Here is a 54,586-nt window from a genome sequence, read left to right on the forward strand (position 1 = left end):
AGCGCCGAGCGGCTGCCCGCGACGTCGATGTCCGGTCCGCGCCGCGCAGTGCTGTGGAAGGAAGCGAGTACGCGGGCCAGCTTCTCCACGTCGGCACGCACATCCGCTCCGCTCGATATCAAGGCCGAGAGGCGGCGCGACGCGGGCATCCGGCGCATCACCACCACCCAGTCACAGGTCTTGCCGTGCCCGTCGAGGACCTGGGCGAGGTCGAGGTAGACGTCGGGCGCAAGTCGCCGGTTGAGCTCGACTTCGCGGCGGCACGCGCGCTCACGGGCTGCCACAGTGCTGAAGTCGAGAAAGCCGAGATCGACCGGTTTCTTGACCTTGTAGGCCCGATCGCCGATGAAGACCACCACCGCGCAATGGCTCTGGACGATTCCGACACCGTCCGACGCGACGAAGCGCGCCGGTGACGCTCCAGTTCTGGACCTCATCTCGTATCCCCCGAAGTCGATCGCGGAGCTGATCGGAAACTGCGAGTTCGGGTGATGGGTACCGAGCACCGTGCCACGCGCCGCAAGATACGTCTGTCGAGCGCAGCACTCTGGTGCCGCAGCGGCTGACCGGTGTGCCGATCGGCATCACCCGCAGCGCCGTTCGCGGTCGTCGCCGGGACGGCTCCGTCTGCGTCTCCGGGCAGGCCTGTTCAGGGCTTCCCCTTCGCACCTCGACCGTACGGCTGCGCCGAGGTCGCACAACTCGGGATTCGCCAGTTCCCGTTCGAAGCCCCACGGCTCCCAAGGCGGGAACGGGCCGGTCGGCCCTACCCCCCGCTGCCTGCCGGACGGACGCTGAGTTCACCCACCCTTCACCTCGGGAGGACATCATGACCAGTTTGCAGCCCCGGCCTGGCCTGGGCCTGCCGGACATCTTCCAGATGTTCGAAACCGAGTGGCCCTTCGGTGAACGCCACGCGATGCGGGTGGAGGCCTACGCCGAGAAGGATGAATTCGTGGTTCGGTGCGAACTTCCCGGTGTGGACCCCGACAAGGACATCCACATCAACGTCGAAGGCAACCAGCTCAAGATCGACGCCGAACGCAAGCACGAAGAACGCTCAGCACGCCACAGCGAATTCCACTACGGCGCGTTCAGCCGCACCCTGCTGCTACCGGCCAGCTGCAACACCGACGACGTCAAGGCCGAATACGAGGCCGGCATCCTCACCATCCGCATGCCGCGTCGAGAAGCCGAGACGCACAAGGAGATCCCGGTGGCCCGCAGGGGGCAGTGAGCCGGACTGGCGCTTCTGGGCACCCGCCAGGTCACCGTGGTCGCACCACGACCGCTCGTCCAACAACCGGCTGAAAGGGAGGAAACCGTGCGAGTCGATGAAGTCTTTCGCCCCGGGACGTTGACCTGCGGGGCATCCGATCCGCTCGCCGAAGTGGCTCGGAAGATGGCGGCTGATCACGTCGGGGCCCTCGCCGTGCTGGACAACGACCGGATCATCGGCATCATCTCCGAGCGCGACCTGGTCCGAGCGATCGCGGAACGAGCTGATCCGCAGGAGTCGACTGCCATTTCGTTCGCCACCCAGCAGCTCGAAACAGCGACCGTCAGCGACGACACCAAGGATGTCGCACGCCGGATGCTCGACGCCGGCGTCCGCCACCTACCGGTGAAGCAAGGGCACATGGTCATCGGCGTCATCTCCATGCGCGACCTCCTCGCGATCGAAACGTGGCTCTGACGAGGGCCTCCACCGCTCCTGCCCGAGCTAGCGCGGCTGGAGCGCGTACCAGCGCTGCACACCGTAGCTCTGGGAACCCTGAAGGCCGGTTGCGTACTCGCGCGGGCCCAGCGCCACCGACTTGGCCGATGCCCACTCGCACCATTCGGAGCATCGACCTGCTTCCGCTGCCGACGGCCGCATCCCGCAGTCATTCACCGAGGTCCGGGCGAGGCGCAATGACAGGCGGGGAATGCGGCTGCGCGGCCTGCTCGAGCAGGTCCACGACCGCCACGTCAGAGATCTGGCTGAAGTCCGCGTACCACTCGCCGATCGTCCGGAGATGCTCCGGGCATTCCAAGCACACGAGCTCATCCACGGACTCCTGCAACCTTTCCAGCGCACCACGCGGCGCCACCGGCACCGCCAACACGACCCGCGTCGCACCTTGCACACGAGCAACACGGCAAGCCACCGCCGCCGTCGAGCCGGTGGCGATCCCGTCATCGACAATGACCGCCGTTCGCCCCGAAAGCTCCACCCGCGCGCGACGGCGGCGGAACAGCTGAGCCAAGCGGTCCAGCTCAATGCGCTCCCGTTGCTCCACCTCGGCCAGTTCGTCGGGGCGCACATCGGTTCGCCACATCACCTCGTCGTTGATGATGCGCACATCGCCCTCCCCGATCGCGCCCATGCCCAATTCCGGGTGGGAGGGGACGCCGAGCTTGCGGACGACGATCACGTCGAGCGGAGCGCCCAGCGCTCGAGCCACCTCGAAGGCGACCGGAACGCCACCCCGACGCAGACCCAGCACGATGGGGCTCTCATCGCGCAAGTGCAGCAGCTGCTCGCCCAGCCGCGACCCCGCGTCCCTGCGATCACCGAAAGGCATGCCGTCACCTCCTGATGCGCCTCCACGTCCAGTGTCGGCCGCGGCTATCACTCGCGCAGTAACCAACGTCCCCCTCCGCACCGGTCTCCGGGCATTCGCTCGGATGACGACGGCGTTCAGCGCGTGCGTCAAACGATCACTCCGTCCAGGCCACAGGGTTCGAGCCGGGCCCGGGCAGCTGGTCGGCTCCAGCTCGTCGCACACCTGCTGCGTACCCACGTCCAGCAAGCCTGCTCGGCCGCAACCGCCTGGAGTGGCGAAGTGTCAGAGGATGGGTTGTCTGGCTGGCGTGAGGTGGTCGATGAACCAGTCCTGGGCCAGTCCTGCAGCTTGGTCGAGAGTTCCTTCCTCTTCGAAGAGGTGGGTCGCGCCGGGCACGATCGCCAGTCGGTTCTCGCACCTGAGCACGGCTCGGGCTTGCTGGTTGAGGCCGATGACCGCGTCGTCGCGCCCACCGACGATCAACAAGGTCGGTGCCCGGACTTCGGCCAGGCGCTCGGCAGCCAGGTCGGGCCGCCCGCCGCGGGAGACGACAGCGGCCACCCCGGTGGGGGCTTCGGCAGCGGCCCACAACGCGGCGGCAGCGCCGGTGCTGGCTCCGAAGTAGCCGATGCCCAGGCCGTCGGCCTCCGGCTGGGCGCGCAGCCATTCGGTCGCCTCGACCAGCCGGTGCCCCAGCAGTTCGATGTCGAACACGTTCGCCCTGTCGAACTCCTCGCTCTCGTCGAGCAGGTCGAACAGCAAGGTCCCCAGGCCTGCCCTGTTGAGGATTCCGGCGACGTACCGGTTGCGCGGGCTGTGTCGGCTGCTGCCGCTGCCGTGCGCGAAAACGACGACTCCCTCAGCGCGCTCCGCCTCGGGCACGGTGAGGTGCCCCGCCAGCCGCACCCGCCCGGCCTGCACCCGCACCTCCTCATCGCGCATCCACACGTCGGGATCCTCCGCAGGGCCACCAGGCGATACCGGATGAGTCCGGGCAGCCCGGTGGAGCAGATCCAGGACCTCCGCATCCGAGGTTTGCGCGAAGTTCGCGTACCACTGCCCGATCGCCACGAAGTGCTCCGGCGCCTCCAGATACACCAACTCGTCGACGACCCCGCCAAGCCCGTCCAACGCATCAGGCGCCCCGACTGGCACAGCCAGCACCACTCGCTCAGCACCCTGCGCGCGGGCTATCCGGCAGGCCGCCTCAGCGGTAGAACCGGTGGCGACCCCGTCGTCGACCACGACTGCGGTCCGCCCCGCCAGTTGCTCCCGCGCGCGCCCGCGGCGGAAGTGCTGCGCACGCCGCTCCAGCTCGGCGCGCTCCCGCCGCTCGACGTCGGCCAGCTCCCCGGGACCGATCCCGGCCCGCCGCACGACGTCGTCGTTGACGACGCGGACATCTCCTTCACCGATCGCCCCCATCCCCAGTTCCTGGTGGAAGGGCACCCCCAGCTTCCGCACCACGATCACGTCCAGCGGCGCGTCCAGCCCCCGGGCCACTTCGAACGCGACTGGAACACCACCGCGAGGTAGCCCGAGCACCACAACGTCGGGCCCCCTCAGATATCGCAACTTCTTGCCCAGCCGCCGTCCTGCGTCCCTGCGATCGACGAACGGCATGACCTCCACCTCCAAGAACTCCCGGAGTTCAGCGGGATGTCGGGGCCCCTCCGACACGTTCCCCCTCTCGGTCCGGCCGGCCCAGGGCCGACTGACCTCTTGCCCGGAGTGCTGGGTGGATGTGCGCCCGTTCGTAAGGGCGACCATGTCAGCCGCTCTGAGCGCAGGCGAGCGGCCCTACCGCACAACATCGAACCCACGGCAGCCTCCGCTTCGGGCTTTTCATCCGCGCAGAACCGCGACACTGCACGGTGCGGCGTGCACCACGGCGTGGCTAACCGATCCCGGCACGGCCCGGCGGATCGGGCCCGCCCATGACTCCCGACCACCAGCAACCCCGCGTCCCGCGACGCGTCAACGAGCGCTCGCGCGGGACGCTGATCTCTGACCACTTCCCGCACCCACCGCCCGAGTCAGCTGACGAGGCTTGGGTACATTGATCGGCTCCGCAGCGAGCACGACGTGGCTCGCCGCCATTGCGCCGGCTTCTTCGGTCAGCACGGCGCAATAGGCTTCCCCATAGGCCGCTGGCATGCGCAGTGCCGTTGCCCAGCCAGATCCCGCAGTTTCAAGGTGAATGCGGATCACTGCCGTGCCGGAACTGGAGCACCGCGCCCGCCCTGTGCACAACAGCCAAGCCACCAAGGGACTCCCGGGAGGACCGACCTCCACCTCTACCCGTACGTCTCGTCCCAGGCCGGTCGCCTCACCCCTGGCTTCGAACAGCCCCGCGACCGTGCGTCCGGCTGCCTCGGCTTCACTCACGATGTCCACCCAGTTCCCGTCGAACAAGACGGCGTCGTCCGAAGGAACTCGCGACCGCACAGCCCTCACCACCAAGATTGGAAACTGCCCGTCCCCGCTTGCCATCTCATGCCTCGTCGGCCCGCCGGAGAAGGGCCGAAGGCCCCTGTACGGGATCTGCTGCCGCTTCGAATCCTTGGAAGCAGACCACCCTCGACGGCTCAAGCGTGGAGAACGGGGTACCGACCGCAGGAGGTGCGCAATGCGACAGGAGAAGAGCCGCAAGCACATCCACCACGACGACGACCCGCCCGCCCTCGCACCGCGTGGTGCGGACCGCCGCCACGAGCTCGACGACGGCACCGAATCCCTCCTGAACGACATCGATGACGTCCTCGAGGACAACGCCGCCGAATTCGTCCGCTCCTACATCCAGAAGGGCGGTCAGTGACACCAGGGCGGGCCACGGGCTACGAATCGTGTTCGCGAACGAAGCTCGTACTCCAGCCGGACTTCGTGATCTTGCCTGGTGGGGGTCGGTGTAGATGGGCGCGGCCACCAGTTGATCATGAGTAGTTGTGTGGACAACCCAAGATCGTGTGGTGGCCGCGGGCCATAGCGCAGACCCTGCCGGGCGGTGGGAAGCCTTTGACGGGGTGGTGGCGCTCTTCAGCCAATGCGCCACGTCGGAACAACGTCCACGAGTTCGAGATCTCAGCGCACAGCGGCAGCGCGCTCCGCATCCCCAGCCGGACTCGCCTCTTCGACCTGCTTGCGGAACGGTGCGGCGAGGGTGGGCAGGATGTGGCGGCGGTTGCGGATGAGCGCGGCGATCGCGATGACCGCGTAGACGCCGCACAACACGTATCGCGCGGTCTGCCCCGGGAGCGCGAACTGGGCGGCGAAGAGCCCGAGCAGCGTCCACGCGGCCCAGCGCGGGAAGCTCAGCGCCAGCAGCGCGGCGACCCCGAGCAGCGTTTGCGTCGCGGTGAGCAGGAACTCCTCCACCTGGCGGGCGTCGAGGCGCAGGGCGGTGCCACCGCCGCCGAGCAAGTAGGCCAGCGGCAGGCTGCCGACCAGCAGTGTCCACTGGTTGATCTTGGCGGAGATGAGCATCCCGATCGCGTCCCCGCCCTTGCCCCGCACCGCGAGCAGGATCGCCACGATGAACTCCGGCGCTTCCGAGGCCAGCGGGGCCAGCCACTGCACCAGCAGGAACTGGTCGATGCCCAGCTGGGTGCCGGTGGCGATCAGCGAGTCCGCGAAGGGCTCGGCGCAGGCCACGATCACCGCGGCGGCGAACAGGAAGAGCCCGGCCACCAGCGTGCGGCGCACGTGCTTCGGCAGTGCCCCGATGGTCGCGGCGACGCCGACCAGTTCCGGCTCCTCGGCCTCGGCACGCGAGACCTTCCACAGGTAGAACAGGAAGAAACCGAGCAGGGCACACCCGAACAGCAGCGAGATCCGACCGGTGGCGGGCACGACGAAGGCCACCACCGAGGCGATCGCGAGGAACCCGAGCTCCACCCGGTGGCCGGACTCCAGGGTCAGCTCCCGCACGGTCCTGCCGGTGCGCTTCTTGGCCAGCGCGAGCGCGACGATCACCACCAGCGACCAGCCCAGTCCGAGCAGCAGCCGGTTGGACCCGGTCATGTTCGCCGCCGCGTAGGCGACGTACTCGGGGTCGCTACCGGCGGTGTAGGCGAAGAACAGGTCGACCGCGTACTCGGGCAGCACCGCGATCACCGCCAGGATCGCGATTGCCAACCCGCCCGAGATGTCGACCTGAGCCGCCTCCGCCGCCCACGCCAGCACGAACGACGAAGCCACCACAGCCATCCCGAACAGCAGCAGCCCCACGACCGGAGTCGGCGACAGCCCGGTCACCCGGAGGACGAGAGCGGGCACCGTCAACGCCCCGCACAGCGCGAGCGAACGCAACACCTTGGCCGACATCGAACCCCTTCCCGGACCGCGGCCTCGACCGCGACGTCCAGGGGTCTCGGCCAGGCGCACATCTGCTGGCCGAAGGTCTCGTCCACCCGCACCGCGGGTGCCACTGCCGGAGACGGGATCTCAGCATGTCGACAGTGGACTTCTCGGACTACTCCCCTTCGGAACGACAACACCGTCGCATTCATTTCGTAGTTTTCGCAACCAACGAAGTGTTTGCGCGGCGACTACCCACCTGGTCCGGCTTCAGGAACAATCGAGCTCGCCATGCCGAAAAATCCCGCGCCGCCTGCCGCAAAACCCGGCCTTCCCGGGCGAGACACCGAACCGACCGAAGCCCAGCTGGTTGCCGGTGCGGCGACCTTCGCCCTGCTCGCCAGCCCACCCCGACTACACCTGGTGTGGCTGATCGCACACAGCTCCGACGACGTCGGTACGCTCGCCAAACGAGTCGGGATCAGCATCGCGACGGTCAGCCAGCACCTGAGCAAGCTCCGCCTCGCGGGGGTCATCACCGCACGCCGCGACGGGCGCCGCCACCTCTACAGCGTCGACGATCCGCACGTGCTCGCCCTGGTCGACCAGATCTTCGACCACATCGCCCCGGACGGCACCCTCGCCCCGGATCCGCCGCCCGACACCCACGCTGACCGGCCGAGAACCGCACAACCAGACGTCGGGAAATGACAGGTCCGGCATTGGACGTCGTCTTTGGGGCATGCCTGGATGGAAAACGGATCTACAACGGCAGGCCGTAGATCCAGGTGATCCCGGCGCCGGCTCCACCGGCAAAACTGGGACACATCCGTTGCGGGCACGCCCAGGCAGTCCGGCCACCGGCGTGATACCGCGGCCCGCCGTCAAACACCTGGAACTGAACGGCCGCAGTGTGCGCGTCCCGCTCCAGCCAATGCCAGCCTGCGTCACGGCACGGGTTCACGATCCAACAGCGCTGGTCGGCCGGTCGTCCCGGCTGGTACCGGGTAGTAGCTGTGGTGGCTGACCGGATCCACGGCGACCACGTGCGCATCCGTTGCCAGGAAACCCGATCCGATCACAACCGGCTGACCACTGCGCACGTCGAGCACGGTCAACCACCCGCTCTCCGCCGCGACGTACAAACGACTCGTGCCGGGGTCGTACGCCAGCACGTCGGGGTCCCGTCCGACATCCGCGGTCCCGCTGACCGCCTCGGAGTCCAGTGCGACGGTCAGCAATCTCGTGTTGCCGTCGCATGCGACGAAGGCCAGGTGCTGCGCCGGATCCAACGCCAAGCCGTGGTCGTGGTCGCAGCCCGGCAGCGCGATCCTCCTGGTCACGGCGAGCGTGGACGGATCCAGGACGGCGAGTTCGTTTCGGGCCTGCACGTCCACCAGCATCCGGTCGCTGACCGGGTCGTAGGTGACGTTGCCGACCTCTCCGCCCAGCGCCGCCGTGCCCCGCACGGTGCCGGTCGCGGCGTCGATGATGGTCTCCGTGCCGCCGCGCTCGTTGGTCGTCCACACCGCGTTGCGGAGCGGATCGTAGGCCAAGCCGTCGGGGTAGTCGCCGGTCGGGGCTTGGCCAACGACCTGACCTGTGTCCTCGTCCAGCATGACCATCTCGTTGCGCCCCGTGGCCGTCGCGTAGACGCGGTGCAGCGCGGGGGCCACGAGCACTCCGTGCACTTGCGACACGTTCGGAATCACGCGCACCACCCGGGAAGCACGCACATCGACCTCGATGACCTCGCTGGCACCGAGGTGCGCCACGAACAGCAGGCCACGGTCCGGGTCCAGGCTCGCGTAGTCGAACCGCGAGCCCCCACCTGGCAGGTCCACCTCGCCGGCAGCGCGCAGCGGCAACGCGACCGCCGGCGGAGGACGCGGACGCAGGTATGCCATCGCCGCGACCACAACGATCGCCAGCACCAGCGCGCCGAGAGCAACCAGTGCCCACCAGCGACCCCTCGAAGTCGCAGTAGACGATCTCATCGCGCCGCTCCTCTCCCGCTGGCTACCGCACGGGTTGAGCGTTCGTGGCGTCAACAGCCGCCCGAAGCGACTTGGCCAGTGCCACACCGTCGTCGACGCCCCAGAAATGCAGGTAGAACAGCCGGGGTTCGTCGGTGAGGCTGTGGTTGTGCAGCTCGACCACGCTGATCCCGCCCTTGCGCAGCGCCTGGATCACCTTCTCCACTTCTGGTGCGGTCATCACGAAGTCGCCGTTGATCGCGGCCCTACCGCCACCGACGGGCTGGAAGTTCAGCGCGGTGTTGACACCTGTTCCTGGCGGGACGACGTGGTCGGAGTCGGTGACGACGTCCTTGCGGGCGATGCTGAACTTGTAGATCCCGCCGTCAGCTGTTCCCTTGCGCCCGAGCGCGTTGTCGATGCCGGTGGTGTCCAGATCGACCGGTGGTTGCTGAGCGGCTGGAGTGGCTCGTGGGATTGCGGTGGCGTCCAGTGCGGCCCGCACGCCCTGCGCGAGCTGGACCGGGTCGCCCATGCCGTGGATGTGGGTCCACCACACCGGCGGGGACTGCTCCAGCAAGTGCTTGTGCAGAGCGGTTTGTTCGATGCCGTGGGTTTGCAGCGCGTCGGTGACCTTGGGCAGTTCTTTCTCCGTCACCACGAGGTCTCCCGTGAGCATCGTGGTGTCGTCGTACCTGGTGAACGTGGCGTAGCCGCCCAGGGACAAGCCCGGCTTGATGGCGACGCCTTGCGAGACCACGTTGGTGAGGTCCGACCTGGTCAGCGCGACGCGGTAGACCGTGTTGTTGTCGGTGAGCTTGCCCGGTCGGCCCAGCGCGTCCGCAACGCCTCTCCAGTCGGCGTCGGCTGTGGCGATCGGCTGGTGCCCGCCCGGGCCGGTCTCCGGCCCTTCTCCTCGACCGCTTGGAGTCGGCGCACCTCCGCATCCCGCCAGCGCCGCCAGCAACACGGCCAGGATCGGAACTGCTGCTCGACGCGCGGCCGTTGCGCGAGTGCTCGACATCTCTGGCCTCCAATCGACCGCCCACGCGCGCTCAATCCCGACGTGCAGGCCGGTCAAGGTCGTCGCGCTCGCCCGTCGGCCACGTCGCCGCTCCTCTTCCCAAGGGGATTTCTCCTGCAAGCCGGGTGTGCAACCGTGGTTTTCTGAGTTCAGGGGTATCGCCTGGACATGAAGCGTCGATGAAGGCGGAACCGCGCTCGTCCCGCCGGGTCGCCACGCTGGGTCGGAGGTGAACGGCCATGCGGGTGCTGGTCGTCGAGGACGAACCGAAAATGGCTGGGCTGCTGCGCAGGAGCCTTATCGAAGAGGGCTACGCGGTCGACGTCACCACCGACGGTGCTGACGGGTTCGACGCGGCGACGAGCCGCATCTACGACGCGGTCGTGCTCGACGTGATGCTGCCCGAGCTGTCCGGGTTCGAGGTCTGCCGGCGACTGCGCGACAGCAAGGTGTGGGTGCCGGTCCTGATTCTCACGGCCCGCGCAGCCGTGGACGACCGCATCACCGGCCTCGACGACGGAGCCGATGACTACCTGACCAAACCGTTCCACCTCAAAGAACTGTTCGCCCGCCTGCGCGCGTTGACCCGGCGAGGCCCGGTTCCCCGACCGACGCAGCTCGTCGCTGGAGATCTGCGCGTGGACCCGTCCAGCCGAAGGTGCTGGCGAGGCGCGGACGAGATAGCGCTCACCGCCAAGGAATACGCGCTGCTGGAGGAGTTCCTGCGGCGCCCCGGCGCCGTGCTCACCCGCGAAGCCCTGCTGGAGCACTGCTGGGACTTCGCCTACGAGTCGCGGTCCAACGTCGTCGACGTCCACATCCGAGCCCTGCGCGACAAGATCGATCGCCGCTTCGGCGTCAGTTCCCTGGAAACCGTGCGCGGCACCGGATACCGGCTGCGCGCGGACGGCGGCCGAGCAGATGCGGGGCACCGATGATCAGTCGTTGGCCCCTGCGGCTTCGGTTGACCGCCGCATTCACCTTCACGATGGCCTTGATCCTCACCGCCGCCGCCTTCGGCACCGTCGCCAACTCCCGAGCCTCGCTCGACGAGTCGATTGCGGAATCACTGCAGTACCGACTGCACGACGTGCAATCGGCGGCCGAGGCGGTCTCGCCCGTTCTGGCCAGCGGCCGGGACACCGCGGAGCAGGTCCTCGACTCCGATGGAAAGGTTGTCGCCAGTTCCCGCGAAATCGGCGATCAGCCGCTGCTGAATCCCTCGGAATTCGCTGCCGCCCAACGTGGCCCGATCATCGTCGAACACCCTGGAGTCAGCGCGCTGACGGGGCCCGTGCGCATCGCAGCAGGACCTGCCACGAGTGAATCCCGCGTTGCGGTGGCTGCGGTGAGCCTCGCCGACCGCGATGCCGCAACGGCCGACCTCGCCCAGGAGTTGGCGGTGGCGTTCCCCATCGTGCTCGTGGCGGCAGCCGTCGGCGCCTACCTGCTGACCGCCGGTGCGCTGCGCCCGGTCGAACGCATGCGAGTCCGCGCTGCGTCGATCACCGCGGAGGATCCCGAACAACGGCTCCCGGTCCCGGCAAGCCGTGACGAGATCTCCAGACTGGGCAACACCTTCAACGACCTGCTCGGCCGCCTGCACACAGCACTCGACCGCGAGCGGCAGTTCGTCGCCGACGCCAGCCACGAGCTGCGCACCCCGCTGAGCGTGCTCACCACCGAACTCGAACTCGCCCTGCGACGCCCCCGAACCCAGAACGAACTCACCGCAGCACTCCGGTCGGCGTTGAGCGAAACCGAGCGGCTCTCACAACTCGCCCAGAACCTCCTCCTGCTCGCCCGCGCCGAACGCACCAACGGCAGGCCACAAGCGTCCGCTGTGGAGCTTCGTCCCCTCCTGGTGTCAGTCGTCGACCGTCTTCGCGTCCTCACCGAAGTGCACGACGTCCGCGTGGACTGCCCTACCGACTTGACCATCAAGGCCAATCCAGACGACCTACACCGAGCGGTGAGCAACCTGCTCGCCAACGCCGTCCAGCACGGGTCCGACCCCATCACCATCCGAGCCCAAGACCGCCAGACAGACGGCAGCGTGGTCATCGAAGTGCGAGACCACGGACCCGGCCTGGACCCCGAACTGATCCCGCAAATCTTCGACCGCTTCACCCGCGCCGACACCGCCCGCACCAGCGAAGGCACCGGCTTGGGACTGCCCATCACCGCGGCACTCGCCCACCGCAACGGCGGATCCGTCGCAGCCGCCAACGCCGCCGACTGCGGCGCTGTTTTCACCCTCACGTTCAAACCTGGTGCCGCTCATAAAGACGGGTAATCGGAGTTGACGCCACGGATTGCACTCCCACGCCTACCCAACACGGTTTCGGGACAGGTAATCGTGTCCCGAAACCGAGCTCCTGCTGCATGTGCCGTGGCGGCCGTTCGGGCGCACGTCAGGACACCCGCAAGCACCTGTCCCGAACACGACCTGGCACCATTTTCGCAGGTCCGGGGACCAGCGATCGCTGGGCGCCCACTGGGCTCCAGGAGAATGCAGGCATGGCTGAGCAGAGCATCTGGATGCAGAAGGTCACCGCCGACGCCGGTCGCGATGACCGTCCAAGTCAACTTGGGCGTCAGCTCCAGCGTGCGCGGAAAGTCGTTCGGAGATGCGGCAGCGCGAGGAACGAGAAGGGAGACGTGGGTCACGTTCGCTGATGTCACAGGACGTCGGGCCATCTCGTCTCGGGTGGTGTACGCACCGAACTCCACGGAGGAGCACACCATGGACGCTCGACTCGACTACCTCGCCAGCCCGACCGCGGGCAAGATCATCAAGTACGTCATGTCGGCGGGCAAGGCGCTCAAGGAATCGCCGCTGCCGGCCACGACCATGGAACTGGTCGCGCTGCGGGTGAGCCAGATCAACGGCTGCGCCGTCTGCATCGACATGCACACCAAGGACGCCGCCGCGGCCGGGGAGAGCGCGGTGCGGCTGAACCTGGTCGCGGCGTGGCGGGAGGCCACGGTGTTCACCGGGCCCGAGCGCGCCGCGCTGGAGCTGGCAGAGGCGGGCACCCGCGTCGCGGACGCGGCCGGTGGGGTCAGCGACGAGGTGTGGGCGCACGCCGCCGAGCACTACGACGAGGAGCAGCTGACCGCCCTGGTCATCACGATCTCCTTCATGAACATGGCGAACCGGTTGAACATCATCACCCAGCAGCCGGCCGGCGCCTACGAACCCGGGCAGTTCCACTGAGCGGCATCGGCGACCGGTCCGAGGCCTGACTGCCGGCGGGCGTTGCCCTGCCCGCCGGCAATGCGCATGATCAGCAGCGAGTGCGGCCCCGGCTAGTGCGGCCGGGGCCAGCGGGAACGGAGTCGCGGTGAACAAGGTCGAGGAATTCGAGGAGCTGCGGCCACTGCTCTTCTCGATCGCCTACCGGATCCTGGGCAGCGTGGGCGAAGCCGAGGACGCCGTGCAGGAGACGTGGCTGCGCTTCGACGCCACGTCGACGCAGCCCACGTCGACCAAGGCGTTCCTGTCTGCCGCGGTCACCCGGATCTCGATCGACGTGCTGCGCTCCGCGCGGGTGCGACGGGAGGAGTACGTCGGACCGTGGTTCCCGGAGCCGCTGCTCAGCGAGCCGTACCAGGATCCGGGCCGGTCGGCGGAACTGGCCGACTCGGTGTCGATGGCGGCGCTGCTGCTCCTGGAGCGGCTCAGCCCGCTGGAGCGGGCGGTGTTCGTGCTGCGGGAGGTGTTCGCCTTCGGGTTCGACGAGATCGCCGCGGCGGTCGGGCGATCGGAGGCGGCGTGCCGGCAGCTGCTGGTGCGGGCGCGGCGGCACATGCAGGCCGGCCGACCTCGGTTCGCCGCGGATCGCGGGCAGCGGCGGGAACTGGCGACGCGCTTCTTCGCCGCGCTGGAGAACGGCGACATCGGCGAGCTGCAGAACCTGCTGACCGCCGACGCGCAACTGGTCGGCGACGGCGGCGGGAAGGCCCCGCAGCTGGCCCGGACCGTCGTGGGCGCGGCGAAGGTGGCCCGGTTGCTGGGCACCGCCTTCCCCCGGCTGTTCCAGATCGACGTGACCTCCGAGCTGCACGAGATCAACGGCCAGCCCGGTGCCGTCTTCCGCGACCGGGACGGCAAGGTCCTGCACACCATGGTCCTCGACGTGCTCGACGGGAAGATCCAGACCATCCGCGGCGTGATCAACCCCGACAAGCTGGACCACATCGGACCCGTCGCGGACGCGTGGGCGATCGACCGGGAGCTGCGCCAGACCCGCGAGCACTGGGGCTGATCCGGCTCGACCTCCCAGCCGCCCTGGCCGAGATCGTCCACTTAGGACACCTTGGGCACCGGCACGACAGCACCCGCACCCGCAGTGGTCACGTTCTGGAACCGTTCGCGCTATGGCGCGGCATCACATCTGCTGTTGATGTCGAGGGCTTGGACGTGGCACGACTGCACGTACGGCGGCGGTGGGTTCTCGGTGCTGGCGTGCCGGGCTCTCTCGTTTGCGAGGAAGTCAGGTTTCATCGTGGCCGATGAGCGAGCCAGCACGCCGCCAGGCGCCCAGCACTCGGCCCTGCTGCGAGTCCTCACCGGCCAGCGAGCTCCGCGAAAGCACTTGGCGGGCGCGGATCCCGCATCCCGCGCAGCTTTTCCTCAGCGCGCGAACCGAACTCGCCGCTCTCGAACTCGCAGACACCTAACCAAGACGGGAACTCGTGACATGTCAGCTGGGCGCCTGCTGCGAGCAAGCGCCCAGCTGACACAGATCCTTGATGCATCGATCGGTCTCGATGCGTCAAGATCCCGAATCTTCAGTCTTCACAACGGTTTCAGTGCGTCAGCTCGTCCGGGTTGGACACCAGCGAGCTGACTCGCAGTTGCTTCGCGGCAAGCTTGACCAGCCCGTCGCTGATGATGTGGACATTCTGCTCGTCGGGCATGTCCGGCAACGAGGCCTGGAACCCGGTGAGCACGTACGAGTTCGGGTCGCCGCTGTCGCCCTGGACCGTTCCAATGCCCGCGTACACGACGTCGCCCGGCTGAAGCGTGAACCCCTTGGGCGCGTCAGGAAGCCGCACGTCCTCCACCGGCAGCTCCTCGATCGGCGAGTTCGTCATGTCCACCCCGTGGAGGTTGGGCACACCACCGTTGATCGTGCAGACCTTGTCCGACCGGTTCCCGAACGTCACGATGAAGCTGCCGGGCTCGCCCTCCACAGGTGAAGCGGAAGCGATGAAGTCGGCTTCCGAGCAGTTCGACGTGCCGATGTCCCCGGCAAAGGCCGCGCTGGCATTGCCCACGTCACCTCCGGGCGCTGACGGGAGCGCGGAGGCTGCTCCGCAGCTGGTGATCAGCAGTGCTCCACCAAGAACGCCGGTCATTGCAGTCGCCATGCGGTGGCGCTTGAGCATGGTGCTCCCCTTTTCCCCAGTCGTATCAGCGGTTCCCTCACCGCTTTCTCAACAACAAAGACGCACCGCGCCCAACGGGGTTGCCTCCGCGCCCGAATTCATCAGAAGACGCCGCTCAAGCGGGCAGCACGGCGCTTCCGCTCAGAACGACATCGCACGCTGCGCCGGAGTGCGTGGTCAGAGTTGAACGACCCCAACGGCTCATGCACCGAACTCGATCCGGGTACCCGAGGTGAACTGGTCCGTCCGCGACGCGGTGGAGGGTTGGCATGGGATCGAGTGGACGAGTGGTCGTCGGCGTGGACGGTTCTCCGACGTCGCTGGCAGTCGCCATGTGGGCTGTTGACGAGGCCGAGCTCCGGAACGCCGAGCAGGTGCGGTTCGTGGTGGTGATCGGCGATCGGCGCGCTGCCGACGAAGCGTGGCAAATCGTCAGGGCGGTCGAGGACCGCTTCGCCAGCAGCCGATCGAACCTGGAGATCACGTCGGAGGTCGCGCACGGCGCCCCCGCGGACGTGCTGATCGAGCGCTCCGACGACGCGGAGCTGATCGTGGTCGGCTCGCGCGGGCGCAGCGTCCTGGCCGCGACGCTGCTGGGCTCGGTGAGCGCCAAAGTGGCCGCGCACGCGCGATGCCCGGTCGTCGTGGTCCGGGAGCACCGCAGCAGCGGGCCGGTGGTGGTCGGGCTGGACAACTCCCCGTACAGCAGTGGCGCGCTGCGGTACGCGTTCGATTCCGCTGCCCGGTACGAGTGCGAGCTCGTGGCCGTGCAGGTGTGGGAATTCGCGGAGTCCGCACCGGTCGTGCCGCCCATGGAGCACGAACTGGTCGAACTGCAGGACGAAACGCTGCGAGACCTGTCCGAGCAGCTGGCGGGCTGGGCCGATTCCCACCCGAACGTGCCGGTCCGCCGAGTCGCGCAACGCGGACACCCGGTGGCGGAGCTGGCCGCCGCAGCGGAAGACGCCCGTCTGCTAGTCGTCGGGCACCGCGGGCGTGGCGGCTTCACCGGGCTCCTGCTGGGCTCGGTCGCGGCGGGCGTGCTGCACCACGCGCAGTGCCCGGTGGCCGTCGTCCGCAACGCGACGGCGACTTCGTGAACAACTCACCTCGCGCGCAGCACTGCAACCGAGCATTGGGCCCGGTTGACGACCGCGTGACTCACCGAACCGAGCAGCGTGCGGCGGATGAGTCCCCTGCCGTGACTGCCCACCACCACCAGCGCCGCATCCTGCCCTTCCCGGAGCAGGGCATCGGCAGCTTCTCCGGGCTCACCGCACGCCGCACCTTGACGTCGGGATAGTGCTCGTCCCACCCGGCCAGGCACGAAGCGAGCACCTCCATGGCTTCCTCCCGCACCTCGCCCCACGGCAGCTCCCAGTGCTCCATCCACGTGTACGGATCCAGCGGCAGGTCGCTCCATGCGTGCACCGCGACCAGCTCCTTGCCGTGGCGCGAGGCGAACTCGTAAGCGAAAGCGATGGCCTGACGACTGTGCGCCGACCCGTCGACGCCCACCACCACCGCCCCGTAGTTCGGTTCCTCGCGAACACCGCGAACCACTGCGACCGGGGCCCCGGTGCGGCGGGTCAGCAACTCCGCCGAGGTCGAGCCCAGCACCCCGAGCTCCACCTCGATGCGTGGCCCACCGAGCACCAGCAGCTCTGCGTCCTCCGCCAGCTCGGCCAACTCCTCGGCCGGATCCCCGAACTTCATCTCGTCGCGCACCTCGAGCTGCGGGTCGATCTCCCGGCAGCCTTCGACCAGCGCACCCAGCTCCCGCCGCAGGATGTCCTGCAGCGGCTCCAGCACATCCCCCTCGCCCGGCACGACGATCCGAACGTGCTCCTCGAACGGCCAGGTGAGCACGTGCACCAGCAGCAGCGGCAGACGCCGGCTGGAGGCCTCCCGCGCCGCCCACCACACCGCCCGGCGGGACGATTCCGTCAGGTCGTAACCCACCACCACCGGCTTGCGAGCCATCCCGATCGCCCCCTCCCCTGTACCGGATCTCGTCCAGACTGCGGCATGCGCGACACCCGGGATCAGGGCACTTCGTCACTCATGAGCAGTCGAACGGTCACCGCACCTGCCGGGCCAGCCGAATTCCTCCACCTCATCGGTGAGCCGCCGCAGCGCTGGGGACCAACGCACATCGACGTCCGATCCACTGTGGACACAGCAGTCCTCCGCGGATGGTCACCCAGCTCCAGAACGAGGCGGACGCGTAGCTGTGACCAGAACAGACCTGACAGCTCCTAGCTGTCGATGTCGAGTGCCGTGCCGTACAGCCGGTCCACCTTCAACCGGATGACCACCCGGCGCTCGGCAACCAGCTGCTCCAGGAACGCACCTTCGTCCTCCGGCTTCGCGGCTGCCGGGATCATCTCGAGCAGTTCCCGTCCGACCACGTCACCGGGAACGGTCGTGGGCTCGGAGACCTCGGCGTCACCTTCAGCGACGGCGAACGACCACACGTTGCCGCCCTGCACGTGCAGCCTGCTTTCACCGCATCGGGGTCGTTGTTGTTCAGTCCTCTGGTTGGGTTGGTACTGGGGTGCCGTTGCGGAGTTCTGGTTCTCGGAGGCGGAAGATCTCTTCGAACTCGCGCATTCGCGCTGCTCGGTAGTCCGGGACTCCGTCGGCGTCGTAGTGGTAGAAGCCGGTTCCGTCTTGGAGGCCTCGGCGGTTGGTCGACATGTTCCGCTCGATCACGTCCGGGTGCTGGAAGCGGTCGCCGAGCTGCGCCTTCAGGTAGCGGGACGCGTAGTAGAGGATGTCACCGCCGCCCCAGTCGATGAACTCCAGGGGGCCGAGCACCGAGAAGCGCGGGCCGAGGCCTGCCCGGACCGCCAGGTCGATGTCCGCCGCGCTGGCCACGCCCTCCTCGACCATGCGGGCGGCCTCGTTCATCACCAGCGCCTGCAGCCGCGGCACGATGTAGCCCGCCGAGGCGCCGCACACCACCGGGACCTTGCCGATGCGCTCGAGCAGTTCGGTCAGCGTCGAGACCGCGTCCGGGTCGGTGTCCTCGCTGCGGCTGACCTCGACCAGCGGCATCAGGTCGGCGGGGTTGAGCCAGTGGGCGTTGACCACGCGGCCTGGCCTGTCGACCAGCTCGGCGATCTCGGTGACCAGGAACGTCGAGGTGGTCGAGGCGATCACCGCGGACTCGCCGACCTGGGTGCAGACCCAGGCCAGCACGTCCCGCTTCACCTCGATGACCTCCGGCACCGCCTCGAACACCACGGCCGCGTCGGCCAGCTTCGCCGATTCCCGGCCGCACACCGTCAATCCCGCCAGTGCCGCGTCGTCGCCGAGCTTGGCTCGCAACTGCTCCGCCAAGCGCTCGCGGACGCGTTCGCCGTAGGCGCGGCGCTCGTCGTCGGTGCGCTCCTTGACGTCGGCGAGCACCACCGGCAGGCCCGCTGCCAAGTAGGCCAGCGCGATGCCCTCGCCCATCCGGCCGGCACCGACCACCGCGATCTCGTCGGTCACGACTTGAACCCTTCCCTCAGCAGCTGCGCCAGGTCGTCCCGGGACAGCTCCGCCAGTCCCAGGCTCTCCAGCGTGCGTCCCTCGGCGTAGAGGTCGCGGCCGGTGATCGCAGAGGCCATGCTCAGCAGGCCGTGCGCGACCGGGGTCGGCACGCCCGCCCATCGGCCGACCGACACCAGCAGGGACAGGCCCAGCCGGGTGTCCTCCAGCATGTAGCGGTGGCTGAGCAGGTCGATCTTCTCCCGCCAGTCACCGCTGTCGGTCAGCTTCTCGTGCGCGGCTCGGCCGTACATCCACTCCTCGCCGTCGACGGCGTAGTGGTCGGCCAGCGGGAAGTGCGGGGCCTGGTAGCCGAGTGCCTCGCGCAGCGCGATGCGCTCGGCGTCCAGCGCGTCGGTGACCCGGCGGATCGACGGCTGGGTGCCTTCGTTGTGGATGTCCCAGGCGTCGAAGTGCTCCAGCGGACCGGCGTTCATCATGATCAGCGGCGGGTGGATGATCGGCCCGGCGTTCATCAAGGCGCCGCTGAGCCCGTCCTCCGAGTTCTCGACGCTCGGGTAGGCCTCGCGCAGCACGCCGAACGCCTCCTCCGCCAGCCGGCTCGGAAACATCCCGGTCGGCAGGCGGGTCGCATATCCGCTGACCACCACCTCGGTGCTGCCGTGCTTGCGGGCCAGGTACGGCAACGTGCCCGTTTCGGCGAAGGCGACGTCGGCGAAGTTGCCCGCGTCGACCATCGCCTTGCCGAACAGCACGGAACCGAGGGTTCCCGGCGGCAGGAAGACCACCTGGCCGTCGGCCAGCAGCGGGGCGAGCCGCTCGGCCAAGTCCTGGTGGGTGGTCGAGGGCAGCGGGATGACGATCAGCGCGGCGTCGCGCACCGCCTCGGCGAGGTCGGTGACCGGCCGGATCGCGCCGTCGGCGTCGCCCACCGGCACCTGCCGGGTGCCGCGGTGGTCGCGGACGGTGATGGCGCCTGCCGCGCTGAGGGCCTGGTGCGCCGCCGCGTCGCGTCGCCACCACTGCACGTTGTGGCCGTTCTCGGCGAGTTCTGCTGCTGCGGCCCAGCAACCGTGCCCGCCTCCGAGGACTGCAATTCTCAACTCGTCGAACCCTTCTCGTGTCGGAATTCAGCTGGCTGCCACGACGTCGCGCTGCTCCGCGAGCAGCTTTTCACGCGAGAGGCTGTGCCGGAAGTGCTTGCAACCGCGCCACAGGAGCAGAATGGTCACCACCGACGCCAGACCGTAGACGATGGACAGCGACGAGCCGACCATCTTCTCGTCCCCGAAGACCCGGTCGGTGACCAGCGCGACCAGGGTGGTGCCCAGCGCGAGGCCGATCAGATTCGAGATCAGCAGGAACATCGCCGACACCTGGGCGCGCATCTGGTTGGGGCTGAGCACCTGCATAGCGGCGGTCGAGGCGGGCATCGGGAACGAGGCGAAGAACATCGCCACCGCCAGCAGCACCAGCGACGCCCACAGGTTCCCCACCTGCGTGAACGCGATGACCGGGACCGTCATGCCCACCGCGCCGATCACCCCGGTGCGCATCGCGGCGTCCGAGTACCCGCGCTTGGCCAGCAGGTCGATCAAATAGCCGCCGAAGAGCACCCCGCTGCCATTGGCCACCAGCACGACGACGCCCAGCAGGTAGCCGGTCTCGGTGGGGCTCAGCCCGAAAGCGCGCATGTAGAACGCCGGGGTCCACGCCATCATCCCCAGCAGCACCAGGGCGTAGAGCGAGAATCCCAGGTAGTGCATCGCGAAGGTCTTGCGGTGGCTCCACAGGAACGCGAACACGTTGCGCAGCGTGACTTTCTGAACGCCGCCGTCGGCGTTGTGCTTGAGTCCCCTGCGGCCCGGGTCGCGCACGGTCAGGAACACCAGCAACGCCAGCAGCAAGCCGGGCAGCCCGACGATCAGGAACGTCAACTGCCAGGCCCGCACCTCGCCGACCAGCGGCAGCGCGACGGTGTCGACCGACTTGAGCAGGTTGATGACGTAGCCGCCGATGATGAACGCGGCCGCACCGCCGATGAACGAACCCAGCGAGTAGATGCCGTAAGCCCGTCCGAGCTTGCTCTTCGGGAACATGTCGCTGAACATCGAATACGCCGCGGGCGACAGCGCCGCTTCGCCGACGCCCACCCCGATCCGCGCCATGAACATGTGCACGAATCCCTTGCTGAGGCCGGAAAGCGCGGTGGCCAGGCTCCAGAAGGCAACGCCGATGGAAATGATCAGCGGCCGGGACCGCTTGTCGGCCAGGAGCGCGATCGGCAATCCCATGAACGAGTACAGCAGGGAGAACGCCAGCCCGTTGAGCAGGCTGAACTGGGTGTCGGTGAGGTTCAGGTCGCGCTTGATCGGCTCGATCATCAGCGACAGGATCTGCCGGTCGACGAAGGAGAAGACGTAGGCGATCATGCAGACCACCACCACGTACCACTCGTAACGGTACGATTTCCGCGTCTCGGGCAACAATTCGTCGGTCATCGGCAAACGCCCTCTGCAATCCAGTGGTGTTGTCAGCCTGCCGAAAACGGCGTACGGCGGCGTTCCGGGTACGCTAATTTCGTGTGACCCCGACAACAACTAGTGCTTCCCTACCCAGGAGGCAGGAACTCCCCGACCCTGCTAAGGAAATCCCCTACACCAGCCGCGAGTGCCGGTGTCCGGCAGCTGGACGGAGTTCGGCGGGGCCACCGAACTAGGTGAGCCGTTCGAGTCGGGTGCGGCCGTCTTCCTTGGTATGCCTGTGAAACGCCGTTCGGGCATCCCGAGGCGCGGGTTCTCGATCATCACTTGGAGTGATCATCGGTGTCGCTGCCCGCACGGGCCACCGGATCCCGATAGGTTCCTGATGCCCATTTCTCGAGCTGGGCACCCGGAATGCACATGGCATATTCCTGCCGCCATCATTCCGGGGATGTGAAGTGAATTGCTACGAAAGGAAACGATCCATGCTCACCGCGAAGCGCGCGCTCGCCACGGTAGTTTTGGGGCTTCCACTGCTGATGGGAGCCGCGGTCCCGGCGCTGGCCGCTGATGGGAACGGTCCGGCGAAGCCGCCGAAGGCATCGGAGATCCTGAAGCAGATCCAGTCGCAGGATGCGCAGAACCACACGGTGCAGAACAACATCAACGTCTCGCCGATCTACCAGATCAGCGTGGGCGGAAAAGGCGATCAGAACGCGATGACCTGGACCAACCAGAACAACGCCAACGACACCGAGCAAGACCAAGCCGAGGTTCAGGACGAGGACTGATCCGCGGCTTCGCTTCGGCGGACTGCACGTGGAAAAGCTGCTTGGTCCGGCGATCTGGTCGCCGGACCAAGCAGCTGTTGCCACTGTGCTGACTCAGTGGCGGTCAGTGCGACCTCAGTCGTCGAACTCCCAAGCACCGGCGCTCTGCTCGGTGGAGCTGGTGTTGTCCTGATCGACCCAGTTCACCGCGGTCTGGTCGCCCTTGCTGCCCACGCTCCACTGGTAGATCGGCGACTCGTTGCTGTTGGACTGCTCAGTGCTGGCGTCCTGGTCCTGCATCTGGCTCTGGCTTTCTTCGTGGCACTTCTTGGAGTGGCAGGGCTTGCCGCCGTCCCCGTCGTGACCGCCGGCAAAAGCCATGGCCGGAGCACCGAACAGCAGCGGCAAACCCAGGGCGGTGACAGCGATGACGCGCTTGGCAGAACGCATTTGAAAACCCTTTCGTAATAACTTTTTCGAGCGGGCGGAATCCGCACCGCAATGCGGCACGCATCGGCCGTGCGGACTCCTGCTTGGGATTCGAGAAATCCCGCATCAGCGGGACGAGTCAAAACATATCGCGCCCAGAACGGCGTGCAACTCGGAAATGCCCGATCTCACCTCATGTGGTGATCGGCAGCCTGAATATTCCAAAGGGCATTTCGCGGTGATGACCGCCGGACGGGGCCAGTTCGTTCGCGGTCCGTAGTCGCACACCGCGGCCCTGGCGCGGCGCGTTCCGACGTTCGGAGTGCGCTCGCCGTAGCGGTGGACAGGTTGATCACGATGAGTCAGTCAGGGACCCGCGCCGAGAACGACCTACATCAACAGTCACGACTTCCAGGTGGACGACCGAATCCCACCGTGATACGGCGAAAGCCTGCCCCGGCTGTTCCCCGAACCCGACGAGAGCAGGTTGCGCGCACTGGCCGTCGAGGCCGGCCGGAACGACTCGGTCGAGCAGCTCGACCGGCTGGTCGACCGCCCGGAGCAGTACACCTGATACTCGGACATCTCTCCGAGCAGTGAGCTCCAGCGAGGCGGTAACGCCTCGTCCATGCGGTCCGCCGCGTAGTAGGCACGACCGAGGCCGACCTGCAGCGCTAACGTCTGCCGGTCCTCGGGCCCGAGCACGCGGTCAGCGGTGTCCAGTGTCTCCAGGTAGAGCCCGATCGCCTCGTCCAGCCGGTACGCCTGCTGGCCTCGTCGAGACACCCGGCGTCGTCGTATGCGGAGCCCAGGTTGCCTTGCGCGATGGCCATGTCCTCGCGGTCGCAGTCGCCCAGCTGCCCGAGATCGGCCACCACCTGCTGGAAGAGGGCGATGGCGTCCTCGACCCAGCCTGCTCCCTGGTAAGCGCCGGCGAGGTCGCTGCGCAGCTTGATCGCGACGGTGCTGGCCGGACCGTGCTCGCGCTCGGCGCCGGCCACCGACTCCAGGCGGTCGAGGATCTCGCTGTCAAGCCCGTCCGCACCGCCGTAGGAGCCCGCAACGACGTCATCGAGGTCAGCGCTGGCCACACCGCCACAGTAGACGCCGGCACCTGACGGCCTCGGCCAGCTCTCCTGCTCACTCCGCGCAACGGTGGTTTCGCCGGATTCGACGCGTTCCGCACGGCGCACGCGCATGTTCTTCCACAGCACCACGGCGAGCGCGACCGCTGCCAGCACCACAGAAGTCCACAATGGATGGATGAGCCGGTGGATCAGCCGCAGGCGTTGGCAAACGGCAGCGAGGACGCAGCGCCGCTGAGCCGAGCCCACATGGGGGAAGCAGCGAATGCGGCGAGAGATTCGCCGGTCGAGACTGGTGCAGTGGACGACTTGGTCAGAAAACGCGTTCGGGTTGCGGGAATCGTGCAGGGCGTCGGTTTCCGCCCCTTCGTCTATTCGGTGGCGACCGACCTGGGTTTGAGCGGACACGTCGGCAACGATGTGCACGGCGTGTTCATCGAGGTGGCGGGCGCGGCGCCGGAGGTGCGGCAATTCCTCCGCAGGCTCCGGGAGGAGCCCCCACCGCTGGCTGAGGTCGCGCGGATCTCGGTCACCGATGCCGCCGGCCCGCTGGAAGCGGGGTTTCGGATCGTCGAGAGCGATGCCGTCGGGCAGCGGGCGACCATGATCGCCAGCGACACCGCGACCTGCGCCGACTGCGCGGGCGAGATCGCCGATCCCGGGGATCGGCGGTTCGGCTACCCGTTCACCAACTGCACCAACTGCGGGCCGCGGTTCACCATCGTGCGGGACGTGCCGTACGACCGTCCGAACACGACGATGTCCGGATTCGCGTTGTGCCGTCGGTGCGAGGATGAGTACCACGATCCGGCGAACCGCCGCTTCCACGCCCAGCCGGTGTGCTGCCCCGGCTGCGGTCCGCGGCTGCGGTTCACCGACCGCGATGGCGTGCCCCGGCGGGGTGATCCCCTGGACGAAGCGGCAGCGGCCTTGACGCGCGGCGAAGCGATCGCGGTGAAGGGACTGGGCGGCTACCACCTGGCGGTCGATGCGACCAACGGTGATGCGGCAGCGATGCTCCGCAAGCGCAAGCACCGCGAGGACAAGCCCTTCGCGGTCATGGTCGCTTCGGTGGACCAGGCGCGTGCGCTGTGCTCGATCGACGACGCCGAGCAGGCATTGCTCACCTCCAGGCGCCGGCCCATCGTGCTGCTCGACCGGCTGCCCGGGGCCCCGATCGCACCGAGCATCGCGCCCGGGAACCGCCAACTCGGCGTCTTGCTTCCCTATACCCCGCTGCACCACCTGCTGCTCCGCCGATTCCCCCACCCCATCGTCCTGACCAGCGGAAACATCTCCGATGAGCCGATCGCATACCTGGACGACGACGCGTTGGAGCAGTTGGGCGACGTCGCCACCGCCTTCCTGACGCACGACCGGCCGATCCACATCCGCACCGACGACTCGGTGACCCGGGTCTTCGACGGGCACCCGATGCTCGTGCGGCGGTCCCGGGGCTACGTTCCGGAACCGGTGGTGTTGCCGTGGTCGTTCCCACGACCGGTGCTGGCCTGCGGCGCCGAGTTGAAGAACACCTTCGCCGTCGGCAAGGACGAACACGTCTTCCCGTCCCACCACATCGGCGACTTGGAGAACTACGCCACGCTGCGTTCGTTCACCAGCGGAATCGCGCACTTCCAGCAGCTCTTCGACATCGAGCCGCAGGTCGTCGCCCACGACTTGCACCCGGAGTACCTGTCGACGAAGTACGCCGTGGCGCTCGACGACGTCGAGCTGATCGGAGTGCAGCACCACCACGCCCACATCGCGTCCTGCCTGGCCGACAACGGCGAGCGCGGCCCGGTGCTCGGGGTGGCGTTCGACGGGACGGGCTACGGCACCGACGGCTCCATCTGGGGCGGGGAGTTCTTGGTCGCCGACCTGACCGGCTTCCGGCGGTTGGGCCACCTGGAGGCGGTTCCGCTGCCGGGTGCGACGACGGCCATCAAACAGCCCTGGCGGACAGCAGTCTCCTACCTAGCCGAGAGCGGCCTTCTGCGCGCTGACCTCGAAGTGCTGCAGCGCAATCCGAAGTGGACAGAGGTTGCCGCGCTGGCGCGCGACGGCCACCACGCGCCGCCGACCTCCAGCGCCGGGCGGCTGTTCGACGCCGTCGCTGCGATCGTCGGGGTGCGGGATGCGATCAACTACGAGGGTCAGGCCGCGATCGAGCTCGAACAGCTGGCTGCCGAGGACGAATCGGGGCGCTACCCGGTGTCGATCAGCGACGGGCCGGTGCTGCGGGTGCGCGGCACGGACCTGGTCCGTTCGGTCGTGGACGACCTGCTCGTCGCAACACCGGTGCCGATGATCGCGGCGCGATTCCACAACGGCCTGGCGGCCGCCGTGGTGGAGGTCTGCGTTCGGCTTCGGCAGTCCACCGGAATCGGAACCGCGGCGCTCTCCGGCGGAGTCTTCCAGAACGTGCTGCTGCTGCACCGCGTCGTGGACATGCTGCATCGCAACGGCTTCCGAGTACTGCTGCATTCTCAGGTCCCGGCCAACGACGGCGGTATCAGCCTGGGACAAGCCGCCATCGCAGGGACACTGTGCCGACAGCGGCGTTAGCGCTTGAGCTCCGGCAATAGGTGCCCGTGAGTGCTTTGGGCTGCTATAGCAACCCAAAACACTCACGGCTCCGAGACGTCTTGGGTGGCGAGCCAGGTGTACCAGTCGTCGAGGCCTTTCCCGGTCGATACCGACAGCTGCCGCACCTGGGCGTGCGGGTTGACCTTCGTCGCCGCCTCGACGAAGCGGTCCACGTCGAAGTCGAGATGCGGTAGGAGGTCGATCTTGTTCAACAGCACCAGGTTCGCCGAGCTGAACATGTGCGGGTACTTCAGCGGCTTGTCCTCCCCCTCCGTCACCGAAGCGAGGACCACCCGGGCGCTCTCACCGAGGTCGAACAGCGCCGGGCACACCAGGTTCCCGACGTTCTCGACGAACACCACCGATCCGTTCGGCGGTTCCAGCGCGCGTAGCCCGTCGGCCAGCATGGTGGCGTCCAGGTGGCAGCCCGTGCCGGTGTTGATCTGCACCACCGGGCAGCCGCTGTCGCGCAGGCGGGCCGCGTCGAGCCCGGTCTCCTGATCGCCCTCGACGACCGCCACCGGGGCTCCGCTGAACTCGCGCGCGGTGCGGGCCAGCAGGCTCGTCTTGCCGGAGCCGGGCGAGCTCATCAGGTTGATCAAAGCGATGCGCTTGGCCCGCAGGAGATCCCGGTTCTCGGTGGCGAGGCCGTCGTTCTTGGCCAACACCTGTTGTTCGAGGACAACCGTCCGAGACGTGTCCTCATCACAGCCGCACGTACCGCACATCTACCCCACCTCCACTGCTTTGATCCTGAGTTCCTGCCCGGCGACCACCGCGAGGTCCACGCCTCCGCACGGGCAGCTCGCGAGCAAGTCGTCCATTTCGACTTCCGCCCCGCACGAGCGGCATTCACCGCGCCCGGAGGGCTCGACGATGTCCAGTCGGGCGCCCGTCAGCCGGGTGCCCTCGGCCACCAGCTCGAAGCAGAACCGGATCGCGTCGGGCACCACGCCGGAGAGCCTCCCGACCTCCAGGTGGACGGACTTGATCGCCGGGTCGTCGACCGCCGCCAGCACCGCGTCCACGATGCTCTGGGTGATGCCGAGCTCGTGCACGCCTAGCAGATCCGCGGCAGGGGATCGCCCACCAGCAGATCCACGATCCGGGTACCACCGAATGTGGTGTTCAACAGCACCAGCCCCGGCGGATCGTCCCCGACTCGCCCGATCAGCGCGGCTTGCTCCCCCATCGGATGCGAGCGCATCGCCGCCAGCGCCGCCTCCGCGTGCTCCCCCGGGACGACCGCGACGATGCGCCCTTCGCAGGCCACGTAGAGCGGATCGATCCCCAGCAGTTCAGACGCACCGCGGACTTCGGTTCGCACCGGGACCGCGGCCTCGTCCACGACCACGGCCACCTCCGCGGCCCGGGCGATCTCGTTGAGCACCGTCGCGACCCCGCCGCGAGTGGCGTCGCGCAGCGCCCGGACCTCCGGCACCGCCGCGAGCACGGCCGCGACCAGCCCGTGCACCGGTGCGGTGTCGGAGACCACGTCGGAGTCGATGTCCAGCTCACCGCGGGCGAGCATCACGGTCACCCCGTGATCGCCGATCGGCCCCGAGACCAGGACCGCGTCCCCCGGGCGCGCCGTGCCGATCCCGAGCCGGTGGCCGGTGGCCAGCACGCCGACGCCCGAGGTGTTGATGTAGCAGCCGTCCGCCTTGCCCTTCTGCACGACCTTGGTGTCACCGGTCACCACCTGCACGCCGGCCGCCCGTGCGGCGGCCGCCATCGATTCGACGATCCGGGTCAGGTCAGCGACCGGGAAACCCTCCTCCAGCAGGAAACCCGCCGACAGGTAACGCGGCGTCGCGCCGGAGACCGCGAGGTCGTTGACCGTGCCGTTCACGGCCAGGTCGCCGATGTCGCCACCGGGGAAGAACAGCGGGGACACCACGAACGAGTCGGTGGTGAAGGCCAACCGGTGGCCGTCCACCGGCAGTTCCGCGCCGTCTTCGAGCGGTTCCAGCAGCTCGTTGCGGAACGCCTCCAGGAACACCGCCTCGACGAGTGTCTGCGTGGCCTTCCCGCCGGAGCCGTGCGCGAGGGTGATCCGCTCCTCCCGCACTTTCGGCTTGCGACGGCGGGCCCGCTCGATGCGGTCGAGCACCTGCTGCTCGGGGTCGCTCAGGCCCACTTGGTGTTCGGTGCTCACGTCCGGCTCGCCTCCTTGACCCGTTCCCGGCTGAACCGCCCGAAGTTGTAGTAGGCCGCGCAGGCGCCTTCCGGCGAGACCATGCAGGTGCCGATCGGCGTCTCCGGGGTGCAGGCGGTGCCGAATACCTTGCACTCCCAAGGTTTGAGGACGCCCTTGAGCACCTCTCCGCACTGGCAGGACTTGGGATCGGCCACCCGCACGCCGGGCAGGTCGAAGCGCCGCTCGGCGTCGAACTTCGCGTAGGCGTCGCGCAGTCGCAGCGCGGAGTGGGAAATGAAGCCCAACCCCCGCCACTCGAAGTACGGGCGCAGCTCCATCGTCTTGGCGATCGCCGCCAACGCGGTCTTGTTGCCGTCCCACGACACCACGCGCTTGTACTGGTTCTCGACTTCGCAGCGCCCCTCCGCCAACTGCTTGAGCAGCAGGTATATCGACTGCATGATGTCGAGCGGCTCGAATCCCGCGACCACCACGGGCTTGCCGTAGTCGCGGGCGATGAACTCGTAGGGCCGGCAGCCGATCACCGTGGACACGTGCCCCGGCCCGAGGAACCCGTCCAACCGCAGGTCCGGGGAGTCCAGGATCGCCTTGATCGCCGGGATGATCGTCACGTGGTTGCCGAACACGGAGAAGTTCTCCAGCCCCTCCTGCTCGGCACGCAGCAGCGTCATCGCCGTCGACGGCGCGGTGGTTTCGAACCCGATGGCCATGAACACCACTTGCCGGTCGGGGTCCTGCCGGGCGAGCTTCAGCGCGTCCAACGGCGAGTACACCATGCGGATGTTGGTGTCCTCGGCGTTGGAGTCGAAGAAGTTCCCACCGCTGCCCGGCACCCGCATCATGTCCCCGAAGGAGGTCATGAGCACGTCGGGTTGGCGCGCGATGTGGATGGCGTCGTCGACCCGCCCCATCGGAATCACGCACACCGGACACCCCGGCCCGTGGACCAACGACACGTTCTCCGGCAGGTAGTCCTCGATGCCGTGCTTGTAGATGGTGTGGGTGTGCCCGCCGCAGACCTCCATGAACTTGTACTGGCGTCCCGGCTCGCACAGCGCCGCGATCTCGGCCGCCAGCGCCCGCGCCTTGTCCGCGTCCCGGTACTCGTCGACGAATCGCATCGAACCCCCAGTCACTCGATGCGCGAATCCTGCAGCGCGTCGATCTCGTCGGTGTAGGTCTGCCCCAGGCTCTCCAGAAACTCCAGCACCGCACGGGCCTCATGTTCGTCTATTGTGGACAAAGCGAAGCCGACGTGGATCAGAATCCACTCGCCCGGTTCCGGCGGTGGGTCGAGCAGACCGATGTTGATGTTGCGGCGCACGCCGCTGACCTCGACCTTGGCCAGGTCCGGCCGGTCCGGGAGGATCTCCAGGACCTCACCGGGGATCGCCAGGCACATCGGCGGCTCCCTCCGATTCCAATGCCATCAGGGTCATCTCCCACAGGGCGTGGTACAGCGTCGTCTGCGCTTCCTGGATGCGGTGCACCGACGCCGAAGGCACCACGAAGAGGTGGTCGATGTGCTCGGATTCCGCCATCCGCCCTCCCTTGTCGCCGGCGATGCCCACGGTGAGCAGGCCGCGCTGCGCGGCCTCCGCGAAGGCGCCCAGCAGGTTCGCGGAATTGCCGCTGGTGGACAGGCCGACCGCGATGTCGCCCCGGCGACCGAAGGCACCGATCTGACGGGCGAACACAACGTCGAAACCGATGTCGTTGGACAGGGCGGTGACCACTGCGATGTCGCTGGTCAACCCGATCGCCGGGAGGGGGCGCGCCGGCCGCCCCGGGCTGAGGAACAAGCTGGCCAGGTCCTGGGCATCGGTGGAACTGCCGCCGTTGCCGAAGGTCAGCAGTCTCCCGCCGGCGGCGAAGCGCGCGGCCATCGCCGAGGCGCAAGCGACGATCTCGGCGCGGTAGCGGCTCTTGACCTGCTCGCGCAGGCCCATGATCTCGCGCGCCTTGTCCTCCGTGGACTTCCGCACCTCGTCCAGCACCGCGTCGACGTCGCCGTCCGAGGCCAACAAGAACGGGTAGAGCGATGCGACGGCATCGGTGTCTGCATCCACGGCGGTCACTCCTCCACGATCGCGATCGACTCACCGGCGTGGACCAGCACCACGTCACCAGGACGAGCCGGGACCAAGGCGACGCTGACCACTTCCTCACCGGTTTCGGTGGCCACTGCGGCGAACTCGTCGTCCAGCAGCCGCAGCACCCGGACCGGCACGGCCTCGTCCGAGCAGGTCACGCAGGAATCCCCGGGGCAGGTTCGCTCCTCGGCGTTCACGCGCTCACCGCCTGCCGCAGCGCGCCCGGGTGTTCGAAGAACACGTGCACGAGTTCCCACAAGACGTGGTACGTGGTCACGTGCACCTCCTTGACGACGCGGGGATCCCGCGACCGCGCGATCAGCACGTGGTCGACCGCGTCGTCGGCCATGCCGCCGCCGTCGCCGCCCGCCAGACCGACGGTGAGCAGCCCCAGCCGCTGGGCTTCGGCCAGGCCGCGCCGGACGTTCCCGCAGTTGCCGTCAGTGGACAGGCCCAGCGCGATGTCCTGCGGCTCGGCGAGGCAGCGGAGCTGGTGGGCGAACACCTCGTCCATGCCTTCGCCGATGGCCACCCCGGTCACGGTCGCGACATCGGCAGTCAGCGACATCGCCGGCAGCGCCCGCTTGCCCACGATCACCGGGTGCACGAACTCCACGGACACGTGCTGGGCATCCGTGCTCGGGCCACCGTTGCCGAAGACGATGAGCTTGCCGCCCGAGTGGAACCGGGTGGCCATCGCGTGGCACGCCCGCGCGACCCGCTCGGCGTCTCCCACCAGCGCCTGCAGCGGCGGCACCCGTCGTTCGAAGATCTCGTCGACGGCACGCGCCGCAGCTTCCTCGGACCACGGCATCGAGGTCACATCCTCACTAGCAGTCATGCGGCGCACCCACGCTAAGAACCTGTTTTCGAACTCGCTTTGCGTGGCGGTGCCAGTAGCGGAACCTCAGCGCCCGCCTGGACTCCGGGTGCCCGACTTTGTGTATGCCTATCCACGGCAGTCGGGCCGTCCTCGCCAGGCGAACGCTGAGAACCCGCAGCGGTGCAAGTTGCCTAGGTGGGCTATGCGCCTGACGGCGCATCAGTAGCAAAGGATCAAAAACAGACTATAAGGGCGTCTCGATACCGCAACAACTCGATCTGCGTGTCCCGCAATCACATTCGGGTCATCTTCAGGTATCGCGCCAGCGCGGGAACTTGCCGCACGAGCACCACCAGAGCGACCACGGCAAGCGTTCCGAACACCGCGCAGACCGCCTTGCGCTGAATGCATATTTCATCCTTCATCGCCGACCCCTTCCCCCGATCCGGCGTTCTCCACGAGATCGTCCACAACGGACATCACAACTTCGAGGACGCGGTCCTCGCTCTCGGCACAGTCCACACCGCAACCGACCACGGTGATCTGCGCGCAGCGACCCGGGTTCAACCACGCGGGCGGTGGACCGAGATCCCCCGATCCCAGGTCCGCGGACAGCACGATCGCGGCGTCGTAGTCCTCCAGCGCGCGCAGCAGATCATGCCGTCGGAGGCCGAAGTCCGCGACGCGGACTCCTTGCGGAAGATCGCGTCCTCGAAGGGCTTCCACGACCGCGCTCACGCCTCGCTCAGCGGGTTTGAAGACGTCGCCCACACCAGCGACCAGAACCCGGCGTGCGATACCTCCCGGCAGCGGTTCGAGTTCCTCCGGGTCGAAGAAGAAGCGGTGGCCGAGTTGGCTCATCGAGCCGAGGTCCACCGCGGTGTCACCGAGCAACGACACGGCCACGTAGATCCGGCCGTCCGCACCGCGTTCGACGCCGTCGACCTCCGCGAGCTTGCCAGCGAGCGCCAGGTCGACGATGTCGGCCCGCCGGGACGGCCGCAGCCTGACCCGCGTCCCGACGCCTGGCACAGAACCCGCCGTCACGACGCGTCCTGCTCGGCGTTGCGCAACAGCGAGGCGATCGTCTCGTCCCAGGTGCCGAAGGCACAGGCGCGCCGGTAGTCGTGCAGGTGCGAGAAGCTGCTCCGCGTGATCCGCACCCAACGAGTGTCGCCGAGGGCCTCGTGCCACCGCTGCGCCGCCAGCTCGAAGGTGGCCTCCCGGGACCAGTCGATCTGCGTCGTCTGCAGCCGTTCGTCCGGTCCCAGGTGGAAGATCGTGCCGCTGAACAGGAAATCCAGCGGCACCGGACCGTTTCGCACCGCGTGGAAGTACTTGGCGACGGCGAGTTCGACATCATCGGTGCAGGCGACCGACAGTGGCACCGCGACACGGTCGGTGAACGGACCGACGACCGTGGTCAGCCGCGTCCAGGGCAGCGGGCGCAGCGTCGTCGCCCACCGCTGCGGGGCGCCGAACAGCTCGGCGAGTTCGTTTCGCTCCGCGAGCTCGTAGCGGCGGCGGGCCGGTGCGATGCGGATCGCCGTGGTCAGCGTGATGGAGCGCACCGGACCGCCGCTCCGCCGGTGGATGTCGAGCTCGAAGTGCAGCGTGGGCACCGCGGTCAGGCGTGCCGGCTCCGCCCCGGTGATGGCGAAGGACAGCTCCGGTGCGGTCATCAGGTCCCCAATCGGCGGATACCCCGGCCTTCAGGTCGGGGAGGAGCCGATCCCGAGTGTTGTTCGGTGACCACCCGAGACCGAGTCTTACGAGTTGACATGTTAAGTAGTGAGCGATGGCTAGGACGCAAGTGAAGCGGGCGTACAAGTACCGCTTCTACCCGACTGATGCGCAGCGGCAGGAGTTGCTGCGCACGTTCGGGTGCGTCCGCAAGGTCTACAACCTCGCCCTGGACGCCCGGACCCGCGCGTGGTTCACCGAGCAACGCCGGGTGAACTACAACGAAACCTCGGCCATGCTCACCGCGTGGAAGAAGTCCGGGGACTTGGCGTTTCTGCCTGAGGTGTCGAGCGTGCCCCTGCAGCAGACGCTCCGGCATCTCCAGGGTGCGTTCACGGCGTTTTTTGACAAGCGTGCGAAGTACCCACGTTTCAAGTCCCGCAAGAAGTCGCGGGCGTCGGCGGAGTACACCAAGTCCGCGTTCAAATACCGCAATGGCATAATGACGCTGGCGAAGATGTCTGAGCCGCTGAACATCGTGTGGTCCCGCCCTCTCCCGGAAGGTGCGGAGCCTTCGACGGTGACGGTGTCGCGGGACCGCGCGGACCGGTGGTTCGTGTCGATGCTCGTGGAAACCACGGTGGATCACCATGAACCCACCACCAACGCGGTGGGCGTGGACGCCGGGATCACCTCGCTGGTGACGCTGTCCACCGGAGAGAAGATCACCAACCCCAAGCACTCCGACCGGGAACGCACCCGCCTCGCGAAAGCTCAGCGGGAGCTCGCCCGCAAGGAGAAGGGCAGCAACAACCGGGCAAGGGCTCGGATCAAGGTTGCCCGGATTCAAGCGAAGATCGCTGACCGGCGCCGGGACCATCTGCACAAGGTCACTACTCGACTCGTCCGTGACAATCAAACGGTCGTGATCGAAGACCTGTCCGTGCGCACTATGGTCAAGAACCGCAAGCTGGCGCGCGCGATCAGTGATGCGTCGTGGGCCGACTTGCGGTCGATGCTGGAGTACAAGTGCGCCTGGTACGGGCGGGACTTGGTCGTGATCGACCGCTGGTTTCCCAGCTCCAAGACGTGCTCCCACTGCGGCACGCTCGCCGAGAGCATGCCGCTCAACGTCCGTGAATGGACGTGCAACGGCTGCGGCACTCGGCATGACCGGGACATCAACGCTGCCAAGAACATTCTGGCCGCCGGGCTGGCGGTTTCGGCCTGTGGAGCAGGTGTAAGACCTCAACGGGAAACCTCCCGGACGGGGCGACCGGCCGTGAAGCAGGAACTTTCCGGCGCGAGCCGGAAGGGAATCCCCGCCCTTTAAGGCAGGGAGCAGTCAAGCCGGCGACAGGTTCGGCATCGACGACAGGATCGGGTTGCGCTGGCCCGCGCATATCCCGGTGGACCTGCGGGCCGTCGCGGTTCCGTCCGGTCGATGCCCAGGCTGGCGTTCGTAGTTCCCGACGCTGTTGCCCTGCGAAACGCCCGGGAGGTGCGCCGGGGCATCGCGGCGCACCTGCGGTTTACCGACTTCGATCATGTTCGCCTCCTCCGGATCTGCCTGCTCGCAGGCGTGCGAAGTACTCGTCGACCTGCCGCCAGACCTCGCTGCCACCGCTGAAGCCGCGCCAGTGCGTGCGCAGGAGGGCCACCAGCCGGTAGCACTCGTCCAGCGGGAGCAGCCACGCCGACGTCCGGTCGTGCAACCGGTCGATCAGCAGCGCCTCGACACCACTGTCCATTGAGGACAGTTTCGGGTTCACTTCGACCAGCGACTGCCAGCTGTCGGCATCGACGTCGGACCGCATGGTGCCGACGGGGTTCGGGTAGAACGCAGTGACCCGATCGTTCTCTTCGCTGTGCACGAAGAACGCCAGCCCGACGGGAATGCCGAAACTCGCCCACCGCAGGTCGTCCAGCTCGAACCCCGCGAGCAGCCGCGGGCGCGATCGGATGAGCCTGTAGTGGCCACCGCCGGCGGCGTGGTGGTCGAACAGCACACCGCACGCCGGGCAGGCGCACGACAGCGCCCCGGTTTCGGTGTTGAGCACGTGGCGGTGCTGCTCCGCCAGCTCGTCCGAACAGAGGTCGCAGCGCTGCGCCGATCCGGTCGGTGTCCGAGGCCGGCGGTGGGCGAATTTCCGCAGCGTCGAAGGCATTGTGATCACCGCTCACCGGCCGGGAACAGGTCCTCGACGGGGATCACGGTCGATGGCTCCGGTGCCACGGCCCGGATCTCGACATCGTCGAGTTCGGGCGCCGCCGCCAGCACCACCTCCCGCGCGGATTGACGCAGCTGCGCCGCCGTGGACTGGCAGCCCCGGACCGCCACCTGGATCACGGCCACGCCGGCCCGCACGTCGAGCAGCTGGAGCGACTCGACGCCGAATGCCACCCGCACCTCGGCCAGCGCCTCACCGATCCGGTCCTCGACACCGACCGGGTGCAGGTCGTGCACCAGCAGCAGGTGCGACACGAGTTCGTCGCGCGCGAACTCACGCACCAGGTCGGGATGCCCGGACTGCTCGGCGTACTTCACCATCCGCGCCAGGCACTCCCCGTACAGGCCCACGACGGCCTGCACGGCCTCGATCGCGTGCGCGCCGGCGACCGGTTCGGCCCCGGGTTCCAGGTCGGACAGCAAGGTCTCGGCGCGCTCGATCTCGTCGCGGACCTGCTCGTCGTCCCAAGGCATGGTCAGGCACCCGCTCCGAACATCGGCGAATGCGTGCGCTTCAGCACGCGCCCGCCACCCAGGTACATGTGCACGCCGCAAGGCAGGCACGGATCGAAACTGCGCACCGTGCGCATGATGTCGATGCCCTTGAAGTTCTCGCGTCCGTTCTCCTCGAAGATCGGCATTCCCTGCACCGCGTCCTCGTACGGCCCCGGCGTGCCGTAGCTGTCGCGCGGGCTGGCGTTCCACGGCGTCGGCGGGTACGGGTGGTAGTTGGCGATCTTGCCGTCCTTGATCACCAGGTGGTGCGACAGCACACCCCGAACCGCCTCGTGGAAACCAACCCCGATCGCTTCGTCAGGAACGTCGAAGTCCTCGAACACCTTGGTGTTCCCGCTCCGCACCTCCGCCAGCGCGCGGTCCAGGAAGTACTGCGCCATCGCGGCCGCGTAGGCGACGAAGTAGATCCGGGCCCGGTTGCGTTCCAGCGTGTTGGGGAACCGGGGAGGGGTCCATTCCAACTGCATCTCGGGCGTCGATTGCCCCTTGCCCAGGTCGATCTGGACGCTGTGCCCGGTGGACCGCACGTAAGGCGTGTCGACCCGCCCGGCCAGCGCGGTCGACCACAGCCGCGCGATCGCGCCGCCCCCGGTGTCCAGCGCCAGGTGATCCCCGGTGCGCCGGTCGTACCAGCGCGGGCTCATCACCCAGCTGTACCGGCCGCCGTCGAGGTCGCGCTTCTGCGGCTGGGGCAGCGTCGTCTGGTTCCAGGGGTGGCGCTGGTCGACGGGGTTGCCCAGCGGATCCCGCGTGACGAAGGTCTGCTCGTTCACCCAGTCCTCGTAGTAGGAGCTGCCCAGCAAGATGCGCATGCCCAGGTTGATGTCGACGAGATCGGTGGTGAGCAACTCGTTGTCGAGCACGATTCCCGGGGTCACGTACATCGCGCGGCCCCACTCGGTCATGTTCCGGTAGTCGTAGTCGACGACGTCCGGGTCCTGGAAGGAACCCCAGCAGCCCAGCATGGTGCGCCGCCGGCCGACCTCCTCGTATCCGGGCAGCGCCTCGTAGAAGAAGTCGAACACGTCGTCGTTCATCGCGACCGCGCGCTTGATGAAGTCGAGCACCCGCACCAACCGCACTTGGTAGTCGGTGAACAGTTGCGGGGTGGCGACCGTGCCGACCCCGCCCGGGTAGAGCGTCGAGGGGTGCACGTGCCTGCCCTCCATCAGGCAGCACATCTCCCGGGTCACGCGCGACACTGCGAGCGCGGCCTTGTAGGTTTCGCCCTCGAACGGGTTGTACGACCGCATGATGTCGGCGATCGTCCGGTAACCGTGGACGTCCCCGCGCGGCGCTTCGGTCTGCTCGGCCCGCCGCAACATCGACGGGTTGGTCTCCGACACCATCTTCTCGCAGTAGTCGACGAAGACCATGTTGTCCTGGAAGAGGGTGTGGTCGAACATGAACTCCGCGGCCTCGCCCAGGTTCACGATCCACTCGGCCAGCGGCGGGCTCTTCACGCCGTAGGCCATGTTCTGCGCGTAGATCGAGCACACCGCGTGGTTGTCCCCGCAGATCCCGCAGATCCGGCTGGTGATGAAGTGGGAGTCGCGCGGGTCCTTGCCCTTCATGAACACGCTGTACCCGCGGAACACCGACGAGGTGCTGCGGCACTCGACGACCTCGTCGTTGTCGAAGTCCACTTTGGTGTAGATGCCGAGGTTCCCGACGATCCGCGTGATCGGATCGAACTCCACCTCGACGAGATTCCGCTGCTCCGCACTCATCCGGCCGTTACCTCCGCTTCGATCAACGCGGCTCGTAGCCGCTGGTGAGCTTCGCCCGGTTGTGCCGCCACTTCGGTTCCCGGTTCGCGCTGTGGTTGGTGATCCCGCGCATGGTCCGGACGAACGGGCCGTACCCCCGCAGCAACGCCGACGAGAGGCTGCCGCCCGGCGGCTGGTCCATGAACGGCATGAACTTGTCCGGGAATCCCGGCATCGTGCAGCCGATGCAGATCCCGCCCACGTTCGGGCAGCCGCCGATACCGTCCATCCAACCGCGCTTGGTCACGTTGCAGTTGACCACCGGCCCCCAGCAACCGATCTTCACCTGGCACTTCGGCGAGTTGTAGTCGCGGGCGAAGTCGGCCTGCTCGTAGTAGCCGGCGCGGTCGCAGCCCTCGTGCACGGTCTTGCCGAACAGCCACGTCGGACGCAGTTGCTCGTCCAGCGGGATCGTGGGTGCCAACCCGGCGGCCTGGTGCAGCAGCCACAGCAGCGTCTCCATGAAGTTGTCCGGCTGCACCGGACACCCGGGCACGTTGACGATCGGCAACCCGCCGGCGGAGCGGAAGTTCGCCCCCAAGTAGTCGGCCAGCCCCATGCAGCCCGTCGCATTGCCCGCCATGGCGTGGATTCCGCCGTAAGTGGCGCAGGTTCCGGCTGCCAGCACGGCCCACGCCTTGTGCGCCAGCCGGTCGAGCCACTCGTTGAGGGTGCGCGGCTCACCGGTCTCCGGATCGTTGCCCATGGACGTCCAGTAGCCTTGGCCGTTGATCCGCTCGTTCGGGATCGAGCCCTCCACCACCAAGATGAACGGCCCCAGCTCGCCGCGGTCGGCCTGGTGGAACGCGGCCATGAAGTCCACGCCGGTCTCGTACGCCAGGACCTTGTTGTGCAGATGCACCTTCGGTATCCCCGGAACCGTGCCCAGCACCACGTCCTCGATGCTGGGCAGCGTCGCGTTGGTCACCGACACAGTGTCGCCGTCACAGCTCATTCCCTCCGAGGTCCAGAGGATGTGGACCTCGTCGAGGTTCGACGGCGCAGACGCAGTGCTCATACGTCACCCCGGATCTTCGGTGCCCGCCAGCCACCTTGTGACACCGGCTCCCCCTGACGGCCGACAGCGGCGGCGAGGCCCGCAGCCACCGTAAGGCCATTTGCGCGCCGCAGCACCAGGATCATGCCCGGCCAGCCGGCTTCGGCCACGCCTCGACCAAGCTGGCAACGAGGTCCCGCACGGTGCTCGCGCCGGCATCGACCGATTCCGTGATCCGGTCGGTGAGTCCCCACCGGTACGAGCAGTCCGCTGGCTCGCAGCCGACCACCAGGACCCGGTCCAGCCGCGCGCCGAGGCCCTTGCAGCAGGCGAGCACCCGATCCGGGTTCATGGCGTGGGCCTCCACTCCGGACGCGGGCTCGATCGCGTCGAGGTCGGGTTCGACCACCGAGACGGTTCCCGGCGCCGCGCCCCGCGCCATCGCATCGACGAGGATCAGCACGTCGTAGCCGTTCATCAGCTCGTACGCGAGGTGAACGCCCCGGATTCCGAAGTCCTCGACCTGCACTCCCGCGGGCGGGTCCTCGGCCAGCCGGTCAGCGACCGCGACCCCGAAACCGTCGTCGCCCAGGAACACGTTGCCCACTCCTGCGACCAGGATCCGCGGCCTCGTCATTTCCGGCCTCCCCGGTACCGCATCGTGCCGTGCAGCCGCGAGAGCTCCTCGGCGGAAAGCCGCTCAGCGCGGTCGATGATCGCGGCGGCCTTCGGGTCGGTGGCCCTCGCCTCCCGCTTCTCGTCGTCGGTGAGGGTCATCGTGCGCAGGGTGAGGATTTCGTCGATCTCCGTGGCATCGAACAGATCCCCCGGGCTCTGCGGCGCGATGGCCGGGTAGTCGTAGAGGATGATCGGCGCGGACAGCACCACGTCGCGCTCCCCCGGTTCGCCGACCAGCACCGGCCAGGTGTGCTCGTTCCGGCACGCTCGCGCGGCCTCACGAGCCTGCTCGGGCGGGTCGAGCAGCGAAACGAAATGTCCTCCCCGCAGGGCGAGGACGACGTGGGTCGAAACCAGGGAGTTCCGCAACATCTCCGCACGCGTGGTCGCCCCCGGGTGCCAGGACGTCCGGTTCTCGACCACCACCGCCAGGCTCCGCAGATCGTTTCCGACGGGAGTCGTGCTGATCCGGATCGTCCCCTGCAACGGCAGCCAACTCTCCCGTTCGTCCCCCCCGCCCGCCAGTTCGAACGGGATTTCCTCGGTCGCGTCCGCCTCCACCGTCGCGCCGATCTCCCGGAGATCGCCTTCATCCCAGTCCGGATCGGCCTTGCGGGTGTGCAGGTGCAAGCAGCGCACCAGGACGTCCAGTTCCGCACCGGGTTCCGCGGCGAACAGGCATTCCGTTCGGGCGGAGGACGGCTCGGACTGTTCTCCGGGCGGTGCCAGCACACCGAACTGCCAGCGCATCCGGTTCTTCACTGCCGACGCTCGGTAGGGGTACAGCAGATATCCTTCGAACAACACGGCGTCGGCTACCGCGCGTGCCGCATCCACGCTCATGAGGCCACTCCGTCCGGTGCTGGAACATCAATCTGCTTGCAGTGTCGGCTGATTCGCACCGACCTGCGCGATCAAAAACGCGTCCACCCCCGGCTGAGTGCCACGGCTCCGCGCTGTGTCCTTCGTACGAGTCGTACCGGTGGCACCAGCTGCAGCTCAATTGCATCAACGAGTCAGGATCGAGCGTTGAGCGCACTGCAACGCCCGAGAACGAGCACTGATCGCCCGTCGCTGGATCGCCTTTTCGGCGCGTGCCATCCAAGAACCAAGGCGCCGCCCATTCTTCTCACCCGGCAGGCAATTCCAACAGCGACTGCGATAAACGACGTCCTGGCAACATGTCAACCGAACGCTCAGAGCACATTGTCCGTGCGGACGAGAGTGGTTTTCGGATCGTCGAGCGGGGCCGCTCGGAAAACCCATCGCATTCTCGGTTCACGGGCGTCGGGACGAGAAGAGTCCGCTGACCAGCCGGGTGATCCTCGGCGACGGTGAAAGGCCGAGTTCGCGCTGGAGCGAGGCGCGGTAACGGCGGTAGTGCGCTACGGCGTCGGCCGGGTTGCCTTCGGCTAGGTAGATCTCGATCACCACCCGATGCGCGGTTTCCCGCATCGATGCGATCGCGATGGCCGAGAGCGCAGCATGCATGGCCCCCAGAAAGTGCTCGTTGGCAAGGAGTTCGCGCGCGAAGGTCTCGAGTGTGTGCAACCGGACCTGATCCCACCGCTGGCGTTCCAGCACGAGCCAGTCATCGGTCCAGGCGGGCAGCAGTTCGCTCCCCAGCATCGCGATCAGCCGTTCCCGGTCGGAGTTGACCCGGTGTCCCTGGAACAAGGCCGACCTGACGTTGGCCAGGGCTCGGCGCAGCGAGTTGTCCGGCCACAACTCCTCGGCCACCCGAATCCGAGGCACCCGCACGTTGTTTCGCAGCGCGAGGAAGGCGATTAACCGCTCGGCACCACGCGGAAGCTTGATCCTCTCCCCGTGGACGGCCAACTCGAAGTCGCCGAGCAGCGTCACGTGCGCACCGTTGGGCGTCGGACCCATAGCCACCCCCAGAACCGTTCGGCGACTGCCGCTTGGCAGACCGCCACAATGTTGCCCGCACGGTTCCAAGATCGCTCAAGCCGACGTTCGAGCCACATCCTTCGTGTGTCGCCACAACGTCCGGTGCGCATCGGCGCGACGTTGCGTCACGAGGAAGCCTGTGCTGCGCGGTGTTCGTGGAAACCGGAGTCACCGGTCCAGCTGAAAGTGCTTGGGGCACGCCACAAGAACGCTTCCCGTACGCCCGAAGGCCCCTATCGAGACACGCTCACCAAACCGACGGCGGCACGCCCTGCGCCGGGTCGTAGCCGACTGATCACACTCAAGGCATCAAGGCCAGGCACGATACGGGTCAGACCACGACCCGGAACAAGGCCCCACCATCCTCACAGGCACGATAGGTGATCACGTGGGGTCCCGGTCCTATGAAGAATGATCTTGTGGTGAGACCTTCTTCTACCAGGACCCCACGCCCACATCGCCTTCAGGCCCCCAGCCCTCCCCATTCCACTGAGATCACCTCACTGGACTCGCACTACCGAGATCCGCGAGGAACTGGCCAGTGCGTTTCTTTCGCAACCACCGGGAAATCACCGGAGAAGTGCGTCAAATCTGTTCATCCATCAGATCTGGAGTGATGAACAATGTTGGAGGAACTCATCGAGGTGGTGTCGCCGCAGCTTTCCGCGCCGGTGACCAGAAAACCCGTCGACACCGTCGCCATCAGCGAGGACGGCATCAGCCAGTCGATCGTCAGCGTCGGTCCGCTCACCATCATGTTTGCCGGCGACGACGACGAATGATGTTGCTGGAGACGCAGTCCGCGTGCTCCTGCGCAATCGAAGAAAGGGGCGATGAACGATGCCGGAGGAACTCATCGAGGTGGTGTCACCGCAGCTTTCCGCGCCGGTGACCAGAAAACCGGTCGACACCGTCGCCATCAGCCAAGACGGAGTGAGCCGGTCGATGGTCGAATTTCCGGTCGACGGGCAAACCATCCCGTTTGCCGCTGACGACGACGAGTGATTCGACACGTGCCGGTCGGGCCCGCCTGGACCTGACCGGCACCGCTACGGACCCGGACACCGAACCGGCTGGCTGAGAACTGTTTTCGAACTCGTTGTGCGTGGTGGTGCGACCAGCGGAACCTCAGCGCCCGCCTGGTCTGCGGATGCCCGGACTTAATGCCACAGGCACTAAGGAGCGCTTCGGATGTGCGGACTGTCCGCCATTCCCGGACTAGCCGATCTGCGGAAGCAGACGATCGGCGACGAGCGCATTCAGGTAGCTGTGCTGGACGGCCCGGTCGACTTGAGCCACCCGGCGTTCGCCGACACCGAGATCCGGCAAGAGGCGCCGTTCGGTTCCGAAGACGGTGCCGGTAGTGCCAGCGAGGCGCACGGCACAGCGGTGGCAAGCGTGATCTTCGGCGGGCAGCACAGTGCGGTCCCTGGTATCGCCCCCCGGTGCCGTGGGCTTACCGTTCCCGTCTTCTCCGCAGGACAGCGGACGACCTCACAACTGGAACTGGCGAGGGCCGTCGAATTGGCCGTCGAAGCCGGCGCACAGCTGAGATCAAGACCGCGGGTGGAAAGACCACGATCACGAGTGGGCAGTTCGAATCCGGATACCTGGTCGATGTGCCGCCGAAACCGGATAAGGGCATCCGCGGCGGGAAGATCACCCAGGGAACGGTCGATTCCGGCGAGATCAAACCGGACGACCGGTACCCCGACCAGAAGATGCTCACGAATGCCACCATCCTCAATGCCAAGGTCAGCGGAGCGAAGGAATCCATCCAGCTCGCCGCCAACCCCTACGACCCGGAACAGATGCTCGCGCACCTGGTCAACAGACCGGATGAGGCCAAGGCGCTGATCTGGACCCTGAATGTCGAACTCACGCCGATCTACAGCTACGAACCGAGCGGCCCGTACGCGGCGGAGGTGTACGACGAGTTCATCTTGTTGCTGGCCGGCCAATTGACGGCGGAAGGGCACAACATCGCCAACGTGCTCAACGCGAACAAGAGGTTCGCAGGTCAACTTCCGAGAAAACCGGGTGGTTCGGGCGAAGTGACTCTCATCGAACGCGTCGCCTTGGCGGGTCGTCTCACCGGCCGCACGGACAAGTTGATGTCCGGCCAGGTCATACCCGTCGTGGGCACGGAGCAGCGCCGCGGTGTGCTCGGCTGGGACGTGGGCAGGCTGATCGACGAAGCCACGACCGCCGCACTCCGAACGCAGGAGGCGGAGAAGCCGACGGAGGACCAGGAGGCCGACATAACGGACGACGCAGCGAAGAAGACGGAGGAGGAGAAGGAGAAGAAAAAGAAGGAGGAGATCCACAACTTGCTGCGTGACTTCCTCAACCGGATTTACTACGACCTGCGCAATCTGGGTACGACGTCTCAGGACCGGGCGCTGAACGCGGCTGCCACCTACGCCTTTCAGTCGGCCACAGCGCTGTCCGAGGCCGTGCAGGAAGGGAAGTCGCTCGACACCATCGAGGTGGAGAAGAGCCCGTTCGGCCGCATGGACAGCGACAGCTGGGACATCAAGTTGCGCTTCTTCGACCCGAAGAACAACAAGGTGGCGAAGCGGGTCTGGCGCTACACCATCGATGTCAGCGACCTCGTACCAGTACCCGTGGGCGAGCCCCGCACCTGGCAAGAGGCGTGATGACAGCGCATCGGCGATGAAGGTGTTATCTCATGATCTTTCCGATCCAAGCCCCGCCGGTCCGCCGACCGGACCACGTGATCGATCCCATGGTGCTCTTCAGCGGCATCGACATCGATTACGAGAACCTGAGCGGCGATCAGCTCATGGTGATCCAGATGACCATCGCATTCGACGCGAACATCAACGACCCGCAGTGGTTCGCGACTCCCAGTGCGGAAGTGTTGAAAGTGTCCGCGTGGCCGGGCCGCCGCTGATGACTCGCGCGACCGCCGCGGGGACGGAGATCGAGGACATCCCCGGTGTTCGGGAACTCTGGCAGCACACGCTCGGCGATCCCGACGTCGTCATCGGGCTCGTGGAGGGTTTGCCCGACCTGGCGCATCCGTGCTTCGCCGGTTCCCGGCTGAGGATGCTCGAACCTGACTGGTTGCCCGCGGCGGAGGTGGAAGAACCGTACGTCGAGCACGCGACGTTCGTGACCAGCATGCTGTTCGGTCAGCACGACAGCCCGGTTCACGTCCTGGCGCCGCGGTGCCGGGGGCTCGTCGTCCCGGCGCTGCGCAGCGAGGCAACGGCGCTTGATCCGATGAGTGCGACCAGAGCGATCAACGCTCTCGTCAGCGCCGGCGCCGACATCATCCACTTCTCCGCCGCACACCCGACGCTTGCCGGTGACACCAACGACTTGTTCAAACGCGCGATCCGGCAAGCCGCTCAGGCCGGCGTGCTGCTGGTCGTTCCAGCTGGGAACAACTACAACGAGCACCGGAACATCCCGGCCGTGCTGCCGGAAGTGCTCGCTGTCGGTGCCTTCGACCGCGGCGGCACCATGTTCAAGTTCAGCAACTGGGGACCGCAATACCACGACCACGGCATCACCGCTCCCGGCGACATGCTGCGGGCCGCGTGGCCGGGGGGGAGGCACCGCAGTCCACAAGGGTACGAGCATCGCGGCGCCGATCGTCACCGGCGTGGCAGCACTGCTGGCGAGCCTGCGGCGGAAGCACGGCCTCGCGGCGAGCCCGCTCGCCGTGCGCGATGCGCTCGTCGGCAGCACGGTGCGGTGTGCACCCGAGCACGCCCACGGCGAGCCGGAACGCTGCCTGACCGGCCAGCTCGACATTCCTGCGGCGACCCGGCTCGTCCTTTCCCGCTGCTCGGCTGCCGATTCGGTGCGAACCAGCGCCGCCAACGGGATGGACCCCAACACCGACGCGGTGCGCCGCGCCGACAAGAGGAGCACCGCGACCGGCCGACGGCGCAGGCAACTCGTGTACGCACTGGGTGAGCTCGAATACGACTTCGACAGCGAAACCCGGAGGGACTGGTTCGCCGAGGCGATCCGGCGGCGCCTCGGTCTTGCGGTTTCCAACCCCTTCGACACCCGGCAGATGATCAGCTACCTCATGCTGGTGCCGGAGGCGGCGAAAGCCCTGACCTGGGTGCTCCACCACCTGGAAGACGGCCCCAGCTACGCGCTGCGGCCGGTCGGCCCGTATGCCAGCGAGATCTACGGGCAACTCGTCCTCCTGTTGAGGGCCCAGTCCAAGGCGGTCGCGGCACGACCGCTCGATGCGGAGGACCACCAACCGAGCAGCGGCGACGGGGAGGGTAAGGCGCAGTCGGCCGGAACCGGACCACCGACCAGGACCATTGAACGGGTCGCCGTACCCGGTCACCTGGTCCGCCGCACGGTCACGTTGCTCTCCGGCCAGATCGTGCCGGTCGTGCAGATCGCGTACAAACGTGCTCTGTGCGGCTGGAACGTGGATCATCTGATCAAAGTGGCCATCGACAAGGCCGGCCTGGACGACGTGACTGCACCTGGGGAACGGAAGCACCTCGAAACGTTGTTGCGCCAGTTCCTGGATCGGATCTACTTCGGCGCACGCAGCCTGGGACGCACCCCGGCAGACCGGGCGCTGAACTTCGCCGCCACGAACCCGATCCAGGCCGTGCGGGCGATGGCATCGTCGATGGCCGTCGGCATGACCCTCGAGTCCGTCGATGTCGAGAAGAGCCCCTACTGCCGCCTCGGCAGCGAGTGCTGGGAGATCAAGCTCCGGTGCATCGATCCCGACGACGACGACCGCGCGTTCAAGGTGTACCGCTACACGATCGATGTCAGCGATGTCCTCCCCGTCACGCTGGGCGATTTCAAGGCGTGGTGGGAGAGCCGCGCGGACGATGACTGATGCGGTGTCGCCGACCACCAGGGGCCGCAGCTGAGTGAGCACGACCAATGATCGAAACAGCGGACGATTCGCAGCTTTTGGGGGCAGTCATGACAAGTCTTCGAACAGCGATCACGCTTCCCAACAACAAGAGTTACCTTTTCTTCGACGACGACACGTATCACCGATACGACGCGGTATCCGGTGTCCGCGAGCAGACGAACCTCAGCGTTCCGGACAACTGGACCGGACTCGCCCACACGCCGGACGCGTTCTTCTGGTGGGGAGCGGGGAAAGCGTACGCATTCACCGGGGCCAATTACGTCCGGTACGACGTGCCGAGCGACCGCATCGATCCGGAATACCTTCCCCCGAATCCACCATTCGCCCTGGCCGGGAACTGGAAGGGGTTGCCCAGCGCATGGGCCAGCGGCATCGACACGGCCCTGAACCTCGGCAACGGCAAAGTCTATTTCTTCAAGAACGACCAGTACATCCGGTACGACGTCACGGCCGACTGCGTCGACGCCGGTTACCCGCTCTTCACAGCCGACCAATGGCACGGCATGTTCACCCGCGATCTCACGGCGGCTCTCTACTCGGGAGGCCGGTACGCATACATCTTCCGCGACGACAGGTACCAGCGATACGACCTGGACGCGGACGCGGTGGACAAGGAAGAAGCCCTGCCCCTGACCCTCGACCCGTCGCCACCGGGCGGAGTGGCACCAGCGCGGCTGATCACTCCAGACCAGGCGAACAGCCTCACCATCGATCTGATCACACGGGGAAAACTCGCGCTCAGAGGTGGCGCCACACCTGCGGTCGGTCAGCGGCTGATCGTCGAGCCGCCTGCCATCGATGGCATCAGGTACACCAACCAGATCAACCCGGCAGCAGGCTTCTTCGACAACGTCGACCAGCGAATGCTGATCGCGCTGTACCGGCTGACGAAGTGGATCAACTCCTCAACTCCGGACGTGACGGAGCTCCTCCACCTCGGCATCGGGCACGGATCGGGCCCTCCGAACGACTGCCACAACCAAGGGCGCGCGCTGGGCCTGTCCGGGATAGCAGGAACGCTCGATGGAGCCGCGTTCCGGAAATCGATCCGCACCAACTGGGGAGACCTACCGACTATTACGGGCAGCAACGTCCGGATCTCACCCAGCGTGGACGCGTTGGCGTTCCAGCTCTTCTCGACGGCCTTTCGGTATGCAACCTACGAATGCGAGGCCAACGGCATCGGAAGCGCCAACAGGTGGCCGATGCCAGATCTGGGCGGCAGCGGTTTCGTCATCTACCCGGACTACAGCGGCGATCCCGCCCTCAAACTGGCTCATCAGGACCACATCCACATGCAGGTGGGAAAGACGCGAGTCTGATCCGGACGGCAGGATTTGGTCAGCTCTCCTGTTCGCTCTTCGCGACCGTGGCGGATTCGGTGCGTTCCGCGCGGCGCACGCGCATGATCTTCCACAGCACCACGGCGAGCGCGACCGCTGCCAGCACCACCAGCACGGCGGCGTTCGAGACCACCGCGGAAACCTCGCTCAACCACTCCTGCACGGAGAACTGGCTATCCACATCGGACAATCCGCCGAGGTTCGCGGCGCCTTCGGTGAGCACGAACAGGATTCCGATGGCCACGAACACCAGACCGGAGATGATGTTCGTGGTGTGCAGGCGCAGCGGTCCGATGGCGACCTCGCGGCCGCGCACCCACGACCGCTCGCCGATCCGGAAGCGCTCCCAGAGCGCCGCCAGCAGGAACAGCGGGAAGGCCATGCCGAAGGCGAAGACGGCGAGCAGGATCGCCCCGTAGAGCACCTCTCCCCCGGCAGCCGAGACGGTGAGCACGCCGCCCAGCAGCGGACCGGCGCAGAACCCGGCCAGCCCGTAGACCAGGCCGAGCGCGTACACCGACAACCCGGAGGAGATCCGGATGCGCCCGGTCATCCGCTGCGCCGCGGAGATCCCGAAGCCCTTGCCGGAGATCTGCAGCAGCCCCAAGACGATCAGCACCAGCCCGCCGACCACGGTCACCTCGGTGCGGTACTCGGTCAGCAGGGCGCCAAACAGCCCGGCGGCGGCGCCGAGCGGGACCAGCGTGGTCACCAGCCCCAGGTAGAAGGCGGTGGTCCGGGTGACCAGCTTGCCGAGCCCGTCGAAGGCGTAGGCGAAGAAGGACGGCAGGAGCAGAGCCGAGCACGGACTCACCAGCGTGAGCAGCCCGCCGAGGAAGGCGCCGAGCAGTCCGATCTCGTTCATCGAGCCTCCGTCTTCGCCCGCTCGATGGTGTCGATGAACCGGTCCAGGGGTTGGGCACCGAGGACGGGGTTGCCGTTGATCAGGAACGCCGGAGTGGTCGGCACGCCGAGCTGGGAACCCTCCGCGGCATCCGCCTGGACGGCGGCCAGCGTGGCGGGGTTGTCCATGTCCGCCTCGAACCGCGGGATGTCGGTGACCCCGGCCTGCCCGGCGTAATCGACGAGCTTCTCGCGCGGCAGCTCCGGGTGTCCGCTCGGCGGGGCGTCGCGGTGGACAACGCCCATGAACTGCCAGAACTTGCCCTGGGCAGCCGCGGCACGCCCGGCCTTCGCGACGTCGAACGACTCCGCCCCGAAGATCGGGAAGTCCCGCCACTCGATGCGCAGGACACCGGTGTCGACGTAGCGCTTGACCAGTTCGGGCTCGAGATCCCGGGTGAACTTCGCGCAGAACGGGCACCGGTAGTCGGAATAGTCGATCAGGACGACCGGTGCATCCTGCCGGCCGAGCGCCATCGGATCACCGGGCGTCCGCCGCGCCATCGTGGCGAACGGGCTCTCCCGCGCCTTCCCAGGCTGCTCCGGCGCACTCTCGTTCGAACGGCCCATCGGAACGAGCAGGTAGACCAGGCCACCCACGATCGCGGCGGCGAGCACGCCCGCGATCACGTTCAGCCGTTTCCGCTGCGCACTTGCTTTGCCCACCAATGACCACTCCTTCGCACGCCAGGGCAAGCGCATCTACCGCGTCGCACAGTAGATCGAGGCTGGGTCAGCGCATTCCAACGACGCCCCGTATTCCCCACCTGGGAGGTAGGGTGCCCGCACAACGCCCATTCGAATCGGCGCAGTTCGCCCGGAGTGGTGAGCGCGATCAGGCGCTGTCGAGTTGGCGGCGTGTTCGAACCTGCACCGCAGGATCTGCGACCGGTGATGCATCAGCGGCTCCGCACGCTCTCCGCCACGTGCCGGCCGGCGCGCCGGCCGAAGAACGATCCCCCGCCGAGTTGAGACCCGCTGGCACAACCCTTGCTGTCCTGCGCGATGGCGAGGCGCACGCACCAGCCGCGTACAACCCGGGCACCGAGCTGCCATCAGGCGGATGGCTACGGGCCAGAACGTTGCGGACTTAATGTTGCTTAACGTTCAGCGGGCGCCTTAGGTTCACTGCGGTTTGGAGATCCGGATCATGCCAAGGGAGACTCGGCTGTGGAGATCGCGACTCGTCGCTCCGCACGCCAGCCGGGCACCGTCTCGGCGGCTGCGGTGGCTCGCGCCGCCGGGGTGTCCACGGCTGCCGTTTCCTACGTGATGAACGGAAAGGGCGGGGTGGCGCCGGAAACTCGCCGGCACATCCTCGCCGTCGCCGAGGAGCTCGGTTTTCGCCCGCCTAACCGGGGAGAACCGGTCGACCCGAACCGCACCCGCGTCATCGGGCTGGTGCAGCCCAACATCATCAATCCGACCTATCCGCGATTCGCGCAGAGCATCGTTTCCGCGGCCGCCGATGCCGGGTACGAGGTGTTCGTCGCGACCACCCAGGACGACCTCCAGACGTTGGGGAAGGTCTCCAGCAGCCTGGTGCACCGCAACGTCGACGGGGTCGTCCTGAGCGCCGCGTTCCGGGAGGACGCCACCGCGTTGCGGACGCTGCGCGCCGCCCGGATTCCGTACGTCTACCTGTCGCGGCGATCCCAGTTCCTGGAGGGCGATTTCGTCGGCATCGACGACGCCGCTGCGGCGACATCGCTGATGGAGCACATGCTCGGGCACGGTCACACCGAGATCGCCGTCGTGATCGGGCCGCGGTTCTCCTCGGCGTCCCTGGCCCGGGAGCAGGCCTTCGTGTCGACCGCCCGCGCGCACGGCGTCGACATCGGTGGTGACCGCAAGATCAGCACCGAGCTCAACAGCGACGGCGGCCGTCGTGCGGCGGAGCGCCTGTTCGCCAGCGACAACCCGCCGCGCGCCATCATGTGCGGCAGCGATGAGCTCGCGATCGGGATCCTGGAGTACGCCGTGGAGCACGGCATCCGGGTGCCCGAAGACGTCGCGGTGACCGGGCACGACGGCATTCCGCACAGCATGTCCGGGCTGATCGGGCTCACCACCGTGATGCAGCCGCACGAGGAGATGGGCCGGGAGGCCTTCGGAATGCTGCTCAAACGCATGGCGAACCCGTCGAACAGCTACCAGTCGTTGGTGTGCGCGCACCGCCTGCACATCGGCCGGACGTGCGGTTGCGCACCGGCCGCCGAGAAGTCCCGCCGCTGACGCGAATTCCCGAACAACCAACCCGATTCTCCGACTAGCCGGAACTGAACCGAAGGTCACGCCATGCCGAAAAACGCGCCGGAATCGGTGATGCGCTCGCCGGGCGAGCTCAACAGAGTCCTCTTCCGCAAGCTGCTCCCGCTGCTCATCGGGGCCTACGTCATCAGCTTCCTGGACCGGACCAACATCGGCATCGCCAAGGAACACCTGCAGGTGGACCTGGGAATTTCGGCGACCGCCTACGGGATCGGCGCGGGGCTGTTCTTCATCACCTACGCGCTGGCGGAGATCCCGTCGAACCTGATCCTGCACCGGGTCGGGGCGCGGTTCTGGATCACCCGGATCATGATCACCTGGGGTCTGATCTCTGCCGGGATGGCCTTCGTGCAGGGCGAGTGGTTGTTCTACATCATGCGGCTGCTGCTCGGTGCGGCCGAGGCGGGCCTGTTCCCGGGCGTCATGTACTTCCTGACGCAGTGGTTCACCCGCGCCGACCGCGCCAGGGCCAACGGCCTGTTCCTGCTCGGGGTGTCCGCGGCCAGCATCATCGGCCCGCCACTGGGCGGCCTGCTGCTCGAACTCGGCGGCGTCGGCGGCATGCACGGCTGGCAGTGGATGTTCCTGATCGAGGGCATCCCGGCCTGCTTCTTCGCCATCGTGGTGTGGAAGAAGCTGCCCGACCGGCCGGACAAGGCGAAGTTCCTGACCGCGGCCGAGGCTGAGGACCTGCAGCGCCGCATCGCCGCCGAGGACGAGGCGGGTGCCGAGGCGTCCGGCACGCACAGCATGCGCCAGGTGTGGCGGGACAAGCAGATCCTGCTGGTGGTCGCGGTCTACCTGTCGCAGCAGATCGCGGTGTACGCGCTGTCGTACTTCCTGCCGTCGATCATCGGCACCTACGGCGAGCTGTCCTCGCTGCAGATCGGGTTGCTGACCTCGGTCCCGTGGATCTTCGCCGGGCTGGGCGCATTCCTGGTGCCGCGGTTGGCCACCAGCGGCCGCAGCTCCCGCAAGCTGGTCAACATCACGATGGGCGGGATCTGCGTCGGCTTCGCGCTGGGCGCGGTCGCCGGCCCGGTCGTCGGGCTCATCGGGTTCTGCCTCGGCGCGTTCTCGTTCTTCGCGATGCAGCCGATCCTTTTCACGTTCCCTGCGTCCCGGTTGAGCGGGGCGACGCTGGCCGGTGGCATCGCGTTCGTCAACACCATCGGGCTGTTCGGCGGATTCCTCGGCCCGTACGTGATGGGTGCGATGGAGGATTTCACCGGCAGCAAGCTGTCAGGCCTGTGGTTCGTGGTCGGCGTGTGCGCCATCGGCACCGCGCTGTCGTTCTTCCTCAAGTATGGCGACACCGAAAAGCGTTCGTGACAAAGGAGTTCCAGGAAGGGTGCGAGAAGTGGATTTCTCGGGAAAGCGGGTGCTCGTCACCGCCGGCGCGAACGGCATCGGACTGGCGATCGCCAGCCGGTTCGCCGGGCTGGGGGCCCGCGTGCTCGTCACCGACATCAACGAGGACGCCGTCCGGGCGGCCGAAGCACAGGGGCTTGCGGCCCGGATATCGGACGCTTCGAGCGAAGCGCAGGTCGAGGAGCTGATGGAGGCCGTGCGCGCTGAGCTCGGCGGCCTGGACGTCCTGGTCAACAACGCGGGCATCGCCGGTCCGACCGGGCCGGTAGAGACCCTGGAAAGCGCAGCGTGGGCGCAGACCTTCGAGGTCAACGTGCACAGCCAGTTCTACTGCGTCAAGCACGGACTGCCGCTGCTGCGAGAATCGTCCGGGGCGTCCATCGTGAACCTGTCCTCGGCCGCCGGTCGGCTCGGCATGGCCGGGCGCAGTGCGTACTCGGCGTCGAAGTGGGCGGTGGTGGGCTTCACCAAGACCCTGGCGATCGAGCTCGGCCCGGAGGGGATCCGGGCGAACGCGATCTGCCCCGGCGCGGTCGACGGCCCCCGCATCCGCGCGGTCATCGAGGCGAAGGCCGAGATGCTGGGCAAGCCGGTGGCGGAGATCGCGGCCATCTACCAGGACCAGTCGTCGATGCGCCGGCTGGTCACCGCCGACGACATCGCGGACATGGCCGCGTTCCTGGCGAGCCCGATGGCCCGCAACGTCAACGGTCAGGCGATGGCGGTCGACGGCAACACCGAGAAGCTGTACTGACGATCCACTGTGGAGGTTTGACCCGGATGGCTACCAATCGCAAGGTCATCATCACGTGCGCGGTGACGGGCGCGATCCACACCCCGTCGATGTCGGAACACCTGCCGGTCTCCCCCACCGAGATCGCCGAAGCGGCACTGGGCGCGGCCGAAGCGGGCGCGGCGATCGTCCACATGCACGCCCGCGATCCCGAGGACGGCAGGCCGTCGCAGGATCCCGCCCACTTCGAACCGATCCTGGCGCAGTTGAAGGCCCACACGGAAGCGGTTGTCAACATCACCACCGGCGGCTCGCCGCACATGACGGTCCAGGAGCGGATGCGGCCCGCCGCGGAGTTCAAACCCGAGCTGGCGTCGCTGAACATGGGCTCGATGAACTTCGGCCTGTACCCGATGCTGGACCGATTCAAGGAGTTCCGGCACGACTGGGAGCGCGAGGCCCTGGAGAAGAGCCGGGACCTGGTCTTCAAGAACACCTTCGCCGACATCGAGGCGATCCTGGCGATCGGCGCGGAGAACGACACCCGGTTCGAGTTCGAGTGCTACGACATCTCGCACCTCAACAACCTCGCGCACTTCGCTTCGAGAGGCCTGGTGCAGGGCCCGCTGTTCGTGCAGTCGGTGTTCGGCCTGCTGGGCGGGATCGGCGGGCACCCCGAGGACCTGATGCACATGCGCCGCACGGCCGACCGCCTCCTCGGCGACTCCTACCAGTGGTCGATCCTGGGCGCCGGCCGCAACCAGATCCCGTTGGCCACCATCGGCGCAGCCCAGGGCTCCCACGTCCGCGTCGGCCTGGAGGACTCGCTCTGGATCGGCCCGGGCGAACTGGCCAAGACCAACGCCGACCAGGTAACCCGCATCCGAACGGTCCTGGAAGCCCTGAACCTGGAGGTCGCCACCCCCGACGAAGCCCGCGAAATGCTCCAGCTCAAGGGCAAGGACAAGGTCGGCTTCTAGCGTGCCCTGTGAGCCGGAGCCAACCCCAGGCTCCGGCTCACGGCGTTGAGAGGGACATCAGGTCCTGGCCGACGATGACCTTTCCGGAGACGAGCACGACCGCGATCACGTTCAGCCGTTTCCGCTGCGCACTTGCATTTGCCCACCAATGACCGCTCCTTCGCACGCCAGGGCAAGCGCATCTACCACATCGCAGTGGATCGAGGCTGGGTCAGCGAATTTCAACAACGCCCCGTGTTCCCCACCCGGCCCTCGAACGAGTGACGAACATACATCCGCTGTCGAGCGTGGCGTGGAATACATGGAATACGCTCAGGTGCACACATTGAGCAATTGAGCACAGCCCGGATACGAAGAGTACTCGTGTAGCCCTTTCACATAATTATTTGTTTTCTCACAGTCGGGACCTTCGCCCCTATCGTTGATAATCGCGTGTGCTTCAACATGGAGTCGCAGCTGCCCAGGGGAGCATCATTACGCTGCCTTCTATTCGGAGGCAAAAGATGGGGTGATTTGACCACGGGGCCGCGGACCTGCCTACGTATACCCCAACCGTTCGACTCCTTCCCCACAATCGGCAGCACTGCCGCAAGACCTGCCGAGATGAGACTAGTCGACCTCAATCAATTTTCCACGCACAACCTCACTCGATAAGCCAGATGCACCTCCATTGAGGTGATCTCAGCAAGATCGTGAGGCGTGTGCTGGGTCGAGCAGGGCACTGGGGTGCCGACCGAGCCAGGTAGGCGAAGAGACCCTGGCAAGACTGGATCTCCCACGAGATCACCTGGTGCATTTTTTCCACCTGAAGTGCGCCGCTGGCCAATAAGAATCCATCGACCATCAAATTCTGGAGGAACCGTCATGGCTGATCGTCCTACCACCCGGGGTGCCGCCACAGCTGTCTGGTCGGATTTCTGCGCCGTCAGCCCCAGCCCGGAACTGCGCGAGCGGCTGGGGCAGGAGATGCAGCGGCTCCGCGGCGAAGCAGGCCTGATAAGTCAGTTCTCGCCGAGTGGTGCTCCACGCCTGCTCGGATTCGACGACGGCACCATCATCCCTCCCGATGAGTTCCCGGTCGGAACACCGAGCGCGACCATTAGCGCCGCTGCCGCATCACGCGCGCCG

Annotated in this window: 59 protein-coding genes and 3 pseudogenes (1 of these 62 cut by a window edge); 25 read left to right on the forward strand and 37 right to left on the reverse strand. The window is 67.2% G+C overall.

Features of this window, described 5'->3' with window-relative positions; translation table 11 throughout:
• A pseudogene (locus tag ACWCO2_RS22685) lies at positions 1-437 on the reverse strand (AAA family ATPase); the annotation flags it as partial.
• A 392-nt stretch (positions 438-829) separates the two neighbouring features.
• Between ACWCO2_RS22685 and ACWCO2_RS22690 the strand changes: the two are divergent.
• Positions 830-1,237 carry an Hsp20/alpha crystallin family protein gene (locus ACWCO2_RS22690; protein WP_450129755.1) on the forward strand — a complete coding sequence of 136 codons (408 nt, stop codon included), beginning with the start codon at positions 830-832 and terminating at the stop codon, positions 1,235-1,237.
• 87 nt (positions 1,238-1,324) lie between these two features.
• A complete protein-coding gene (locus ACWCO2_RS22695) occupies positions 1,325-1,696 on the forward strand; it encodes a CBS domain-containing protein (RefSeq protein ID WP_450129756.1) in 372 nt (123 codons plus the stop codon).
• Between the two features lie 190 nt (positions 1,697-1,886).
• Here the strand turns inward: ACWCO2_RS22695 and ACWCO2_RS22700 are convergent, their stop codons facing one another.
• Complete coding sequence (locus ACWCO2_RS22700) at positions 1,887-2,567, reverse strand: phosphoribosyltransferase (RefSeq protein ID WP_450129757.1); 681 nt, start codon at positions 2,565-2,567, stop codon at positions 1,887-1,889.
• Positions 2,568-2,831: 264 nt separating this feature from the next.
• Complete coding sequence (locus tag ACWCO2_RS22705; RefSeq protein WP_450129758.1) at positions 2,832-4,172, reverse strand: phosphoribosyltransferase family protein; 1,341 nt, start codon at positions 4,170-4,172, stop codon at positions 2,832-2,834.
• A 1,006-nt stretch (positions 4,173-5,178) separates the two neighbouring features.
• On the opposite strand from ACWCO2_RS22705, the gene ACWCO2_RS22710 reads away from it, so the two are divergent.
• A complete protein-coding gene (locus ACWCO2_RS22710) occupies positions 5,179-5,367 on the forward strand; it encodes a ubiquitin-like protein Pup (protein WP_450129759.1) in 189 nt (62 codons plus the stop codon).
• Positions 5,368-5,630: 263 nt separating this feature from the next.
• On the opposite strand, the gene ACWCO2_RS22715 is transcribed toward ACWCO2_RS22710, so the two are convergent.
• On the reverse strand, positions 5,631-6,872 hold the full coding sequence (locus ACWCO2_RS22715; RefSeq protein WP_450129760.1) for a sodium:proton exchanger: 1,242 nt from the start codon (positions 6,870-6,872) through the stop codon (positions 5,631-5,633).
• A 264-nt stretch (positions 6,873-7,136) separates the two neighbouring features.
• Here ACWCO2_RS22715 and ACWCO2_RS22720 point away from each other — a divergent pair, with 264 nt between their 5' ends.
• Positions 7,137-7,556, forward strand: coding sequence for an ArsR/SmtB family transcription factor (locus tag ACWCO2_RS22720; RefSeq protein ID WP_450129761.1), 420 nt, complete (start codon positions 7,137-7,139; stop codon positions 7,554-7,556).
• Between the two features lie 236 nt (positions 7,557-7,792).
• Here the strand turns inward: ACWCO2_RS22720 and ACWCO2_RS22725 are convergent, their stop codons facing one another.
• The gene (locus tag ACWCO2_RS22725) at positions 7,793-8,842 is read right to left on the reverse strand and encodes a YncE family protein (protein WP_450129762.1); all 1,050 of its coding nucleotides are present in this window, start codon (positions 8,840-8,842) and stop codon (positions 7,793-7,795) included.
• A 22-nt stretch (positions 8,843-8,864) separates the two neighbouring features.
• Entirely contained in the window at positions 8,865-9,845 is a 981-nt protein-coding gene (locus tag ACWCO2_RS22730) for a DUF1259 domain-containing protein (RefSeq protein WP_450129763.1), read from the reverse strand.
• Between the two features lie 239 nt (positions 9,846-10,084).
• On the opposite strand from ACWCO2_RS22730, the gene ACWCO2_RS22735 reads away from it, so the two are divergent.
• From ACWCO2_RS22735 to ACWCO2_RS22750, 4 genes are all read left to right on the forward strand, one after another.
• Positions 10,085-10,783 carry a response regulator transcription factor gene (locus ACWCO2_RS22735; RefSeq protein ID WP_450129764.1) on the forward strand — a complete coding sequence of 233 codons (699 nt, stop codon included), beginning with the start codon at positions 10,085-10,087 and terminating at the stop codon, positions 10,781-10,783.
• Positions 10,780-12,141, forward strand: coding sequence for an ATP-binding protein (locus tag ACWCO2_RS22740; RefSeq protein ID WP_450129765.1), 1,362 nt, complete (start codon positions 10,780-10,782; stop codon positions 12,139-12,141). Before ACWCO2_RS22735 ends, ACWCO2_RS22740 begins: the two co-directional genes overlap by 4 nt.
• A 450-nt stretch (positions 12,142-12,591) precedes the next feature.
• Entirely contained in the window at positions 12,592-13,065 is a 474-nt protein-coding gene (locus ACWCO2_RS22745; protein ID WP_450129766.1) for a carboxymuconolactone decarboxylase family protein, read from the forward strand.
• A 127-nt stretch (positions 13,066-13,192) separates the two neighbouring features.
• On the forward strand, positions 13,193-14,116 hold the full coding sequence (locus tag ACWCO2_RS22750) for an RNA polymerase sigma-70 factor (RefSeq protein WP_450129767.1): 924 nt from the start codon (positions 13,193-13,195) through the stop codon (positions 14,114-14,116).
• Between the two features lie 544 nt (positions 14,117-14,660).
• On the opposite strand, the gene ACWCO2_RS22755 is transcribed toward ACWCO2_RS22750, so the two are convergent.
• On the reverse strand, positions 14,661-15,224 hold the full coding sequence (locus ACWCO2_RS22755; RefSeq protein ID WP_450129768.1) for a DUF4232 domain-containing protein: 564 nt from the start codon (positions 15,222-15,224) through the stop codon (positions 14,661-14,663).
• A 287-nt stretch (positions 15,225-15,511) separates the two neighbouring features.
• Between ACWCO2_RS22755 and ACWCO2_RS22760 the strand changes: the two genes are divergently transcribed.
• Positions 15,512-16,342, forward strand: coding sequence for a universal stress protein (locus tag ACWCO2_RS22760; RefSeq protein ID WP_450129769.1), 831 nt, complete (start codon positions 15,512-15,514; stop codon positions 16,340-16,342).
• Between the two features lie 5 nt (positions 16,343-16,347).
• Here ACWCO2_RS22760 and ACWCO2_RS22765 read toward each other — a convergent pair whose 3' ends face one another.
• The 6 genes and pseudogenes from ACWCO2_RS22765 to ACWCO2_RS22790 form a co-directional block, all read right to left on the reverse strand.
• On the reverse strand, positions 16,348-16,665 hold the full coding sequence (locus tag ACWCO2_RS22765; RefSeq protein WP_450129827.1) for a universal stress protein: 318 nt from the start codon (positions 16,663-16,665) through the stop codon (positions 16,348-16,350).
• A pseudogene (locus ACWCO2_RS22770) lies at positions 16,581-17,225 on the reverse strand (universal stress protein); the annotation flags it as partial. The pseudogene ACWCO2_RS22770 and the gene ACWCO2_RS22765, both read right to left, overlap by 85 nt.
• A gap of 275 nt (positions 17,226-17,500) precedes the next feature.
• Positions 17,501-17,734 carry a hypothetical protein gene (locus ACWCO2_RS22775; protein ID WP_450129770.1) on the reverse strand — a complete coding sequence of 78 codons (234 nt, stop codon included), beginning with the start codon at positions 17,732-17,734 and terminating at the stop codon, positions 17,501-17,503.
• A gap of 37 nt (positions 17,735-17,771) precedes the next feature.
• A complete protein-coding gene (locus tag ACWCO2_RS22780) occupies positions 17,772-18,740 on the reverse strand; it encodes a 3-hydroxybutyryl-CoA dehydrogenase (RefSeq protein ID WP_450129771.1) in 969 nt (322 codons plus the stop codon).
• Positions 18,737-19,843 (reverse strand): NAD/NADP octopine/nopaline dehydrogenase family protein, encoded by a 1,107-nt coding sequence (locus ACWCO2_RS22785; protein WP_450129772.1) that lies wholly within the window; start codon positions 19,841-19,843, stop codon positions 18,737-18,739. The genes ACWCO2_RS22780 and ACWCO2_RS22785 overlap by 4 nt, the downstream gene beginning before the upstream one ends.
• A gap of 27 nt (positions 19,844-19,870) precedes the next feature.
• On the reverse strand, positions 19,871-21,241 hold the full coding sequence (locus ACWCO2_RS22790) for a spinster family MFS transporter (RefSeq protein ID WP_450129773.1): 1,371 nt from the start codon (positions 21,239-21,241) through the stop codon (positions 19,871-19,873).
• Between the two features lie 467 nt (positions 21,242-21,708).
• On the opposite strand from ACWCO2_RS22790, the gene ACWCO2_RS22795 reads away from it, so the two are divergent.
• A complete protein-coding gene (locus ACWCO2_RS22795) occupies positions 21,709-22,014 on the forward strand; it encodes a hypothetical protein (protein WP_450129774.1) in 306 nt (101 codons plus the stop codon).
• Positions 22,015-22,128: 114 nt separating this feature from the next.
• On the opposite strand, the gene ACWCO2_RS22800 is transcribed toward ACWCO2_RS22795, so the two are convergent.
• The 3 genes from ACWCO2_RS22800 to ACWCO2_RS22810 all read right to left on the reverse strand — a co-directional run bounded on the left by ACWCO2_RS22800 (position 22,129) and on the right by ACWCO2_RS22810 (position 23,666).
• Positions 22,129-22,443: a hypothetical protein gene (locus ACWCO2_RS22800; protein ID WP_450129775.1), complete on the reverse strand. Its 315-nt coding sequence runs from the start codon at positions 22,441-22,443 to the stop codon at positions 22,129-22,131.
• Between the two features lie 381 nt (positions 22,444-22,824).
• Positions 22,825-23,208, reverse strand: a complete 384-nt coding sequence (locus ACWCO2_RS22805) for a tetratricopeptide repeat protein (RefSeq protein WP_450129776.1) — start codon at positions 23,206-23,208, stop codon at positions 22,825-22,827.
• On the reverse strand, positions 23,097-23,666 hold the full coding sequence (locus tag ACWCO2_RS22810; protein WP_450129833.1) for a tetratricopeptide repeat protein: 570 nt from the start codon (positions 23,664-23,666) through the stop codon (positions 23,097-23,099). Before ACWCO2_RS22810 ends, ACWCO2_RS22805 begins: the two co-directional genes overlap by 112 nt.
• A gap of 90 nt (positions 23,667-23,756) precedes the next feature.
• Here ACWCO2_RS22810 and hypF point away from each other — a divergent pair, with 90 nt between their 5' ends.
• Positions 23,757-26,075 carry a carbamoyltransferase HypF gene (gene hypF / locus ACWCO2_RS22815; protein ID WP_450129828.1) on the forward strand — a complete coding sequence of 773 codons (2,319 nt, stop codon included), beginning with the start codon at positions 23,757-23,759 and terminating at the stop codon, positions 26,073-26,075.
• Between the two features lie 62 nt (positions 26,076-26,137).
• Here the strand turns inward: hypF and hypB are convergent, their stop codons facing one another.
• The 11 genes from hypB to ACWCO2_RS22870 all read right to left on the reverse strand — a co-directional run bounded on the left by hypB (position 26,138) and on the right by ACWCO2_RS22870 (position 32,855).
• A complete protein-coding gene (gene hypB / locus ACWCO2_RS22820) occupies positions 26,138-26,824 on the reverse strand; it encodes a hydrogenase nickel incorporation protein HypB (protein ID WP_450129777.1) in 687 nt (228 codons plus the stop codon).
• Positions 26,825-27,154: a hydrogenase maturation nickel metallochaperone HypA/HybF gene (locus ACWCO2_RS22825; RefSeq protein ID WP_450129778.1), complete on the reverse strand. Its 330-nt coding sequence runs from the start codon at positions 27,152-27,154 to the stop codon at positions 26,825-26,827.
• A gap of 2 nt (positions 27,155-27,156) precedes the next feature.
• Positions 27,157-28,254, reverse strand: coding sequence for a hydrogenase expression/formation protein HypE (hypE, locus tag ACWCO2_RS22830; RefSeq protein WP_450129779.1), 1,098 nt, complete (start codon positions 28,252-28,254; stop codon positions 27,157-27,159).
• Entirely contained in the window at positions 28,251-29,378 is a 1,128-nt protein-coding gene (gene hypD / locus ACWCO2_RS22835) for a hydrogenase formation protein HypD (protein WP_450129780.1), read from the reverse strand. Before hypD ends, hypE begins: the two co-directional genes overlap by 4 nt.
• An 11-nt stretch (positions 29,379-29,389) precedes the next feature.
• Positions 29,390-29,659 (reverse strand): HypC/HybG/HupF family hydrogenase formation chaperone, encoded by a 270-nt coding sequence (locus ACWCO2_RS22840; protein WP_450129781.1) that lies wholly within the window; start codon positions 29,657-29,659, stop codon positions 29,390-29,392.
• Positions 29,637-30,335 (reverse strand): D-sedoheptulose-7-phosphate isomerase, encoded by a 699-nt coding sequence (locus tag ACWCO2_RS22845; RefSeq protein WP_450129782.1) that lies wholly within the window; start codon positions 30,333-30,335, stop codon positions 29,637-29,639. The genes ACWCO2_RS22840 and ACWCO2_RS22845 overlap by 23 nt, the downstream gene beginning before the upstream one ends.
• Complete coding sequence (locus ACWCO2_RS22850; RefSeq protein ID WP_450129783.1) at positions 30,332-30,547, reverse strand: HypC/HybG/HupF family hydrogenase formation chaperone; 216 nt, start codon at positions 30,545-30,547, stop codon at positions 30,332-30,334. The genes ACWCO2_RS22845 and ACWCO2_RS22850 overlap by 4 nt, the downstream gene beginning before the upstream one ends.
• Positions 30,544-31,164, reverse strand: coding sequence for a D-sedoheptulose-7-phosphate isomerase (locus ACWCO2_RS22855; RefSeq protein WP_450129829.1), 621 nt, complete (start codon positions 31,162-31,164; stop codon positions 30,544-30,546). The genes ACWCO2_RS22850 and ACWCO2_RS22855 overlap by 4 nt, the downstream gene beginning before the upstream one ends.
• Positions 31,165-31,466: 302 nt before the next feature.
• Positions 31,467-31,598 (reverse strand): DUF6893 family small protein, encoded by a 132-nt coding sequence (locus ACWCO2_RS22860; protein WP_450129784.1) that lies wholly within the window; start codon positions 31,596-31,598, stop codon positions 31,467-31,469.
• On the reverse strand, positions 31,588-32,220 hold the full coding sequence (locus tag ACWCO2_RS22865; RefSeq protein WP_450129785.1) for a hypothetical protein: 633 nt from the start codon (positions 32,218-32,220) through the stop codon (positions 31,588-31,590). The genes ACWCO2_RS22860 and ACWCO2_RS22865 overlap by 11 nt, the downstream gene beginning before the upstream one ends.
• Positions 32,217-32,855, reverse strand: a complete 639-nt coding sequence (locus tag ACWCO2_RS22870) for a DUF6084 family protein (RefSeq protein WP_450129786.1) — start codon at positions 32,853-32,855, stop codon at positions 32,217-32,219. Before ACWCO2_RS22870 ends, ACWCO2_RS22865 begins: the two co-directional genes overlap by 4 nt.
• A gap of 116 nt (positions 32,856-32,971) precedes the next feature.
• Here ACWCO2_RS22870 and ACWCO2_RS22875 point away from each other — a divergent pair, with 116 nt between their 5' ends.
• A complete protein-coding gene (locus ACWCO2_RS22875) occupies positions 32,972-34,189 on the forward strand; it encodes an RNA-guided endonuclease InsQ/TnpB family protein (RefSeq protein WP_450129787.1) in 1,218 nt (405 codons plus the stop codon).
• Between the two features lie 12 nt (positions 34,190-34,201).
• Here the strand turns inward: ACWCO2_RS22875 and ACWCO2_RS22880 are convergent, their stop codons facing one another.
• The 8 genes from ACWCO2_RS22880 to ACWCO2_RS22915 all read right to left on the reverse strand — a co-directional run bounded on the left by ACWCO2_RS22880 (position 34,202) and on the right by ACWCO2_RS22915 (position 40,936).
• On the reverse strand, positions 34,202-34,405 hold the full coding sequence (locus ACWCO2_RS22880) for a hypothetical protein (protein WP_450129788.1): 204 nt from the start codon (positions 34,403-34,405) through the stop codon (positions 34,202-34,204).
• On the reverse strand, positions 34,389-35,024 hold the full coding sequence (locus tag ACWCO2_RS22885; RefSeq protein WP_450129789.1) for a DUF5947 family protein: 636 nt from the start codon (positions 35,022-35,024) through the stop codon (positions 34,389-34,391). The genes ACWCO2_RS22880 and ACWCO2_RS22885 overlap by 17 nt, the downstream gene beginning before the upstream one ends.
• A 5-nt stretch (positions 35,025-35,029) precedes the next feature.
• Positions 35,030-35,560 (reverse strand): NifU family protein, encoded by a 531-nt coding sequence (locus tag ACWCO2_RS22890; RefSeq protein ID WP_450129790.1) that lies wholly within the window; start codon positions 35,558-35,560, stop codon positions 35,030-35,032.
• Between the two features lie 2 nt (positions 35,561-35,562).
• Positions 35,563-37,332, reverse strand: coding sequence for a nickel-dependent hydrogenase large subunit (locus ACWCO2_RS22895; protein ID WP_450129791.1), 1,770 nt, complete (start codon positions 37,330-37,332; stop codon positions 35,563-35,565).
• A gap of 22 nt (positions 37,333-37,354) precedes the next feature.
• The gene (locus ACWCO2_RS22900; protein WP_450129792.1) at positions 37,355-38,389 is read right to left on the reverse strand and encodes an NADH-quinone oxidoreductase subunit B family protein; all 1,035 of its coding nucleotides are present in this window, start codon (positions 38,387-38,389) and stop codon (positions 37,355-37,357) included.
• A gap of 121 nt (positions 38,390-38,510) precedes the next feature.
• Complete coding sequence (locus ACWCO2_RS22905; protein ID WP_450129793.1) at positions 38,511-39,005, reverse strand: hydrogenase maturation protease; 495 nt, start codon at positions 39,003-39,005, stop codon at positions 38,511-38,513.
• On the reverse strand, positions 39,002-39,889 hold the full coding sequence (locus ACWCO2_RS22910) for a hypothetical protein (RefSeq protein ID WP_450129794.1): 888 nt from the start codon (positions 39,887-39,889) through the stop codon (positions 39,002-39,004). Before ACWCO2_RS22910 ends, ACWCO2_RS22905 begins: the two co-directional genes overlap by 4 nt.
• A gap of 435 nt (positions 39,890-40,324) precedes the next feature.
• Positions 40,325-40,936 (reverse strand): AfsR/SARP family transcriptional regulator, encoded by a 612-nt coding sequence (locus tag ACWCO2_RS22915; protein ID WP_450129830.1) that lies wholly within the window; start codon positions 40,934-40,936, stop codon positions 40,325-40,327.
• Positions 40,937-41,580: 644 nt separating this feature from the next.
• Here ACWCO2_RS22915 and ACWCO2_RS22920 point away from each other — a divergent pair.
• The 8 genes and pseudogenes from ACWCO2_RS22920 to ACWCO2_RS22955 all read left to right on the forward strand — a co-directional run bounded on the left by ACWCO2_RS22920 (position 41,581) and on the right by ACWCO2_RS22955 (position 47,179).
• A complete protein-coding gene (locus tag ACWCO2_RS22920) occupies positions 41,581-41,739 on the forward strand; it encodes a hypothetical protein (protein ID WP_450129795.1) in 159 nt (52 codons plus the stop codon).
• Between the two features lie 58 nt (positions 41,740-41,797).
• Positions 41,798-41,962, forward strand: coding sequence for a hypothetical protein (locus tag ACWCO2_RS22925; protein ID WP_450129796.1), 165 nt, complete (start codon positions 41,798-41,800; stop codon positions 41,960-41,962).
• Positions 41,963-42,148: 186 nt separating this feature from the next.
• Positions 42,149-42,814, forward strand: coding sequence for a S8 family serine peptidase (locus tag ACWCO2_RS22930; protein WP_450129797.1), 666 nt, complete (start codon positions 42,149-42,151; stop codon positions 42,812-42,814).
• 257 nt (positions 42,815-43,071) lie between these two features.
• Positions 43,072-43,617 carry a cyanobactin maturation protease PatG family protein gene (locus ACWCO2_RS22935; RefSeq protein ID WP_450129831.1) on the forward strand — a complete coding sequence of 182 codons (546 nt, stop codon included), beginning with the start codon at positions 43,072-43,074 and terminating at the stop codon, positions 43,615-43,617.
• Positions 43,618-43,649: 32 nt separating this feature from the next.
• On the forward strand, positions 43,650-43,874 hold the full coding sequence (locus ACWCO2_RS22940) for a hypothetical protein (RefSeq protein WP_450129798.1): 225 nt from the start codon (positions 43,650-43,652) through the stop codon (positions 43,872-43,874).
• Positions 43,875-44,104: 230 nt separating this feature from the next.
• Positions 44,105-44,455, forward strand: a pseudogene (locus tag ACWCO2_RS22945) (S8 family serine peptidase); the annotation flags it as partial.
• Positions 44,427-45,815, forward strand: coding sequence for a cyanobactin maturation protease PatG family protein (locus ACWCO2_RS22950; RefSeq protein ID WP_450129799.1), 1,389 nt, complete (start codon positions 44,427-44,429; stop codon positions 45,813-45,815). The pseudogene ACWCO2_RS22945 and the gene ACWCO2_RS22950, both read left to right, overlap by 29 nt.
• Before the next feature lie 47 nt (positions 45,816-45,862).
• Positions 45,863-47,179 (forward strand): hemopexin repeat-containing protein, encoded by a 1,317-nt coding sequence (locus ACWCO2_RS22955; protein WP_450129800.1) that lies wholly within the window; start codon positions 45,863-45,865, stop codon positions 47,177-47,179.
• Positions 47,180-47,198: 19 nt separating this feature from the next.
• On the opposite strand, the gene ACWCO2_RS22960 is transcribed toward ACWCO2_RS22955, so the two are convergent.
• Positions 47,199-48,065, reverse strand: a complete 867-nt coding sequence (locus tag ACWCO2_RS22960) for a cytochrome c biogenesis CcdA family protein (protein WP_450129801.1) — start codon at positions 48,063-48,065, stop codon at positions 47,199-47,201.
• Positions 48,062-48,769, reverse strand: a complete 708-nt coding sequence (locus ACWCO2_RS22965; protein ID WP_450129802.1) for a DsbA family protein — start codon at positions 48,767-48,769, stop codon at positions 48,062-48,064. Before ACWCO2_RS22965 ends, ACWCO2_RS22960 begins: the two co-directional genes overlap by 4 nt.
• A gap of 504 nt (positions 48,770-49,273) precedes the next feature.
• On the opposite strand from ACWCO2_RS22965, the gene ACWCO2_RS22970 reads away from it, so the two are divergent.
• The 5 genes from ACWCO2_RS22970 to ACWCO2_RS22990 form a co-directional block, all read left to right on the forward strand.
• Positions 49,274-50,338, forward strand: a complete 1,065-nt coding sequence (locus ACWCO2_RS22970; protein WP_450129803.1) for a LacI family DNA-binding transcriptional regulator — start codon at positions 49,274-49,276, stop codon at positions 50,336-50,338.
• Between the two features lie 63 nt (positions 50,339-50,401).
• On the forward strand, positions 50,402-51,706 hold the full coding sequence (locus ACWCO2_RS22975; RefSeq protein WP_450129804.1) for an MFS transporter: 1,305 nt from the start codon (positions 50,402-50,404) through the stop codon (positions 51,704-51,706).
• A 19-nt stretch (positions 51,707-51,725) separates the two neighbouring features.
• A complete protein-coding gene (locus tag ACWCO2_RS22980; RefSeq protein WP_450129805.1) occupies positions 51,726-52,499 on the forward strand; it encodes an SDR family oxidoreductase in 774 nt (257 codons plus the stop codon).
• Positions 52,500-52,525: 26 nt separating this feature from the next.
• Positions 52,526-53,458 carry a 3-keto-5-aminohexanoate cleavage protein gene (locus tag ACWCO2_RS22985; protein WP_450129806.1) on the forward strand — a complete coding sequence of 311 codons (933 nt, stop codon included), beginning with the start codon at positions 52,526-52,528 and terminating at the stop codon, positions 53,456-53,458.
• 864 nt (positions 53,459-54,322) lie between these two features.
• Positions 54,323-54,586, forward strand: the 5' end (the start) of a protein-coding gene (locus tag ACWCO2_RS22990) for a M6 family metalloprotease domain-containing protein (protein WP_450129807.1). It continues 1,380 nt past the right edge of the window; 264 of the gene's 1,644 nt are visible here — the first part of the coding sequence; its start codon is at positions 54,323-54,325; its stop codon lies off the right edge, out of view.

The organism is Saccharopolyspora sp. NPDC002376 (assembly GCF_053593195.1).

Excerpts from the sequence above, each read along its gene's own strand:
- ACWCO2_RS22690 (WP_450129755.1), top strand. The coding sequence starts at position 830 with ATGACCAGTTTGCAGCCCCGGCCTGGCCTGGGCCTGCCGGACATCTTC.
- ACWCO2_RS22700 (WP_450129757.1), bottom strand. The coding sequence starts at position 2,567 with ATGCCTTTCGGTGATCGCAGGGACGCGGGGTCGCGGCTGGGCGAGCAG.
- ACWCO2_RS22705 (WP_450129758.1), bottom strand. The coding sequence starts at position 4,172 with ATGCCGTTCGTCGATCGCAGGGACGCAGGACGGCGGCTGGGCAAGAAG.
- ACWCO2_RS22710 (WP_450129759.1), top strand. The coding sequence starts at position 5,179 with ATGCGACAGGAGAAGAGCCGCAAGCACATCCACCACGACGACGACCCG.
- ACWCO2_RS22715 (WP_450129760.1), bottom strand. The coding sequence starts at position 6,872 with ATGTCGGCCAAGGTGTTGCGTTCGCTCGCGCTGTGCGGGGCGTTGACG.
- ACWCO2_RS22720 (WP_450129761.1), top strand. The coding sequence starts at position 7,137 with ATGCCGAAAAATCCCGCGCCGCCTGCCGCAAAACCCGGCCTTCCCGGG.
- ACWCO2_RS22725 (WP_450129762.1), bottom strand. The coding sequence starts at position 8,842 with ATGAGATCGTCTACTGCGACTTCGAGGGGTCGCTGGTGGGCACTGGTT.
- ACWCO2_RS22730 (WP_450129763.1), bottom strand. The coding sequence starts at position 9,845 with ATGTCGAGCACTCGCGCAACGGCCGCGCGTCGAGCAGCAGTTCCGATC.
- ACWCO2_RS22735 (WP_450129764.1), top strand. The coding sequence starts at position 10,085 with ATGCGGGTGCTGGTCGTCGAGGACGAACCGAAAATGGCTGGGCTGCTG.
- ACWCO2_RS22740 (WP_450129765.1), top strand. The coding sequence starts at position 10,780 with ATGATCAGTCGTTGGCCCCTGCGGCTTCGGTTGACCGCCGCATTCACC.
- ACWCO2_RS22745 (WP_450129766.1), top strand. The coding sequence starts at position 12,592 with ATGGACGCTCGACTCGACTACCTCGCCAGCCCGACCGCGGGCAAGATC.
- ACWCO2_RS22755 (WP_450129768.1), bottom strand. The coding sequence starts at position 15,224 with ATGGCGACTGCAATGACCGGCGTTCTTGGTGGAGCACTGCTGATCACC.
- ACWCO2_RS22760 (WP_450129769.1), top strand. The coding sequence starts at position 15,512 with ATGGGATCGAGTGGACGAGTGGTCGTCGGCGTGGACGGTTCTCCGACG.
- ACWCO2_RS22765 (WP_450129827.1), bottom strand. The coding sequence starts at position 16,665 with ATGGAGCGACCTGCCGCTGGATCCGTACACGTGGATGGAGCACTGGGA.
- ACWCO2_RS22790 (WP_450129773.1), bottom strand. The coding sequence starts at position 21,241 with ATGACCGACGAATTGTTGCCCGAGACGCGGAAATCGTACCGTTACGAG.
- ACWCO2_RS22795 (WP_450129774.1), top strand. The coding sequence starts at position 21,709 with ATGCTCACCGCGAAGCGCGCGCTCGCCACGGTAGTTTTGGGGCTTCCA.
- ACWCO2_RS22800 (WP_450129775.1), bottom strand. The coding sequence starts at position 22,443 with ATGCGTTCTGCCAAGCGCGTCATCGCTGTCACCGCCCTGGGTTTGCCG.
- hypF (WP_450129828.1), top strand. The coding sequence starts at position 23,757 with ATGGGGGAAGCAGCGAATGCGGCGAGAGATTCGCCGGTCGAGACTGGT.
- hypB (WP_450129777.1), bottom strand. The coding sequence starts at position 26,824 with ATGTGCGGTACGTGCGGCTGTGATGAGGACACGTCTCGGACGGTTGTC.
- hypD (WP_450129780.1), bottom strand. The coding sequence starts at position 29,378 with ATGCGATTCGTCGACGAGTACCGGGACGCGGACAAGGCGCGGGCGCTG.
- ACWCO2_RS22840 (WP_450129781.1), bottom strand. The coding sequence starts at position 29,659 with ATGTGCCTGGCGATCCCCGGTGAGGTCCTGGAGATCCTCCCGGACCGG.
- ACWCO2_RS22855 (WP_450129829.1), bottom strand. The coding sequence starts at position 31,164 with ATGCCGTGGTCCGAGGAAGCTGCGGCGCGTGCCGTCGACGAGATCTTC.
- ACWCO2_RS22860 (WP_450129784.1), bottom strand. The coding sequence starts at position 31,598 with ATGAAGGATGAAATATGCATTCAGCGCAAGGCGGTCTGCGCGGTGTTC.
- ACWCO2_RS22870 (WP_450129786.1), bottom strand. The coding sequence starts at position 32,855 with ATGACCGCACCGGAGCTGTCCTTCGCCATCACCGGGGCGGAGCCGGCA.
- ACWCO2_RS22875 (WP_450129787.1), top strand. The coding sequence starts at position 32,972 with ATGGCTAGGACGCAAGTGAAGCGGGCGTACAAGTACCGCTTCTACCCG.
- ACWCO2_RS22880 (WP_450129788.1), bottom strand. The coding sequence starts at position 34,405 with ATGATCGAAGTCGGTAAACCGCAGGTGCGCCGCGATGCCCCGGCGCAC.
- ACWCO2_RS22885 (WP_450129789.1), bottom strand. The coding sequence starts at position 35,024 with ATGCCTTCGACGCTGCGGAAATTCGCCCACCGCCGGCCTCGGACACCG.
- ACWCO2_RS22890 (WP_450129790.1), bottom strand. The coding sequence starts at position 35,560 with ATGCCTTGGGACGACGAGCAGGTCCGCGACGAGATCGAGCGCGCCGAG.
- ACWCO2_RS22895 (WP_450129791.1), bottom strand. The coding sequence starts at position 37,332 with ATGAGTGCGGAGCAGCGGAATCTCGTCGAGGTGGAGTTCGATCCGATC.
- ACWCO2_RS22900 (WP_450129792.1), bottom strand. The coding sequence starts at position 38,389 with ATGAGCACTGCGTCTGCGCCGTCGAACCTCGACGAGGTCCACATCCTC.
- ACWCO2_RS22905 (WP_450129793.1), bottom strand. The coding sequence starts at position 39,005 with ATGACGAGGCCGCGGATCCTGGTCGCAGGAGTGGGCAACGTGTTCCTG.
- ACWCO2_RS22910 (WP_450129794.1), bottom strand. The coding sequence starts at position 39,889 with ATGAGCGTGGATGCGGCACGCGCGGTAGCCGACGCCGTGTTGTTCGAA.
- ACWCO2_RS22915 (WP_450129830.1), bottom strand. The coding sequence starts at position 40,936 with ATGGGTCCGACGCCCAACGGTGCGCACGTGACGCTGCTCGGCGACTTC.
- ACWCO2_RS22920 (WP_450129795.1), top strand. The coding sequence starts at position 41,581 with ATGTTGGAGGAACTCATCGAGGTGGTGTCGCCGCAGCTTTCCGCGCCG.
- ACWCO2_RS22925 (WP_450129796.1), top strand. The coding sequence starts at position 41,798 with ATGCCGGAGGAACTCATCGAGGTGGTGTCACCGCAGCTTTCCGCGCCG.
- ACWCO2_RS22930 (WP_450129797.1), top strand. The coding sequence starts at position 42,149 with ATGTGCGGACTGTCCGCCATTCCCGGACTAGCCGATCTGCGGAAGCAG.
- ACWCO2_RS22935 (WP_450129831.1), top strand. The coding sequence starts at position 43,072 with ATGTCCGGCCAGGTCATACCCGTCGTGGGCACGGAGCAGCGCCGCGGT.
- ACWCO2_RS22940 (WP_450129798.1), top strand. The coding sequence starts at position 43,650 with ATGATCTTTCCGATCCAAGCCCCGCCGGTCCGCCGACCGGACCACGTG.
- ACWCO2_RS22955 (WP_450129800.1), top strand. The coding sequence starts at position 45,863 with ATGATCGAAACAGCGGACGATTCGCAGCTTTTGGGGGCAGTCATGACA.
- ACWCO2_RS22960 (WP_450129801.1), bottom strand. The coding sequence starts at position 48,065 with ATGAACGAGATCGGACTGCTCGGCGCCTTCCTCGGCGGGCTGCTCACG.
- ACWCO2_RS22975 (WP_450129804.1), top strand. The coding sequence starts at position 50,402 with ATGCCGAAAAACGCGCCGGAATCGGTGATGCGCTCGCCGGGCGAGCTC.
- ACWCO2_RS22985 (WP_450129806.1), top strand. The coding sequence starts at position 52,526 with ATGGCTACCAATCGCAAGGTCATCATCACGTGCGCGGTGACGGGCGCG.